Source organism: Actinomadura syzygii (assembly GCF_008085905.1).
Lineage (GTDB): Bacteria > Actinomycetota > Actinomycetes > Streptosporangiales > Streptosporangiaceae > Spirillospora > Spirillospora syzygii.
Genome location: NZ_VSFF01000007.1, coordinates 57,672 through 114,879 on the forward strand (window position 1 = coordinate 57,672; position 57,208 = coordinate 114,879).

50 protein-coding genes and 1 pseudogene (2 of these 51 only partly in view) are annotated in these 57,208 nt (G+C 72.8%); 32 read left to right on the forward strand and 19 right to left on the reverse strand.

Going from position 1 to position 57,208, the window contains the following annotated elements; all coding sequences use genetic code 11:
• The 4 genes in view from mca to FXF65_RS18190 are tightly spaced (at most 40 nt apart) and all read left to right on the forward strand, a layout consistent with a single transcriptional unit that may run on beyond the window.
• Positions 1-649 carry the 3' portion of a mycothiol conjugate amidase Mca gene (gene mca, locus FXF65_RS18175; RefSeq protein WP_148351558.1) on the forward strand. Its footprint begins 218 nt before the window's first position, so the window shows 649 of its 867 coding nt (coding positions 219-867); its start codon lies beyond the left edge, outside the window; it ends in the stop codon at positions 647-649.
• Positions 649-936, forward strand: coding sequence for a hypothetical protein (locus FXF65_RS18180; RefSeq protein ID WP_148351172.1), 288 nt, complete (start codon positions 649-651; stop codon positions 934-936). The genes mca and FXF65_RS18180 overlap by 1 nt, the downstream gene beginning before the upstream one ends.
• Before the next feature lie 39 nt (positions 937-975).
• Positions 976-2,235, forward strand: coding sequence for a low temperature requirement protein A (locus FXF65_RS18185; protein WP_148351173.1), 1,260 nt, complete (start codon positions 976-978; stop codon positions 2,233-2,235).
• 40 nt (positions 2,236-2,275) lie between these two features.
• The gene (locus FXF65_RS18190) at positions 2,276-3,082 is read left to right on the forward strand and encodes a tetratricopeptide repeat protein (protein WP_148351174.1); all 807 of its coding nucleotides are present in this window, start codon (positions 2,276-2,278) and stop codon (positions 3,080-3,082) included.
• A gap of 4 nt (positions 3,083-3,086) precedes the next feature.
• Here FXF65_RS18190 and FXF65_RS18195 read toward each other — a convergent pair whose 3' ends face one another.
• Positions 3,087-3,563 (reverse strand): pyridoxamine 5'-phosphate oxidase family protein, encoded by a 477-nt coding sequence (locus FXF65_RS18195; RefSeq protein ID WP_148351175.1) that lies wholly within the window; start codon positions 3,561-3,563, stop codon positions 3,087-3,089.
• A 123-nt stretch (positions 3,564-3,686) separates the two neighbouring features.
• Between FXF65_RS18195 and FXF65_RS18200 the strand changes: the two genes are divergently transcribed.
• A complete protein-coding gene (locus tag FXF65_RS18200) occupies positions 3,687-4,655 on the forward strand; it encodes a ribonuclease Z (protein WP_148351176.1) in 969 nt (322 codons plus the stop codon).
• The gene (locus FXF65_RS18205) at positions 4,648-6,006 is read left to right on the forward strand and encodes a dihydrolipoyl dehydrogenase family protein (protein WP_148351177.1); all 1,359 of its coding nucleotides are present in this window, start codon (positions 4,648-4,650) and stop codon (positions 6,004-6,006) included. The genes FXF65_RS18200 and FXF65_RS18205 overlap by 8 nt, the downstream gene beginning before the upstream one ends.
• 6 nt (positions 6,007-6,012) lie before the next feature.
• Here the strand turns inward: FXF65_RS18205 and FXF65_RS18210 are convergent, their stop codons facing one another.
• Entirely contained in the window at positions 6,013-7,596 is a 1,584-nt protein-coding gene (locus FXF65_RS18210) for a recombinase family protein (protein ID WP_187412371.1), read from the reverse strand.
• Positions 7,597-7,709: 113 nt separating this feature from the next.
• Between FXF65_RS18210 and FXF65_RS18215 the strand changes: the two are divergent.
• Positions 7,710-9,718 (forward strand): annotated as a pseudogene (locus FXF65_RS18215) (thioredoxin domain-containing protein).
• 213 nt (positions 9,719-9,931) lie between these two features.
• Positions 9,932-11,110 carry a C40 family peptidase gene (locus FXF65_RS18220; RefSeq protein ID WP_148351179.1) on the forward strand — a complete coding sequence of 393 codons (1,179 nt, stop codon included), beginning with the start codon at positions 9,932-9,934 and terminating at the stop codon, positions 11,108-11,110.
• Between the two features lie 10 nt (positions 11,111-11,120).
• Here the strand turns inward: FXF65_RS18220 and FXF65_RS18225 are convergent, their stop codons facing one another.
• Together FXF65_RS18225 and FXF65_RS18230 are read right to left on the reverse strand one after the other, a co-directional pair.
• Entirely contained in the window at positions 11,121-11,762 is a 642-nt protein-coding gene (locus FXF65_RS18225; RefSeq protein ID WP_148351180.1) for an acyl-CoA-like ligand-binding transcription factor, read from the reverse strand.
• Positions 11,743-13,281 carry an MFS transporter gene (locus FXF65_RS18230; protein WP_148351181.1) on the reverse strand — a complete coding sequence of 513 codons (1,539 nt, stop codon included), beginning with the start codon at positions 13,279-13,281 and terminating at the stop codon, positions 11,743-11,745. Before FXF65_RS18230 ends, FXF65_RS18225 begins: the two co-directional genes overlap by 20 nt.
• Before the next feature lie 115 nt (positions 13,282-13,396).
• On the opposite strand from FXF65_RS18230, the gene FXF65_RS18235 reads away from it, so the two are divergent.
• The 5 genes from FXF65_RS18235 to FXF65_RS18255 all read left to right on the forward strand — a co-directional run bounded on the left by FXF65_RS18235 (position 13,397) and on the right by FXF65_RS18255 (position 18,502).
• Entirely contained in the window at positions 13,397-13,918 is a 522-nt protein-coding gene (locus FXF65_RS18235; protein ID WP_148351182.1) for a hypothetical protein, read from the forward strand.
• 111 nt (positions 13,919-14,029) lie between these two features.
• Positions 14,030-14,641 (forward strand): hypothetical protein, encoded by a 612-nt coding sequence (locus FXF65_RS18240; RefSeq protein WP_246198898.1) that lies wholly within the window; start codon positions 14,030-14,032, stop codon positions 14,639-14,641.
• A 116-nt stretch (positions 14,642-14,757) separates the two neighbouring features.
• Positions 14,758-15,612 (forward strand): isoprenyl transferase, encoded by an 855-nt coding sequence (locus FXF65_RS18245; RefSeq protein ID WP_148351183.1) that lies wholly within the window; start codon positions 14,758-14,760, stop codon positions 15,610-15,612.
• Positions 15,613-15,687: 75 nt separating this feature from the next.
• On the forward strand, positions 15,688-17,052 hold the full coding sequence (phoH2, locus tag FXF65_RS18250; protein ID WP_187412372.1) for an RNA 5'-3' helicase PhoH2: 1,365 nt from the start codon (positions 15,688-15,690) through the stop codon (positions 17,050-17,052).
• 553 nt (positions 17,053-17,605) lie between these two features.
• Positions 17,606-18,502, forward strand: a complete 897-nt coding sequence (locus tag FXF65_RS18255; RefSeq protein WP_342787384.1) for an aggregation-promoting factor C-terminal-like domain-containing protein — start codon at positions 17,606-17,608, stop codon at positions 18,500-18,502.
• 15 nt (positions 18,503-18,517) lie between these two features.
• Here FXF65_RS18255 and FXF65_RS18260 read toward each other — a convergent pair whose 3' ends face one another.
• The 4 genes from FXF65_RS18260 to FXF65_RS18275 form a co-directional block, all read right to left on the reverse strand.
• Positions 18,518-19,918, reverse strand: a complete 1,401-nt coding sequence (locus FXF65_RS18260) for a class II fumarate hydratase (RefSeq protein WP_148351561.1) — start codon at positions 19,916-19,918, stop codon at positions 18,518-18,520.
• Positions 19,919-20,026: 108 nt separating this feature from the next.
• Complete coding sequence (locus FXF65_RS18265; protein WP_148351184.1) at positions 20,027-21,277, reverse strand: serine/threonine-protein kinase; 1,251 nt, start codon at positions 21,275-21,277, stop codon at positions 20,027-20,029.
• Positions 21,278-21,445: 168 nt separating this feature from the next.
• Complete coding sequence (locus tag FXF65_RS18270; RefSeq protein WP_148351185.1) at positions 21,446-23,086, reverse strand: fumarate hydratase; 1,641 nt, start codon at positions 23,084-23,086, stop codon at positions 21,446-21,448.
• Between the two features lie 29 nt (positions 23,087-23,115).
• Positions 23,116-24,045, reverse strand: a complete 930-nt coding sequence (locus FXF65_RS18275; protein ID WP_148351186.1) for a DMT family transporter — start codon at positions 24,043-24,045, stop codon at positions 23,116-23,118.
• Between the two features lie 114 nt (positions 24,046-24,159).
• On the opposite strand from FXF65_RS18275, the gene pdxR reads away from it, so the two are divergent.
• Entirely contained in the window at positions 24,160-25,578 is a 1,419-nt protein-coding gene (gene pdxR / locus FXF65_RS18280) for a MocR-like pyridoxine biosynthesis transcription factor PdxR (protein ID WP_148351187.1), read from the forward strand.
• A 29-nt stretch (positions 25,579-25,607) separates the two neighbouring features.
• Complete coding sequence (locus FXF65_RS18285) at positions 25,608-25,838, forward strand: hypothetical protein (protein WP_148351188.1); 231 nt, start codon at positions 25,608-25,610, stop codon at positions 25,836-25,838.
• Between the two features lie 65 nt (positions 25,839-25,903).
• On the opposite strand, the gene FXF65_RS18290 is transcribed toward FXF65_RS18285, so the two are convergent.
• The 3 genes from FXF65_RS18290 to FXF65_RS18300 form a co-directional block, all read right to left on the reverse strand.
• Positions 25,904-27,151, reverse strand: a complete 1,248-nt coding sequence (locus tag FXF65_RS18290; RefSeq protein ID WP_148351189.1) for an MFS transporter — start codon at positions 27,149-27,151, stop codon at positions 25,904-25,906.
• Between the two features lie 104 nt (positions 27,152-27,255).
• Complete coding sequence (locus FXF65_RS18295; RefSeq protein WP_148351190.1) at positions 27,256-28,053, reverse strand: ABC transporter permease; 798 nt, start codon at positions 28,051-28,053, stop codon at positions 27,256-27,258.
• A complete protein-coding gene (locus FXF65_RS18300; RefSeq protein WP_187412373.1) occupies positions 28,050-29,003 on the reverse strand; it encodes an ABC transporter ATP-binding protein in 954 nt (317 codons plus the stop codon). Before FXF65_RS18300 ends, FXF65_RS18295 begins: the two co-directional genes overlap by 4 nt.
• An 85-nt stretch (positions 29,004-29,088) precedes the next feature.
• Here FXF65_RS18300 and FXF65_RS18305 point away from each other — a divergent pair, with 85 nt between their 5' ends.
• Positions 29,089-29,709 carry a DUF1707 SHOCT-like domain-containing protein gene (locus FXF65_RS18305; protein ID WP_148351191.1) on the forward strand — a complete coding sequence of 207 codons (621 nt, stop codon included), beginning with the start codon at positions 29,089-29,091 and terminating at the stop codon, positions 29,707-29,709.
• A 19-nt stretch (positions 29,710-29,728) separates the two neighbouring features.
• Here the strand turns inward: FXF65_RS18305 and glpX are convergent, their stop codons facing one another.
• Positions 29,729-30,694 (reverse strand): class II fructose-bisphosphatase, encoded by a 966-nt coding sequence (gene glpX, locus FXF65_RS18310; protein WP_148351563.1) that lies wholly within the window; start codon positions 30,692-30,694, stop codon positions 29,729-29,731.
• A 330-nt stretch (positions 30,695-31,024) separates the two neighbouring features.
• On the opposite strand from glpX, the gene FXF65_RS18320 reads away from it, so the two are divergent.
• A complete protein-coding gene (locus FXF65_RS18320) occupies positions 31,025-31,690 on the forward strand; it encodes a TetR/AcrR family transcriptional regulator (protein ID WP_148351192.1) in 666 nt (221 codons plus the stop codon).
• Positions 31,691-31,710: 20 nt separating this feature from the next.
• Positions 31,711-32,400 carry a DUF4245 domain-containing protein gene (locus FXF65_RS18325; RefSeq protein WP_148351193.1) on the forward strand — a complete coding sequence of 230 codons (690 nt, stop codon included), beginning with the start codon at positions 31,711-31,713 and terminating at the stop codon, positions 32,398-32,400.
• A 6-nt stretch (positions 32,401-32,406) separates the two neighbouring features.
• Here FXF65_RS18325 and FXF65_RS18330 read toward each other — a convergent pair whose 3' ends face one another.
• Positions 32,407-32,643, reverse strand: coding sequence for an exodeoxyribonuclease VII small subunit (locus FXF65_RS18330; protein ID WP_222868631.1), 237 nt, complete (start codon positions 32,641-32,643; stop codon positions 32,407-32,409).
• 20 nt (positions 32,644-32,663) lie between these two features.
• On the reverse strand, positions 32,664-33,878 hold the full coding sequence (gene xseA / locus FXF65_RS18335) for an exodeoxyribonuclease VII large subunit (RefSeq protein WP_148351195.1): 1,215 nt from the start codon (positions 33,876-33,878) through the stop codon (positions 32,664-32,666).
• Positions 33,879-34,008: 130 nt separating this feature from the next.
• On the opposite strand from xseA, the gene FXF65_RS18340 reads away from it, so the two are divergent.
• Together FXF65_RS18340 and FXF65_RS18345 are read left to right on the forward strand one after the other, a co-directional pair.
• A complete protein-coding gene (locus FXF65_RS18340; RefSeq protein ID WP_246198900.1) occupies positions 34,009-34,434 on the forward strand; it encodes a MarR family winged helix-turn-helix transcriptional regulator in 426 nt (141 codons plus the stop codon).
• A gap of 19 nt (positions 34,435-34,453) precedes the next feature.
• Positions 34,454-35,749, forward strand: coding sequence for an MFS transporter (locus tag FXF65_RS18345; RefSeq protein WP_148351196.1), 1,296 nt, complete (start codon positions 34,454-34,456; stop codon positions 35,747-35,749).
• 64 nt (positions 35,750-35,813) lie between these two features.
• Here the strand turns inward: FXF65_RS18345 and FXF65_RS18350 are convergent, their stop codons facing one another.
• Positions 35,814-36,749 (reverse strand): DUF8129 domain-containing protein, encoded by a 936-nt coding sequence (locus FXF65_RS18350; RefSeq protein WP_148351197.1) that lies wholly within the window; start codon positions 36,747-36,749, stop codon positions 35,814-35,816.
• 318 nt (positions 36,750-37,067) lie between these two features.
• Between FXF65_RS18350 and FXF65_RS18355 the strand changes: the two genes are divergently transcribed.
• On the forward strand, positions 37,068-38,033 hold the full coding sequence (locus tag FXF65_RS18355) for a 4-hydroxy-3-methylbut-2-enyl diphosphate reductase (protein WP_148351198.1): 966 nt from the start codon (positions 37,068-37,070) through the stop codon (positions 38,031-38,033).
• A gap of 10 nt (positions 38,034-38,043) precedes the next feature.
• Here the strand turns inward: FXF65_RS18355 and FXF65_RS18360 are convergent, their stop codons facing one another.
• Complete coding sequence (locus FXF65_RS18360) at positions 38,044-38,607, reverse strand: DUF6542 domain-containing protein (protein WP_246198903.1); 564 nt, start codon at positions 38,605-38,607, stop codon at positions 38,044-38,046.
• Positions 38,608-38,663: 56 nt separating this feature from the next.
• Positions 38,664-40,061 (reverse strand): DNA recombination protein RmuC, encoded by a 1,398-nt coding sequence (locus FXF65_RS18365; protein WP_148351199.1) that lies wholly within the window; start codon positions 40,059-40,061, stop codon positions 38,664-38,666.
• Between the two features lie 153 nt (positions 40,062-40,214).
• Here FXF65_RS18365 and ychF point away from each other — a divergent pair, with 153 nt between their 5' ends.
• From ychF to FXF65_RS18405, 8 genes are all read left to right on the forward strand, one after another.
• On the forward strand, positions 40,215-41,306 hold the full coding sequence (gene ychF / locus FXF65_RS18370) for a redox-regulated ATPase YchF (protein ID WP_148351200.1): 1,092 nt from the start codon (positions 40,215-40,217) through the stop codon (positions 41,304-41,306).
• A gap of 534 nt (positions 41,307-41,840) precedes the next feature.
• A complete protein-coding gene (locus FXF65_RS18375; RefSeq protein WP_148351201.1) occupies positions 41,841-42,878 on the forward strand; it encodes a conjugal transfer protein in 1,038 nt (345 codons plus the stop codon).
• Between the two features lie 60 nt (positions 42,879-42,938).
• Positions 42,939-43,226: a hypothetical protein gene (locus FXF65_RS18380; RefSeq protein WP_067896330.1), complete on the forward strand. Its 288-nt coding sequence runs from the start codon at positions 42,939-42,941 to the stop codon at positions 43,224-43,226.
• A 51-nt stretch (positions 43,227-43,277) separates the two neighbouring features.
• A complete protein-coding gene (locus FXF65_RS18385; RefSeq protein ID WP_148351202.1) occupies positions 43,278-46,565 on the forward strand; it encodes a TcpE family conjugal transfer membrane protein in 3,288 nt (1,095 codons plus the stop codon).
• Between the two features lie 148 nt (positions 46,566-46,713).
• Positions 46,714-49,203 (forward strand): ATP-binding protein, encoded by a 2,490-nt coding sequence (locus FXF65_RS18390; RefSeq protein ID WP_246198904.1) that lies wholly within the window; start codon positions 46,714-46,716, stop codon positions 49,201-49,203.
• Positions 49,200-51,626, forward strand: coding sequence for a type IV secretion system protein (locus FXF65_RS18395; protein WP_148351204.1), 2,427 nt, complete (start codon positions 49,200-49,202; stop codon positions 51,624-51,626). The genes FXF65_RS18390 and FXF65_RS18395 overlap by 4 nt, the downstream gene beginning before the upstream one ends.
• A complete protein-coding gene (locus tag FXF65_RS18400; protein WP_148351205.1) occupies positions 51,626-52,267 on the forward strand; it encodes a hypothetical protein in 642 nt (213 codons plus the stop codon). The genes FXF65_RS18395 and FXF65_RS18400 overlap by 1 nt, the downstream gene beginning before the upstream one ends.
• On the forward strand, positions 52,264-53,313 hold the full coding sequence (locus tag FXF65_RS18405) for a C40 family peptidase (protein WP_148351206.1): 1,050 nt from the start codon (positions 52,264-52,266) through the stop codon (positions 53,311-53,313). The genes FXF65_RS18400 and FXF65_RS18405 overlap by 4 nt, the downstream gene beginning before the upstream one ends.
• Positions 53,314-53,325: 12 nt before the next feature.
• Here FXF65_RS18405 and FXF65_RS18410 read toward each other — a convergent pair whose 3' ends face one another.
• The gene (locus FXF65_RS18410) at positions 53,326-53,850 is read right to left on the reverse strand and encodes a MarR family winged helix-turn-helix transcriptional regulator (RefSeq protein WP_187412374.1); all 525 of its coding nucleotides are present in this window, start codon (positions 53,848-53,850) and stop codon (positions 53,326-53,328) included.
• 61 nt (positions 53,851-53,911) lie between these two features.
• Between FXF65_RS18410 and FXF65_RS18415 the strand changes: the two genes are divergently transcribed.
• From FXF65_RS18415 to FXF65_RS18425, 3 genes are all read left to right on the forward strand, one after another.
• The gene (locus tag FXF65_RS18415; protein ID WP_148351208.1) at positions 53,912-55,210 is read left to right on the forward strand and encodes an amidohydrolase family protein; all 1,299 of its coding nucleotides are present in this window, start codon (positions 53,912-53,914) and stop codon (positions 55,208-55,210) included.
• Between the two features lie 86 nt (positions 55,211-55,296).
• The gene (locus FXF65_RS18420) at positions 55,297-56,136 is read left to right on the forward strand and encodes a Mut7-C RNAse domain-containing protein (protein ID WP_148351566.1); all 840 of its coding nucleotides are present in this window, start codon (positions 55,297-55,299) and stop codon (positions 56,134-56,136) included.
• Positions 56,137-56,141: 5 nt separating this feature from the next.
• Complete coding sequence (locus FXF65_RS18425) at positions 56,142-56,552, forward strand: (deoxy)nucleoside triphosphate pyrophosphohydrolase (protein ID WP_246198906.1); 411 nt, start codon at positions 56,142-56,144, stop codon at positions 56,550-56,552.
• 66 nt (positions 56,553-56,618) lie between these two features.
• Here the strand turns inward: FXF65_RS18425 and FXF65_RS18430 are convergent, their stop codons facing one another.
• Positions 56,619-57,208: the 3' portion of a C40 family peptidase gene (locus FXF65_RS18430; RefSeq protein ID WP_148351209.1), read on the reverse strand. Its footprint extends 418 nt past the window's final position; 590 of the gene's 1,008 nt are visible here — the last part of the coding sequence; its start codon lies beyond the right edge, outside the window — the gene reads right to left on this strand; the stop codon is at positions 56,619-56,621.

The window sequence follows — 57,208 nt, forward strand, 5'->3', positions numbered from 1 at the left end:
GCAGTCCTGGCTCGGCTTCGTCGACTCCGGCTACCCCGAGGGCGACCCGCTGCCGCCGCTGCCGGAGGGCTGCTTCGCGCTCGAACCGCTGGAGACCGCCGCCGAGCCGCTGGTGCGCGCCGTCCGCGAGTTCCGCCCGCACGTGATCCTCACGTACGACGAGAAGGGCGGCTACCCCCACCCCGACCACGTCAAGTGCCACGAGGTCTCGGTCGAGGCGTTCGACGCGGCGGGCGACCCGGAGCGCTACCCCGGCACCGGCGAGCCCTGGCAGCCGCTCAAGCTCTACTACCACATGACGTTCAGCAAGGAGCGCGTCGTCGCCCTGCACACCGCGATGGAGAACGCGGGCCTGGAGTCGCCCTACGCCGACTGGATGAAGCGGTTCGACGAGGACGACACCGGCGAGCGCGCCAAGTGGGAGGTCACCACGCGCGTCCCGTGCGCCGACCACTTCGAGACCCGCGACCGCGCCCTGCTCGCCCACGCCACCCAGATCGACCCGAACGGGTTCTGGTTCGTCGTCCCGATGGACGTCCAGCGCGAGGCATGGCCCACCGAGGACTACCATTTGGCCAGGTCCCTGGTCGACACCGAACTGCCGGAGGACGACCTGTTCGCCGGCGTCCGGGAGAAGGTGTGTCTCTGATGCCTCCCCTCGCCGTACCCCTCGCCGCGCCCCTGGTGGCGCTTCCGCTGAACGACGACACGGTCAGCCCCGGCCTGCTCGGCTTCGGCGTCTTCATCGTCCTCCTCGTCGCGACGGTCTTCCTGTTCCGCTCGATGGGCAAGCAGCTCAAGAAGATCCAGGCGCCGAGCGAGGCCGACCTGAAGCAGCAGGAGTGGGAGCGCGCCGAAGCCGCGAAGGCCGCGGCCGGGAAGGCCGCTAAGATCGACGACGCCGCGAGGAACGGCGGCGACGGGGACGGCGCCTGACGCCGCCTCGACTCGACGGCTGACGAACCGGGGGCGCCCATGGCGGAGGCGGCGCACCGCCCGAAGACCGTGACGGCGCCGGGCCCGGCCCGTCCGCACAGGGCGGACGCGGTGCTGCGGGAGCGCGGCGAGCAGGGCGCGCGGGTCACGTTCTTCGAGCTGTTCTTCGACCTCGTCTTCGTCTTCGCCATCACACAGCTCTCCCACCTGCTGCTGGAGCACCTCACGCTGCGCGGCGCCGGCGAGACGCTGCTGCTCCTGCTGGCCGTCTGGTGGGCGTGGATGTACACGTGCTGGACGACGAACTGGTTCAGCCCCGACCATCCGGCCGTCCGGCTGATGCTGGTCGCGGTGATGATCGCCGGGCTGTTCATGGCGGCGATGCTGCCCGGCGCGTTCGGCGGCGAGGCGCTGTGGTTCGCCGCCGCCTACGTCGCGATCCAGGTCGGCCGGACGGTGTTCGTCGTCGTGTGCACCTGGGGGCACCGGCTCGGCCCGAACTTCCAGCGGGTCCTGTTCTGGCAGGTGGCCGCCGGGGTGCTGTGGATCGGCGGCGCGCTCGCCGACGGGCACGAGGCGCGCGTGGGGCTGTGGGTGCTCGCCGTGGCGCTGGAGTACCTCGCGCCGTGGCACGGGTACGCGACGCCGCTGCTCGGCCGGTCCAGCACCGCCGAGTGGACGATCGACGGCGCGCACATGGCCGAGCGCTGCCAGCTCTTCCTGATCATCGCGCTCGGCGAGACGGTGCTGGTCACCGGCTCGACGCTGGCCGGGCACCCGCCGTCCGGCGCGGTCGCGGCCGGGTTCGTGTCGGCGTTCGTCGGCACCGTCGCGCTCTGGTGGATCTACTTCGACCACACCGCCGAGGCCTCCGCCGCGCAGATCGCCGCGTCCCCCGACCCCGGACGCCTCGGACGCTCCGCCTACACCTTCATCCACATCGTGATGGTCGCGGGCATCATCGTCGGCGCGGTCGCGGACGAGAAGGTCCTGGCGCACCCCGGCGGCCACCTCGGCACCGCGTTCGCCGTCGTCGCGCTCGGCGGCCCGGCCCTGTTCGTCGCCGGGCAGGCGCTGTTCAAGCGGGTCGTCTTCGGCGGCTTCACGCGCGCCCGGGTGGTCTCGATCCTCGTCCTCGCCGGGCTGGCCGGGCCCGCTCTGCTCACCGACGCGTTCACGCCGCTCGCCCTGCACGTCTGCGCGTCCGCCGTGGTGGTGGCGCTGGCGCTCTGGGACGTCCGCGCCTACCGGCGGCTGCGCCGGATGAACGCGCTGCCGGGGCCGTTCGTCACCGGGTGACCCCGGTTGGACCCGGCCGCCGCCGGGGAGGATCTCCGCCGTGCGCGCGAACTTCGAGGACTCCCTCCAGGGCCTGCCCCCGGCGGCGGCGCGGCTGTTCCGGCTGCTGGGCGTGCTGCCCGGCGGCGACGTCGGCCCGGCGGCGGCCGCCGCCCTCGCCGACGTGCCGGAGGACGAGGCCCGGACGCTGCTCGCCGCGCTCGCCGACCGCGACCTCGCAGCCGAGTCCGCGGACGGCCGCTACGCGGTTCCCGGCCCGGCCCGCGCCCTCGCCCGCGAGCGCGCCGAGCGGGACGAGACCGAGGCCGGGCGCGAGGCGGCGCTGCGGCGCGTCCTCGACCATCTCCTCTCCGTCGCGGGCGAGGGCGGGCTCCACCTGGACGGGCTGGCGCTGCTGGAGCGGGAGCGCTGGTCCGAGGCCGCCGACGAACTGGCGGAGCGCCTGGACGCCGCCGAACACGAGGACGACCCGCACGGCGCCCTCCTCGCCCGCCACGACCTCGCCCGCGCGCTGATCGGGACGGGCGACCTCGACCGCGCCATCGAGCTGCTCGGCCTGCTCCCGGACGAGTTCGCCGCCCTCCCCGAACCGGACCAGTACAACCGGGCCCGCGCGCTGGCCAGCCTGGGCGAGGCGTACCTGCGGGCGCACCGTCCCGTCGCCGCGACGAACTTCTTCGGCCAGGCCCTGGAGATCCTGCGCAAGGAGGACGTCGTCGACTTGCAGGCCGGGATGTTCGTCCACCTGGCCGAGGCCGCCCGCCAGCGCGGCGACCGCGCCGCCGAAGGCGCGGCGCTCGACCGCGCGGCCGAACTGTACGAACGGGTCGCCGCGGAGGGGCCGTGAGCGGTCAGGCTTTGCGGTGGTCCCAGCTCACGACGCGGTCGGGCTCCATCACGACGAGGACGCGCTTGGCCACCGCCCGCTCGATGCCCTCGGCGACCACCGGGTCGACGGGCTCGCCGATCTCCGGGACGGGCAGCCCCGCCATCCGCGAGCCGACCACCATGCCGACCTTGTTCCTCGGCTCGGGGTCGTCGATGACGACGCCGCGCCCGTAGAGGGACACGCCGCGCAGCTCGCCGTACTCGACGCCGTCCTCGACCAGGCAGGTCATGGCCGGGTTCCGGCGCAGGTTCAGCACCTTCTGCGACGCCCGGTAGGTGGTGAAGGCGATCTTGCCGTCCAGCAGCGCGTAGAACATCGTGACGAGGTGCGGCGCCCCGTCCCCGCCGACGGTCGCGACCTGCACCTTGTAGCTCTCCGCCAGGTAGGCCGCGACCTCGTCCGGCGTCATCCTGATCTGCTCGCGCTTGCCGCCTGCCAACGGGGCCTCCTCGTATCGGGCATGGATCGGGCGTGTATCGGGCTCGACCCGGCCTGACCCGGGCACGGTGCGGAAAGCATAACCAAGCGCTTGATCGTGTCCGGGACGCGGCACCATGGGGGGATGTCCGCGCGAGATCTGACCGTCCTCGGCTCCGCCAGCGCGGTGCCGACCAGGGCCCGCAACCACAACGGCTACCTGCTGCGCTGGGACGGCCACGGCCTCCTCTTCGACCCCGGCGAGGGGACGCAGCGGCAGATGACCCTGGCCGGGGTGTCGGCGTCCGACGTGACGTGGATCTGCGTGACGCACTTCCACGGCGACCACTGCCTCGGGGTGCCCGGCATCGTCCAGCGCATCGCCCGCGACGGCGTCGCGCACCCGGTGGACGCGGCGTTCCCGGCGAGCGGCGCGCAGTTCTGGGAGCGACTGCGGCACGCCGCCGCCTTCCACGACACCGGCGTGATCCGGGAGCAGCCCGTCGCCGGGGACCGGATGGCGCTCGACACCGGGGACGCGCCGTTCTCCCTGGTCGCGATGCGCCTGTCCCACCCGGTGGAGGCGTACGGCTACCGGCTTGAGGAACCGGACGGCGTCACGATGCTGCCCGCCGAACTGGCCGCGCGGGGCGTGCGCGGGCCGCTGGTGCGGCGGCTCCAGCGGGACGGCCGCGTCCTCACCCCGAACGGGCGCACCGTCACGCTCGACGAGTGCAGCGTGCGCCGTCCCGGCCAGAAGGTCGCGTTCGTCATGGACACCCGCCTCTGCGACGCCGTCGCGGAACTCGCCGACGGCGTCGACATGCTGGTCATCGAGTCGACGTTCCTCGACGCCGACGCCTCCCTCGCCGCCGACTACGGGCACCTCACCGCGTCCCAGGCGGCGAAGGTCGCGGCGGGCGCGGGCGTCCGGCACCTCGTCCTGACCCACTTCTCCGAGCGGTACCGGACGGACGACGAACCCAGGTTCGCCGACGAGGCGTCCGCGGTCTTCGGCGGCGAGGTCACGCTCGTCCACGACCTCGACCGGATCCCGATGCCGCCGCGCCGCCTAAGCGGTCGCGGACCAGGGCAGGATGATGACCATGGCTGAAGAAGTCGATGTCGTGGTGATCGGTCTGGGCCCCGGCGGCGAGGACGCGGCGGGACGGCTGGCGGAGGCGGGCCTGTCCGTCGTCGCCGTCGAGTCGCGGCTGGTCGGGGGCGAGTGCCCGTACTACGCCTGCGTCCCGACGAAGATGATGGTGCGGGCCGCCGGGCTCCTCGCGGAGGGCGGGCGCATCCCCGGGATGGCGGGCGAGGCGTCGGTCCATCCCGACTGGGCGCCGGTCGCGGCCCGGATCCGGGACGAGGCGACCGGCGGCTGGGACGACAAGGCCGCCGCCGACCGGCTCACCGGGAAGGGCGCCCGGCTCGTCCGCGGACACGGCCGCGTCACCGGCCCCCGCGAGGTCACCGTCGACGGCCAGGTCTTCCAGGCCCGGCGGGGGATCGTCCTCAACACCGGCACGTCGCCCGCCGCGCCGCCCGTCGACGGGCTCGCCGGCACCCCGTACTGGACGAACCGCGAGGCCGTCCAGGCGACGGAGCCGCCCGCGTCGCTGCTCGTCCTCGGCGGGGGCGTCGTCGGCGTCGAGATGGCGCAGGTGTTCTCCCGCTTCGGCAGCCGCGTCACCATCGTCGAGCACGGCGACCGGCTCCTCGCCAACGAGGAGCCGGAGTCCAGCGCGCTGCTCCGCGACGTGTTCGAGCGCGAGGGCATCGGCGTCCGCACCGGGGTGGCCGCGACCGGCGTCGCCTACGAGAACGGCGAGTTCACCCTCCGCCTCGGCGACGAGGGCATCGTCGGCGACCGGCTCCTGGTCGCGACGGGCCGCCGATCGAACCTCAAGGGCCTCGGGCTCGACGCGGTCGGCCTGGACGAGAACGCGCGGGGCATCTCCGTCGACGGCCACATGCGCGCCGCCGACGGCGTGTGGGCGATCGGCGACATCACCGGGATGGGCGCGTTCACGCACGTGTCGATGTACCAGGCGGCGATCGCCGTCCGGGACATCCTCGGCGAGGAGGGCCCGCCCGCCGTCTACCGCGCCGTGCCGCGCGTCACCTTCACCGACCCTGAGATCGGCTCCGTGGGCCTCACCGAGGCGCAGGCGCGCGAGCAGAACCTGCCCGTCTGCACGTCCGTCTCCCCGATCCCCGATTCGACGCGCGGCTGGATCCACAAGACCGGCAACGACGGCCTCGTCAAGCTCGTCGAGAACACCGAGTGGGGAACGCTGGTCGGCGCCACCGCCGCGGGCCCGTCCGGCGGCGAGGTGCTCGGCTTCCTCGCGGTGGCCGTCCACACCGAGACCCCCACCGCCTCCCTCCGCGAAATGATCTACGCCTACCCCACCTTCCACCGAGCCATAGAACCCGCCCTCACCGCCCTCGCCCGCTGACGCCGGTCAGGGCGGATCCGGCATCACGAGTCCTCTGTCCAGGACGGGCAGGTAGCCCTGCCCCGGCTGCCGACTCCGTCCTCGTCCCACGGGGAAGACGAGGACGGAGCTCAGGACTCGGGCCACGAGCGCCCTCCGCTGCTGGAGGTCGTATCCGCCTTCGCCCGGAGACAGCCGCCACTGGCGGAGGCGTTCGGCCGCGTCGTCGGAGAGACAGGCTTCGACGGCTTCCCGCGCTTCCTTCTCCTTGGCGAGGTCTTGGACGATCTCCTTGAGGTTCGCACGGCGTTGCTCGTAGAGCGCGCCGACGACGTCGCCGCGGTCCAGGCGGGCCTCCAGGTCGTCGAGTCTCGCGTTGACGGCCTCGAACTCACGTGCTCGGACCCATTCGCCCTGCTTCAGTGAATCCGGCGGCGCTCCGGCGAGAACGCCGAGGACCAGATCGGCCACCTCCTGATCCATCCACTCTCCCCGTACCGAGCTTCCTCCACAGCCACCGTCGCTCGCCGGGCGGCACGCATAGCGGTAGTTGGACCGGCCCACCTTGGTGGCGCAACCCGCCAGGACGCATCTGCAGAGCCGTCCGTCCGCCTCGTTGCCGCACTGGAGGAACCCCGACAGCAGATACTTGCGCGGCGTTCGCCCCTCACCTGCCGCGCTTCGCCCGCCTGGAGCCCTGCGGCGCGGCGCGTACCGACGGCATACCGCCTGCCATTCCGCCGGGGTGATGATCGGCTCCCACCGGCCCGGCAGCGGGTCTCCGGCCTCGTCGGTGACGATCTCGTCGTCGAGGACGCGCAGCCCGGCCAGCCGCGGGCTGGAGATGATCTGCTTGACCGTCTGGGTGCGCCACGGGCCGCCGTTCCTGGTCGGGAGCCCTGAACGCGCGAAGATCCGAGTGATGGCCGAGAAGGACTGGCCCGCGACGCAAGCGGCCACCGCTTCGCGGATCACCGCGGCCTCCGCGGGCACCACCTCGATGGCGCCAGGGACGCCCGCGACGGGACGGTAGCCGAAGGAGCGTCCGCCGGTGTGGGCGACGCCCCGGCGGGCCTGGGAGGCGTGCCACCGCTTCGTCCGGTCGCTGCGCCTGCGGTTCTCTCCCAACGCCACCGAGACGTCCTGCAGCCCCGACTCGTCGGCGTCCGGGCCGTAGAGGTCCCGAGGTCCCTGCCAGGCCAGGAAGCCGCGCGCCGGGAAGGCGCGGAAGGCGGTGATGAAGCGCTCCCACTGGACGGGCGTCTTGTAGATCCGGTCGACGTCCACCGTGACGACCCCGTCGATGCGCTCGTCGTCAGCGGTGCGTCCGCGATGGAGGTCGGCCAGCATGGCCTCGAAGCCGGGACGCGGTTCGTCGCGGCTCGCCGACCTGTCGTTGTCGGTGTAGCGCTTGATCACCACAGCGCCCGTGTCGCGTGCCATCGCGGCGCAGATCAGGTGCTGAGCCTCGACGCCGAGTGCGACGTCGGGGGTTCGCCGCTTGGCGGAAACATCGCTGATCCGCGCGTAAGCGACCAGGTTGAGGGGATGGTGAGCGGGAATCCGGTTCGCCGAGTCGGGGGCGGTGTTCTGTACGGCCGAGCTGGTCATCATGCCTCGCGGTGCCGTCGGTCTGATCGTCTCACGGAGACTACGTTCCGGGTCCGACAGTTCGCGCTGAGTGATGAGATGTGAAGGGCGCTCGTGGGATGTGAAAGGCTGAGATCGTGAATCGGCTGGCTCAGGCTACGTCGCCATATCTTCTTCAACACGCCACCAATCCGGTCGACTGGTGGGAATGGGGAGAGGAGGCGATCTCGGAGGCTCAGCGGCGGGACGTGCCCATACTGCTCTCAGTAGGGTACGCGTCCTGCCACTGGTAGCTCCGCTTACCCACTGGTGTCACGTTATGGCGCATGAGTCGTTTGAGGACGGCGAGACGGCGCAGATGATGAATGAGCGGTTTGTCAATATCAAGGTCGATCGGGAAGAGCGGCCGGATATCGATGCCGTTTATATGGAGGCCACCCAGGCCATGACGGGTCAGGGCGGGTGGCCGATGACGGTGTTCATGACGCCGGAGGGGCATCCGTTCTACTGCGGGACGTATTTTCCGCGTGCGCAGTTCAGGGCGTTGTTGCAGGCCGTCCACAAGGCTTGGACGGAGCAGCGGAACGAGGTCGTCGGGCAGGGGCAGCAGGTCGTGGCGGCGTTGACGTCGCGCGGGACGGGGCTCGCGGGCGAGGCCGCGCCCGGCGACGGGTTGCTCGCGCAGTCGGTGCAGGCGCTCGCCGCGTCCTATGACGCTGCGCGTGGCGGGTTCGGTGGCGCGCCTAAGTTCCCGCCGTCGATGGCGCTGGAGTTCCTGCTGCGGCACCACGCCCGGACGGGCGACGACGAGGCGCTCGCCATGGCCGGGCACACCCTGGAGGCGATGGCCAGGGGCGGCATCTACGACCAGCTCGGCGGCGGGTTCGCGCGGTACTCGGTGGACGCGGGGTGGGTCGTCCCGCACTTCGAGAAGATGCTTTACGACAACGCGCTTTTGGCCCGCGTGTACGCGCATTGGTGGCGGGTGTCCGGCACGCCGTTCGCGCGGCGGATCGCGTTGGAGACATGCGACTGGATGCTCCGCGACCTCCGGACGGACGAGGGCGGCCTCGCGTCCGCGCTCGACGCCGACAGTGAGGGCGTCGAAGGCAAGTACTACGTCTGGACGCCACAACAGTTGCGCGAGGTCCTCGGGGACGAGGACGGCGCCTACGCGGAGTCCCTTTTCAAGGTGACGGGCACATTCGAGCGGGGAACGTCGGTTCTCCAGCTTCTGCGTGACCCTGATGACGTCGACCGGTACGAGCGGATCCGGACGGCCCTGCTGGCGGCGCGCGCGCACAGGATTCCTCCCGCGCGGGACGACAAGGTGGTCGCGGCCTGGAACGGTCTCGCCGTCGCGGCGCTCGCGGAGTGCGGGGCGCTGTTCGACCGTCCCGACCTCGTCCGGGCGGCGGAGGAGGTCGTGCGGCTGCTGGTCGACGTGCACCTGAGCGAGGGGCGGCTCGCGCGGACGTCGCGGGGCGGGACGGCGGGCGCGAACGCGGGCGTCCTGGAGGACTACGCCGACGTGGCCGAGGGCCTGCTCGCCCTGCACGGCGTCACCGGCGACCCGCACCATCTGCGGCTGGCGGGGGAGTTGCTGAACACCGTCCTCGAACGGTTCGGGGACGGCGAGGGCGGCTTCTACGACACCGCCGACGACGCCGAGCGGTTGTTCCGCCGTCCGCAGGACCCGACGGACAACGCGGTGCCGTCCGGGCAGTTCGCCGCCGCGGGCGCGCTGCTGTCGTTCGCCGCGCTGACCGCGTCGGACTGGCACCGGCAGGCGGCGGAGGCGGCGCTCGCCCCGGCCGCGAAGCTCGCCGACAAGCACGCCAGGTTCGCCGGGTGGGGGCTCGCGGTGGCGGAGGCGCGGGCGACGGGCCCGGTGGAGGTCGCGGTGATCGGCGACCCGGCCGACGAGCGGACGCGGGCGCTGCACCGGACGGCGCTGATGTCGGTCGCGCCGGGCGCGGTGGTGAGCGTCGGCCCGCCGGACGCGGAGGGCGTCCCGCTGCTGGAGGGGCGCGGGCTCGTCGACGGCGTCCCGGCGGCGTACGTGTGCCAGGGGTTCGTGTGCCGCCGGCCGGTGACGTCCGCGGCGGAGCTGAGCCGCGAACTACGTGGGCAATTGGACTGAGAATCCATTTTATGGCACCGTGATGTTGATCTCGTCTGGGCTTGGTGTTACCGCTCAGTAGTAGGGCCGGGGCTGACCCAACGGGGCGTCGCGGACGGGCGTGACGGGTGGTGCGCCGGGTATCTGGACGGTGGCCGACCGAGTGAGTCATAGTCGTGTATCGAGGACGGTCAAGACGCGCCGCGGCAGGACGACCTTCGAGGGAGTGCAGCAGTGGGAAAGCCGAACCGCCGGGTCCTGCCGACGATCATCGGCGTTTCGGTGCTCACCACGCTCGCGGCGAACGTGGCCGTGCTGGTGGCGCGCGAGGGCGACGGTCCGGCGGCCTCGCCGCGGGCCGACGGGCGCGCCCAGTTCGTGGCCGCGTCCGGCAGCACGGGGCTGCCGACCGGGGTCGTCGCGCCGCTCGGCAAGCGGCTCACGCCGCACGTGCTCGTCGCCGCGCCGTCCACCCTTCCGGCCGACTTCGTCGAGAAGGTCCGCGCGGCCAAGGGCGTGCAGGGCGTCGAGGTCGTCGACGCCGTGCAGGGCATGGTCGCGGGTAAGCGCGTCGGGCTGATGGGCGTCAACCCGTCCACGTTCCGGAACTACACGCCGAAGCCCACCGCCAAATCGGACGCGCTGTGGCGCAACGTGGCGTCCGGCGACGTCGCGATCTCGTTCACGATGGGCAACGACGGCGGCGTCGAGCTCGGCAGCCAGGTCCCGGTCGGCGGCAAGCGGAGCCCGTCGCGGCTGCGCGTCGGCGCGTACGCGACGATGGGCATCGGCGACGTCGACGCCGTCATCTCGCACACCACCGCGCAGATCCTCGGGATGCCGAGCGGCAACGCGATGCTGATCAGCGTCCCGAAGACGGAGCCGAAGGCGTTCGTCAGGAAGCTCCGCAAGACGCTGCCGAAGCAGGCGAAGGCCGTCGAGGTGAACCCGGAGATCGACGTCCCGCAGGGCGGCGGCGACGTGCCGCGGGCCGACGGCCAGGTGATGACCGCGCACCAGATCCAGACGGTGATCCGCGCCGCCTACACGCGGCTCGGCTGGCCGTACGTGTGGGGCGGCGAGTCCGAGGCCGAGGGCGGCTACGACTGCTCCGGGCTCATGCAGTTCGCGTTCGCGCGGGCGGGCATCAGGCTGCCGCGCGTCGCCGCCGACCAGGCGCGCACCGGCTGGGTCATCCCCTACGCCAAGGCCCGGCCCGGCGACATGCTGATCTGGGCGAACGACCCGACCGCGCCCGGCTACATCTCGCACATCGCCCTCTACCTCGGCAACGGCAAGATGATCGCCGCGCCGCGCAGGGGGACGGTCGTGCAGGTCCAGAACGTCTACACGCGCAACATGCGCGGCGCCGTCCGGGTCAGCCCCAAGCTGGCCAACACGCTGGCGGGATGAGCCGGTTGGGTTAGAGCGGGCAGCCGCGGCCGAGGAACTCCAGGTTGCGGTCGATCAGGCCGGGCAGTTCGTCGTGGCCGACCTTGCCGTCCATGTACTGGTACATCGCGGCCTGCATGACGCCGAGGACGGCCCAGCCGAACGCCTCGACCTCCGGGTCGTCGGCGGGACGTCCGGTCCGCTCGGCGACCACCTCGTTGATCACCTTGAAGGTGCCGCCGCGCAGCGACTCGAACGTGCGGGCGCGCAGCGCCGGGACGGTCGCGGTCAGCCGCATCCGCGTCTTGATCGTCTCGATCTCGGACGTGTAGAGCTGCGGCAGGACGTCCTGGAGCACGGCGCGCAGCGCGTCGAGCGGCGGCACCTCCGGCGGCTGCTCGCGGAGCATCTGCGCCATGACCGGGTCGTACTCGTCGGTGACGACCACGTCCTCCTTGGTGGGGAAGTAGCGGAAGAACGTGCTGGGCGAGATCTCCGCCGCCGCCGCGATCTGCTCCACCGTCGTCTCGTCGTACCCCTGCTCGGTGAAGAGCCGGAGGGCGTGGTCCTGGATGGCGCCCCGGGTCCGCAGCTTCTTGCGCTCCCGCAGCGGGAGGCGGGAGATCCGGTCCTGCAGCCGGTCGACCAGCCGGTCAGGGGACGACGTGCTCATGCGTCGATTCTCGCCCATCGGCGGCGGGCGTCGCATCCTCGCGCGCCCGTCCCGGCTGGAACAGCCAGAGCAGGACGGCCACGGCGAGCGCGGCCGCCCCGCAGGCGGCGAGCACCGCGTCCATGCCGTGCGCGTAGGCGTCGCGGGCGGACGCGAGCAGCCCGCCGTCGTGCAGGCGCCCGGCGACCGCGACGGCGCCGCCGATCGAGTCGCGCGCCGCGTCGGCCGCGCCCGCGGGCAGGCCCGCGGTCGGCACGCGGTCCCGGTAGATCGCGGACAGCAGGCTGCCGAGCCCGGCGACGCCGAGCGTCGCGCCGGTCTGGCGCAGCGTCTGGACCAGCCCCGACCCGCGTCCGGCCTGGTCGGCGGGGAGCGCGGCGAGCACGGCGTCCATCGCGGGGATCATGGTGAGCCCGGTGCCGATCCCGATGACGACCAGCCACGGGACGGTCGCGGCGTACCCGTCGCCGGCGCCGGACAGCGCGCCCCAGCCGAAGCCCGCCGCGAGCACGAGCAGCCCGGTCACGATGATCGGCTTGTGCCCGGCGCGGGCGGCGATCCGGTCGGTGGCGACCGCGCCCGCGATCAGGCCGAGCAGCATCGGCGTCAGCCGCAGGCCGGTGCCGAACACGTCCGCGCCCTGGACGGCCTGCAGATACTGCGGCAGGACGAACAGGACCCCGCCGAGCATGAGGTTCGCGGCGACGGCGGCGACCGTCGCCGACACGAACCGGGCGTCCCTGAGCAGCGCGAGGTTCAGCATCGGCTCGGCGGCCCGCCGCTCCCAGCCCACGAACCCGGTGATCAGCAGCACGGACAGGACGAACGAGCCGAGCACCACCGGGTCGGACCAGCCGCGCGACGGCGCCTCGATCACCCCGTACACCAGCGCGACGATCCCGGCCATCGACAGCAGCGCGCCCGCGAGGTCGACGCGCGGCGCCGCCGGGTCCCTGGACTCGGGCAGCAGCAGCGCGATCGCGACGCCGCCGACCACGACGACCGGGACGTTGACCAGGAAGATCGAGCCCCACCGGAAGTGCTGGAGGAGCCAGCCGCCGAGCAGCGGCCCGAGCGGCAGCCCGAGCGCGGTGGCCGCCGACCACACGGCGACGGCCCGGGTCCGCTCCTCGGGCGGGAAGATCGCGGGGAGCATCGACATGGACAGCGGCGTCACGATCGCCGCGCCGACCCCCATGAACGCGCGGGCCGCGATGACCCCGCCGGTGCCGTCCGCGAACGCCCCGGCGAGCGAGGCGGCGCCGAAGATCCCGAGCCCGGCGAGCAGCAGCCACTTGCGGCCGAACCGGTCGCCGAGCAGCCCGGCGGGGAGCAGCAGCGCCCCGAACACGAGCAGGTAGGAGTCGACGATCCACTGGAGTTCGCTGGTGCCCGCGTGGAGGTCCTCCGACAGCGTGGTCAGCGCGACGTTGAGGATCGTCATGTCGAAACCGAGCGCGAGCATGCTGAGCGCCAGCGCCGCGAGACCCAGCCAGCGCCGGGTGCTGCCGACCTCCATGAAGGCCACCTCCAAATAGTTCTAGCTCTCAAATGAGAGTAACTATCAAAAGAAGGCGAATGTCAAACAGGGCCGAGGCTGGCGCTTGCCCATTCTGCGTTGTAATTTTGATTACATGAATACGAGCGAAGCGGTGGAGCAGTTGCGCGGCTGGTTCTCCGGGCGGCTCCCGGACGACTGGTTCGACGGCCCGCCGGAGGTCGTCCTCGACCGCGAGGAGGTCAGCGTCGTCGGGCGGCTGCCCGTGCCGGACGCGGCCGCCGAGCTGTCGGAGGCCGAACGGGCGGGCGTGATCGCCGGGCACGTCCAGCGCTTCCGCGAGGACACCCGCGAGCTGCGCATCGGGATCGCCCGCGAGGCCGAGCGGCGCTTCGGCCACAAGGTCTCCTGGGGCGTCGAGTGCGGCGGCGAGCGGGAGATGTTCACGACGCTGTCGGTGCCCGTCATGACGCGGCTCCGCCAGCCCGAGCGGCGCGTCCTCGACACGCTCGTGGAGGCGGGCGTCGCCCGCAGCCGCAGCGACGCGCTCGCCTGGTGCGTCCGGCTCGTCGGCAAGAACACCGACGAGTGGCTCGCCGAGCTGCGCAGCGCGCTGGAGCACGTCGAGCGGGCCCGCGCCGCCGGCCCGCGGGCGTGATCCGCGCCTTCCTTACCCGATCTCGATGATCATTGGGTGTGATCATGGGCCTGCCGTCGCCTAATGTGCCATGAAACGGTGGCCGGGAGGGGATCGGGAGGTGGTCGGACGGTGCGCGGGCTGCGCTGCCTGGACGGCTCCGACCTCGCCGTCGTCCCGGTCGCCTCGCTCGACCGCGGCGGCAACCCGTTCGAGGTGACGCTGGAGCTCCGCCGCGACGGCGACTCGTTCGGCTCGGTGGGGGAGCGGTGCGGCTACTTCCTCGCCGACCTCGCCCGCCGCGTCGCCGAGGCCAGGACGGACGGCTCCGCGCAGGCCGCCCGCTGGCCCGACCCCGACGACCGGTTCCCCGACCCGTCCCCGGGCGACCCGTCCCGCGAGCCGGAGCTGTTCGCCTTCCGCTACCGCGACCGCGGCGACGTGATCAGCACCGGCGAGCTGCGCTGCGCGCTGCGCACGTCCTCGATGTGGCTCGGCGGGCAGCAGTCCGCCGCCGGACGGTGGCGGGTCGCGCGGCGGGCCGTCCTGGAGGCGTGGGGCGCGGGCGGGCGGGGCGTGCGCGCGGTGCTCACCTCGGCCGACCTCGCCCGGTTCCTCGCCGAGCTGCTGGCCCAGGCCGACCGGGAGGTCCCGGGGGGCGTGGGCGGGCGTCCGCCCGCCGCGGCCAGGCCGGAGCAGGCCACCGCCCTCGGCCGAAGCATCCCTCGCGTTAGCCTGACATGACGGGAACGGCAGGAAAAGTGTCGCGGCCGGGCCATAATTGAGCGTTCTCCCGCCAGGGACGGTCGCTCGAAGGGAAGCCCATGGGGGTTCGGCGTACGGGAAGGCCGCGCGGCTGGATGTCACGGAGTGCGCGGCGGGACCGTGTCCGCCGCCGCCCGTCCGACGACGGCGGCCCGTTCGTCGCCGCGATCCGCCGCAGCGGACCGTACGCGGCCGTCCGCGACGTCGTCTACCGGATGTACGAGCGGCGCGTCGAGAAGTCGCTGCCGACCGACATCACCCCCCGGCACGTCGGCGTGATCCTGGACGGCAACCGCCGCTGGGCGAGGTCGATGGGCCTCGCCGACGTCAACACCGGGCACCAGCGCGGCGCCCAGAAGATCTCCGAGCTGCTCCAGTGGAGCGCGGAGGCGGGGGTCGAGCATGTCACACTGTGGCTGCTGTCCACCGACAACCTGAACCGTCCGGCGGCGGAGCTCGACCCGCTGCTCGACATCATCGAGAACACCGTCCGCAAGCTCGCGGACGACGGCTGGCACGTGAAGCCCGTCGGCGCCCTCGACCTGCTGCCCGGCAAGACCGCCCGCGTCCTCAAGGACGCCGGCGAGGCGACATCGGACGCTCCCGGTCTGATTGTGAACGTCGCCGTTGGGTATGGAGGTAGGCGTGAGATCGCTGATGCGGTGCGCTCACTGCTCATCGAGCAGGCGAGCCGGGGCACCAGCATCGAGGAACTCGCCGAGATCCTCGACGTGGAGCACATCGCGGAGCATCTCTACACGCGCGGCCAGCCCGACCCCGACCTGGTCATCCGCACCTCGGGGGAGCAGCGCCTCTCCGGCTTCATGCTCTGGCAGAGCGCGCACTCGGAGTTCTACTTCTGCGAAGTCCATTGGCCGGACTTCCGCAAGGTCGACTTCCTCCGGGCGATGCGCTCGTACGCCGCGCGGCACCGGCGCTACGGTTCCTGACGGCCGCTCCGCGGCCGCACCGCCCGCGCGGCGGACCTGCGCCACCGGCAGTTCCCCCATGACCAGGGAGATCGAGTGGCCACATCCTCCGCGCGCCGTCCCAGCCTGCCTGGGAACCCCTCCGGGACGGACGTCCCGGACCGGCGCACGTACGTCCTCGACACCAGCGTCCTGCTCGCCGACCCAGGGGCCGTGACCCGGTTCGCCGAGCACGAGGTCGTACTCCCCATCGTCGTCATATCCGAGCTGGAGGCGAAGCGGCACCACCCAGAGCTCGGATACTTCGCCCGGCAGGCCCTCCGCCTGCTGGACGACCTGCGCGTCCGGCACGGCCGGCTGGACGAGCCCGTCTCCGTGCAGGGCCCGGTCGGCGACCAGGGCGGAACGCTCCGGGTCGAGCTGAACCACTCCGACCCGACCGTCCTGCCGGACGGGTTCCGGCTCGGCGACAACGACACCCGGATCCTGTCGGTCGCGGCGTGGCTGGCGCGCGAGGGACGCGACGTCGTCCTCGTCTCCAAGGACCTGCCGATGCGGGTGAAGGCGTCCGCGGTGGGCCTCGCGGCCGAGGAGTACCGGGCCGAGCTCGCCGTCGTCGAGTCCGGCTGGACGGGCATGCGGGAGATCGAGGTCCCCGCCGCGCTCGTCGAGGAGCTGTACGAGACCGGGTCGACCGACATCGAGGAGGCCCGCGAGCTGCCCTGCCACACCGGGCTCCGGCTGCTGTCCGAGCGCGGCTCCGCCCTCGCCCGGACGCTGCCCGACAAGTCGGTGAAGCTGGTGCGCGGCGACCGGGAGACGTTCGGGCTGCGCGGCCGGTCCGCCGAGCAGCGCATCGCGCTCGACCTGCTGATGGACGACGACGTCGGCATCGTCTCGCTCGGCGGCCGGGCCGGGACGGGCAAGTCCGCCCTCGCGCTCTGCGCGGGCCTGGAGGCCGTGATGGAGCGGCGCAAGCACCGCAAGGTCGTGGTGTTCCGCCCCCTGTACGCGGTCGGCGGGCAGGAGCTCGGCTACCTGCCGGGGAGCGAGAACGAGAAGATGTCGCCCTGGGCGCAGGCGGTGTACGACACCTTGTCGGCGGTCACCACTCCCGAGGTCATCGAGGAAGTTGTGGACCGTGACATGTTGGAGGTCCTGCCGCTCACCCACATCCGCGGCCGGTCGCTGCACGACGCCTTCGTCATCGTGGACGAGGCGCAGTCGCTGGAGCGCGGCGTGCTGCTGACCGTCCTGTCGCGGATCGGGGCCGGGTCGCGGGTCGTCCTGACCCACGACGTGGCGCAGCGCGACAACCTCCGGGTCGGACGCCACGACGGGGTCGCCGCGGTGGTGGAGAAGCTGAAGGGCCATCCGCTGTTCGCGCACGTGACGCTGACGCGCTCGGAGCGGTCGCCGATCGCCGCGCTGGTCACCGACCTGCTCGGCGACGTCGGCTGACGTCTCGCGTCCGGATCCCGGCCGTCCGCGTCCCTGGGCGGCCGGGATCCGCATTTCCGGACATGCGCCTATTTCGCCACGCATCGTGATCTTTTGGCCCCATGCCGTGCCTTTGTGATGAAGGTCACAGATTACCGGGTGAGCGCGGAGATCCCCTGGTCTGGTCGCGGTTTCGGCGTCCGGTCCGGCGAGTTGACAAACGTCCCGGCGGAAGCATTTGTCTCGTTTCGGTTGCGGAGCCTCCCACGGCCTCGGGCATTGTGTCTCCCCGTAAGCACCCCCGAGCGGTGCCGGGCCGGAGCGCGTCCCCTCGAACGAACGCGCGCGACGGACGGGCGTCGACCTGGTCCGGAGCCGCCCCGCGGCGGGCCGGACCGGGGGTGAGGCATCTCGTGCGCGTGTCCATGCGCGTGCGACCGTCGGAAGGACCGCCTTGTACGGAGACCGTCCAGGGTCCCCTAGGCGAGACGATCGACAGAGCTTCGACCCCTCGGAGCCGTGGCAGGCCGCGGCTCCGTCCCCGACTTCCGACCAGGCGCGGCACCCTTCCGAGGTGCCCCTGGTCTCCCAGGCGCAGCCCGCCGCCCAGGACACCCTCGCCGCACCGGTCGCCCCGCACGAGGACGACGTCAAGGTCGCCGGTGAGCGTCCCCGGACCGGCGGCCCGGCCCCGGGCGACACGTTCGGCTTCGACGCCGAGCCGCTCGGCGCCTCCGGGGCCGACGACCGCGACGAGATCGCGTCCCGCGGACCGGCCTCGCGCCGCGCGCCCCGCTCCGGCGGCGGCGCGGGCGGGCGCAACGGCCTGCGGATCGCCGCGATCGCGGCCGGCGCCGTGGTGGTGCTCGGCGGCGCGACCGCCGGCGCGCTCGCGCTGACCGGCGGCGGCTCCGACGACGGCACGCAGACCGTCAAGCCGACCAGGCAGCTCGCCGACGCGGCGGCGCCGAAGGTCGACCCGAAGGTGCTGGAGGAGCAGCGGCGGCAGCTCGCCCTCGAGCGCGCCTCCCGCGAGACGCGCGAGGACGGCGGCAAGGGCCCGTCCCTGCTGCCGAAGGGCAAGCCGCTCCCCACCAAGACGCCGAAGCCGGGCGACGGCGACGGCGGGGGCGGCACCGGCGGCGGGCCGTCCGGCGACCCCGTCCCGGCGGGCGAGGCGCAGCGGATCGCGAAGGGCCTCCTGCCGGGCTACGGGTTCAGCGGCTCCGGCCAGTTCGGCTGCCTGGTGAACCTGTGGAACAGGGAGAGCGGCTGGAACACGCACGCCGCAAACCCGTCCGGCGCGTACGGCATCCCGCAGGCGCTGCCCGGCTCGAAGATGGCGAGCGCCGGTCCCGACTGGCAGAACAACGCCACCACGCAGATCAAGTGGGGCCTCGGCTACATCAAGAGCCGCTACAAGACGCCGTGCGGCGGATGGTCGCACTTCCAGTCGGTGGGCTGGTACTAGACCCGGGGACGGGGTTCAGGCGCTCGGCGGCCGGGTCATCCGGAGCACGTCGAGCGCCTCGTCCAACTGCTCGACGGTCAGCTTGCCCTCGTCGACGTAGCCGCGTTCGAGGACGACCTCGCGGATCGTCCTGCGCTCGCTGAGCGCCTGCTTGGCGACCTTGGCCGCCTCCTCGTACCCGATGTACCGGTTGAGCGGCGTCACGATCGACGGGGACGACTCGGCGTACTCGCGCAGCCGCTCCACGTCGGCCTCGATCCCGTCCACGCAGCGGTCGGCGAGGAGCCGCGAGGCGTTCGCCAGCAAGGTGATCGACTCCAGCACGTTGCGGGCCAGCATCGGCAGCATGACGTTCAGCTCGAAGCTGCCGGACGCCCCGCCGAACGCGATCGCCGCGTCGTTCCCGACGACCTGCGCGGCGACCTGCGTCACCGCCTCCGGGATCACCGGGTTCACCTTGCCCGGCATGATCGACGAGCCGGGCTGCAGGTCGGGCAGCCGGATCTCGCCGAGCCCGGCCCGCGGCCCCGACCCCATCCAGCGCAGATCGTTGGCGATCTTGGTGAGGCTCACCGCGACGGTGCGGAGCGCGCCGCTCGTCTCGACGAGGCCGTCCCGGGCGCCCTGCGCCTCGAAGTGGTCGCGGGCCTCGGTCAGCGGCAGCCCGCTCTCCCGGACGATCTCCGCGATGACGCGCGCCGCGAAGCCCGGCGGGGTGTTGATGCCGGTGCCGACCGCCGTCCCGCCGAGGGGCAGCTCCGCGAGCCGCGGCAGGACGGCCTCCAGCCGCTCCACGCCGCGCGCGACCTGCGCCGCGTAACCGCCGAACTCCTGGCCGAGCGTGACGGGCGTCGCGTCCATCAGGTGCGTGCGGCCGGACTTCACCACGGTCGCGAACTCGTCCGCCTTGCGCGCCAGCGCGGCCTGGAGATGGCGCAGCGCGGGCGTCAGCTCGTTCAGGACGGACCAGGTCGCCGCGATGTGGATGGAGGAGGGGAACACGTCGTTCGACGACTGAGAGGCGTTCACGTGGTCGTTGGGATGGACCGGACGGCCGAGCCGCTCCTCCGCCAGCGTCGCCACGACCTCGTTCGCGTTCATGTTGGACGACGTCCCCGATCCGGTCTGGAAGACGTCGACGGGGAACTGGTCGTCCCACCGGTTGTCCGCGACCTCCCGGGCGGCCTCGGCGATCGCCGCCGCGACGTCCGCGTCCAGCACGCCGAGCTCGGCGTTCACGACCGCCGCCGCGGCCTTGATCCGGCCGAGCGCGGCGATGTGCGCCGACTCCAGCGTCCGCCCGGAGACCGGGAAGTTCTGCACGGCGCGCTGCGTCTGCGCCCGCCACTTCGCCGCCGCCGGGACCCGGACCTCGCCCATCGAGTCGCGCTCGACCCGGAACTCCTGCTCGTCCATCGCCAGCCTTCCGTAGCGTTCGCCGCCGTCCTTCATGGCAGCCAGGCGGGTGGCTCACGCATTCCCCGGGGTGAGGCGGCTCACTCCTCGCTCTTCACTCCCCGCCGGTCACTGCTTGTTGAGGGCGTAGTTCCGGCGCTCGCCGGGGGTGCCGAGCGGCTTGCGCAGGCCGTTGACCCAGACGTCGCAGGCGGACGCGTCGTAGATGACCGCGTTGATCCGGGGCTGGTCGTACTGGCGCGCCTCGCTCTCGAGGAGGGTCTCGTCGCTGAGCACGGGGCCGTCCGGGACCGATACGAAGATCTTGCACGCGGAGTTGCGCGCCCGGACGACCAGCGTGCTGGTGGCGACGCCGGCCGGGACGTCCTGCACGCCGCCCGCCGGGCTCGACGCCTCGGTCGGCGACGGCCCGGGGCTCTCCTTCATCATCCCGACGATCAGCGCGGTGGCGCCGATCCCGCAGGACGCGATGGTCGCGCCGACCAGCCCGATCACGACGGCCACCCGGTAGCGGGGCGTCGGCGGGCGCCGTCCGGTCCGCGGACCGGCCAGGGCACGCTCCAGACGGTCGACGGCGCGAGCGTGGCTGAGCCTTCGCGTGGGGTTCTTCTCCAGCAGCCCGGTCACGACCGACGTGAGCGCGCCCGCGTTCTGCGGGGCGGGCGTCGACTCGTTCGCGAGCGCGCTGAGCGTCGCCATCACGTTCTCGCGCTCGAACGGCGGGCGGCCCTCCAGCGCGGCGTACATCGTCGCGCCGAGGGACCACAGGTCGGAGCGCGGGGTGGCCTTCTCCCCGGCGGCGACCTCGGGCGCCACGTACGCGGGCGAGCCCATGAAGTGGCCCGTCTTCGTCAGGCTCGCCGAGCCGGACGAGAACGCGAGCCCGAAGTCGGTGAGGACGACGCGGTCGCCGTCCAGCAGGACGTTGCTGGGCTTGAGGTCGCGGTGCACGATCCCGGCCTTGTGCGCGGTGCCGAGGGCGTCCAGCAGGGCGCGGCCGATGTGCGCGACCCGCTCGGGCGGCAGCGGGCCCGAGCGCTCGATGAGCTGCTCGAGGCTGGGCGCCTCGATCATCTCCATCACGATCCAGGGCCGGCCCTGCTCGATGACCACGTCGTACACCTCGACGATGGAGTGCGTGCGCAGCTGTGCGGGCGCGCGCGCCTCCCGGAGGGTGCGGCGGTAGAAGACCACCCGGTCGTTCTCGGAGAGGTTCTCGGGGAGCCGCAGCTCCTTGATCGCGACGGCGCGATCCAGGAGCTCGTCGTGCCCTCTCCACACGGTGCCGTTGGCACCCTGACCTATTTCCGAGACCAGCCGGTAGCGCGTCGCTAGAACGAGGCGCTCTGACTGTGACATGGCGGAAAAGATACCGGAGTGGCCAGGCGGTCAGCGGGGAGACCTCATGACCGACTTGGATTTCCGGCCGATAAAGTGATCTACCAGCAAGAAACCGTCAGCGGTGGTCAAGCCGGAAGTCCCCGCCCGCGATTTCGGGCGTCCCGCCGGCGGGTTCGGCGCCTTCCGTCAGCGCCTGCCGATGGTGAGGACGGGGCCGGTGGTGTCGGCGAAGAAGTCCTGGCCCTTGTCGTCCACGACGATGAAGGCGGGGAAGTCCTCGACCTCGATCTTCCAGACGGCCTCCATGCCGAGTTCCGCGTACTCCAGGACGTCGACCTTCTTGATGCAGTCCTGGGCGAGGCGGGCGGCGGGGCCGCCGATGGAGCCGAGGTAGAAGCCGCCGTGCTCCTTGCAGGCGTCGGTGACCTGCTTGGACCGGTTGCCCTTCGCCAGCATGACGAGCGAGCCGCCCGCGGCCTGGAACTGCTCGACGTAGGAGTCCATGCGCCCGGCGGTGGTGGGGCCGAACGAGCCGGACGCGTAGCCCTCGGGCGTCTTGGCCGGTCCCGCGTAGTAGACGGCGTGGTCGCGCAGGTACCGCGGCATGGGCTCGCCCGCGTCCAGCCGCTCCTTGATCTTGGCGTGCGCGATGTCGCGGGCCACGACGAGCGGGCCGGTCAGCGACAGCCGGGTCCTCACCGGGTAGCGGGTCAGCTCGGCGCGGATCTCGTCCATCGGACGGTTCAGGTCGATCCGGACGACCTCGTCGTTCAGGTGCTCGTCGGTCGTCTCCGGGAGGTACTGGGCGGGGTCGGTCTCCAGCCGCTCCAGGAACACGCCGTCCGCGGTGATCTTGGCGAGGGCCTGCCGGTCGGCGCTGCACGACACCGCGATCGCCACCGGGCAGGACGCGCCGTGCCGCGGCAGCCTGATCACCCGGACGTCGTGGCAGAAGTACTTGCCGCCGAACTGCGCGCCGATGCCGAGCTTCTGCGTCAGCTCGAACACCTGGAGCTCAAGCTCCAGGTCGCGGAAGCCGTTCCCGAGCGGGGAGCCGCCGGTCGGCAGCGTGTCGAGGTAGTGGGCCGAGGCGTACTTGGCGGTCTTCAGCGCGTACTCGGCGGACGTCCCGCCCACCACGATCGCCAGGTGGTACGGCGGGCACGCGGCGGTGCCGAGGGAGCGGATCTTCTCCTCAAGGAAGGCCAGCATCCGCTTCGGGTTCAGGACGGCCTTCGTCTCCTGGTACAGGAACGACTTGTTCGCGCTGCCGCCGCCCTTGGCCATGAACAGGAACTTGTAGGCGTCGCCCGGGGCCGCGTACAGCTCGATCTGCGCGGGGAGGTTGCTGCCGGTGTTCTTCTCGTCCCACATCGACAGCGGCGCCATCTGCGAGTAGCGCAGGTTCAGCTTCGTGTAGGCGTCGTAGACGCCGCGCGACAGGTGCCTCTCGTCGTCGCCGTCCGTCAGGACGTGCTGGCCGCGCTTGCCCATCACGATCGCGGTCCCGGTGTCCTGGCACATGGGCAGGACGCCGCCGGACGCGATGCCCGCGTTCTTCAGCAGGTCCAGTGCGACGAACCGGTCGTTCGGGGACGCCTCGGGGTCGTCCAGGATGCGGCGGAGCTGCGCCAGGTGCGCGGGGCGCAGCAGGTGCGCGATGTCGCGCATCGCCGTCTCCGTCAGCAGCCGCAGGGCCTCCGGCTCGACCTGGAGGAACGTCCGTCCGCCCGCCTCGAACGCGGAGACCCCGTCGGAGGTGAGCAGCCGGTAGTCGGTCTCGTCCGGGCCGAGCGGCAGCAGGTCGGTGTGGGCGAACTCAGGCATCTCAGACAGTTCCTCGCGCGATCGACGTGTCAGGCGGGTATGGGCTCACAGGTTACGGGCTCGGGCGCCGCCCGCTCACGGGGCCCGGGCCGGTCGCGGCGGGCGCGCAGGCCGACGACCACGCCCGCGGTGACCAGCGCGGCGCCGGTCAGGTCCGCCGGGCCCGGCCGGCCGAGGCCGAGCGCGACCGTCGTGATCACCGCGCTGATCGGGATGAGGCCCGCGAACAGCCCGGCGCGGTCGGCGCCGAGCCGTCCGATGGAGCCGTACCAGAGCAGGAACGCGACCGTCGTGACGATCACCGACAGGTAGCCGAAGCCCGCCAGCTCGGCGGCGGTGGGCGTGCGCAGGACGGACGTCCCGTCCGCGGCGAGGCCGACCGCGAGCAGCATCGGCGCGGCCAGCGCGGACGAGTAGGCCGAGACCCGCAGCGGCCCGAGTCGCGGCAGCAGCGGGACGGCCAGCAGCGAGAAGCAGACCTCGCCCGCGAGCGCGCCCAGCGACAGCAGCAGCCCCCGGACGCTGCCGCCGCCGAACCCGGTGGCGAGCGCGGCCCCGGCGGCCACCACGCACGCCGACAGGACGAGCGCGGGCGACGGCCGCCGTCCCTCCAGCAGCGGCCCGGCCAGCGCGAGGACGATCGGCACCGCCGCGATCACGGTGCCGATGGTGGCCGGGCTCGTGTCCCTGGTGGCGGCGACGATGCAGACGTTGAACGCGACGAGGCCCGTCCCGGCGAGCGCGGCGAGGAGCAGCCAGTCCCGGAGCGCCGGGCGCCGGTGCCGCCCGCCCGCGAACCGCGCCACCGCGAGCAGGATCAGCGCCGCGACCGCGTACCTGGCGGCCTGCCCGCCGAAGACCGGGTAGTCCGAGATCGTCGCGGACACGGCGGTCAGCGTCCCGACGAGGAACATCGCCGTCCCGGCGCCCGCCATGCCGCGTTTGTTCGCACTGTTCATGGAAGAGAACGCTAGAAGGTGGTTGGTCCATGAAGAAGGGCCAATGGAGGCGTGCCAAAGTGGACCAAATACCGTGTGGTGACGCGCGCACTCCGTCTTGACGCTGAGAGTCATGTGACCGACCTTCATCTCCCGCTCGACCGGACCGCCGGGCGGCTCGCGGCCCAGATCGCCGCCGGCTTCCGCGCGGCCGTCCGGTCCGGCCGGCTCACCGCCGGGACCCGGCTGCCGTCGAGCCGCGACCTGGCGCGCGACCTGGACGTCTCGCGCGGCGTCGTCGTCGCCGCCTACGAGCAGCTCACCGCCGAGGGGTTCCTCGTCGCGCGGCGCGGGGACGGCACCCGCGTCGCGCCGCTGGCCCGCCCGGACGAGGCCCGGCCCGCGCCGCAGCGCGTCCGGCACCCGTCGTGCGACACCGCCCCGGAGCCCGAGGTGCAGTACGACCTGTGGCCGAGCAAGCCGGACCTGTCGGCGTTCCCCCGGGAGCGGTGGATCGCCGCCGCCCGCTCCGCGCTGCGCACGCTGCCGCACGACGCGCTGACCTACCCGGACCCGGGCGGCGTCGGCGTCCTGCGCGCCGAACTCGCCGGATACCTCGGCCGGGTGCGCGCGGCGCACGCCGACCCGTCCCGCGTCGTGATCATGAACGGGGTGGCGCACGGGCTGTCGGCGCTGCTCCGGCTGCTGCGCGCCACCGGGCACACGATCCTCGCGGTCGAGGACCCGACGAGCGACCGGCAGCTCCCGATGCTGGACGCGTCCGGGCTGCGGATCGTCCGCGTCCCCGTCGACGGCGACGGGCTGGACGTCGCCGCGCTCGCCCGGACCGGGGCGCGGGCCGTGCTCGTCACGCCCGCGCACCAGTTCCCGACCGGGGTCGTGCTGTCGGCGTCCCGGCGGGCGCAGCTCATCGCCTGGGCGCGCGACGTGGACGGGCTCGTCGTGGAGGACGACTACGACGCCGAGTTCCGCTACGACCGCGAGCCCGTCGGCTGCCTCCAGGGCGTCGACCCGGACCGGGTCGTGCTGCTCGGCTCGGTGAGCAAGTCGCTGGCCCCGGCGCTGCGCCTCGGCTGGGCGGTCGCGCCGCCGCGGGTGGCCGAGCGGCTCACCGCGCACCGCGGCGTGACCGACCTCGGCGCGCCCGTCCTGGAGCAGTACGCGCTCGCCGAGTTCCTCAGGTCGGGCGGCTACGACCGGCACCTGCGCACCATGCGGCGCCGCTACCGGGCCCGGCGGGACGCGCTGGCCGACGCGCTCGCCGTCCACCTCCCGGACGCGGCGGTTCGCGGCGTCTCGGCGGGTATCCACTTCTACGTGGAACTGCCCGCCGGGTGCGACGAGGAGGCCGTCGTCGACGCCGCGCTGCGCGCCGGGGTGTCGGTGGCGGGCGCGCGTTCGACGTGGTCGCACGGCCGGGCGGAGGGCGCGGCGCCCGCGCTCGTGCTCGGCTACGCGCGGCTGTCGGAGAGCCGCCTGGTCAAGGCCGCGCAACTGCTGGGTCAAGCGGTTGCGGGCGGTGCTCGGGGGTAGGAACAGCATCCCCGGTGTAGGAGGTATGCATGAGTCTGGAAGAGGCCGCGCGGCAGCTCAAGATGGCGGGCCACGACGCGCAGGTCGCCTTCGACTGCGTCGGCCTGGGCGACCTCGAAAGGGCGCAGGAGCACGCCGTCACGCTACGGGCGGCGGCCGACGCCGCCGAGCTGGCGCTGAGCCGCGCCCTGACCGACCTGACGCCGGAAGAGGCCCAGGCGGAGGGCGAACGCGCGATCAAAGCCCTCGAAGACGCCTGACCGCTCCCAGTAGGGCCCCCGCCCGCGCTCCGGCGCGGCCGGGGGCTCGTCCACGTCCGCCGTCGTCAAGCGACCGGGCGCTCCATCGCCGGAGCGTCGGGCCGCGCCCCCTTCACCGGGTCCGGGGCGAAGCCCTTCGCCGTCGCGAACACGACCAGGACCAGCGCCGCCGGGACGACGAACGCGATCCGCAGCCCGTGGTCGTCGCTGAGCGGCGCGATCGCCCCGACCACGGCCGCGCCCAGCACGAACCCGACGTAGTTGAAGATGTTCACGCGGGCGACGGCCACGCCGAGTCCGGTCGGGTCGACCCGTCCGGCGGCGGAGAAGGACACCGGGGCGATCACGCTCAGCCCGAGCCCCGCGACCGCGAACGCGGCGATCGCGACGGCGGCGTTCGGCGCGGCCACCACGCCGACCATCCCGGCGAGCCCCACCGCCCCGCCGAGCCGGACGACCCGCACCGCCCCCGACCGCCGGACGGCGAGGTCCGCGACCGCCCGGCTGGCCACCATCGTGACCTGGTAGGCGACGTAGCCGAGCGGCGCGACCCAGTCGCTCGCGGACAGCTCGTCGTCCAGGTACTTGGCGCCGTAGCTGGAGATCGCGGAGTCGGCGAGGTAGGCGACGGCCATCGCCGCGCCGACGACGAGGATCGGCCGCCACGGCACCCGCCGTCCGGCCGCCTTCAGCTCGGCGGCGGTCGGCCCGTCGCCCTCCTCGGCGCGCCGGTAGAGCCCGCGGCCGGTGGCGAGGGACCCGGCGACGCCCGCCGCGGCGGCGATCGCGAAACCGGCGAACAGCGGCAGGTCGATCTTGTTGGTGAGGGACGCCCACAGCCCGCCGAGGATCCCGGCGACGCTCCACACCGCGTAGAAGCCGGTGATCAGGCTGACCCCGTAGCGCCGCTCGACCGCGACGGCCTGCGCGTTCATGGAGGCGTCCACCGCCCCGACGAACAGCCCGAACGCCGCGACCGCCAGGTAGAGGGCGAGATCGTTGTCGCCGGTGAGCCCGATGAGCGCGATCGTGACGGCGACCGCGGGCTGGGACGCGCGCAGCACCGGACCGCTGCCGAACCGCGCGAACAGCGCCCCGGACGCGACGCTGCCCACCCCGGCGATCAGCGGCACCATCAGCAGCACCAGCGACAGCGTCGCGTCGCTGAGGTGGTGCGAATCCTGGATCCGCGGCACCTGCGTGACGAGCGAGGCGAAACAGAGCCCCTGGACGGCGAACGCCGCGTAAGCGGCGAACCGGGCCTGGCGGTCCCGCCCGGTGACCGCCCGGCTGGTTCGGCTGCCCTCGCTCATGCGGCCCGACCTTCCTGCACCACGCAATGTGAATAAGATTCGCGTCAGCGTAGGGACAGGTCGGGCCCCAGGTCAACGGCCCGGCCGGGACCGGTCCACGGGCGTCAGGCGATGAGCCGCCTGCGCATCCCGCGGACGGCGATCACCCACATCAGCGCGGCGAACGCGATGAGCCCGGCGAGATGCCCGAGGTCGGCCAGCGGGTCGAGGCCGAAGACCGCGTCCCGGACCAGCTCCACGCAGTGGTAGAGCGGGTTGAGGTAGGAGACCTTCTGCGCCCAGTCCGGCAGCGAGTCGATCGGGAAGAACGTTCCGGCGATCAGGAACAGCGGCGTCACGACCCCGGTGATCACGTAGTCGAAGGAGTTGATCGACGGGACGACCGACGACGTCCACATGCCGAACAGCCCGAAGCCGAGCGCGGTGAAGAACGTCACGAACGGGACGAGCAGCATCCCCGGCGCCGGGTCGAGGCCGAAGAACATGCCGACGACGATCGGCGTGCACGAGTACACCGCCGACTTCGCCGCGATCCACAGCGCCTCGCCCGTGACCAGCTCGTGGACGTCCACCGGCGCGGCCAGCATCCCGTCGTAGGTGTGCTGGAACACGCGCCTGATGTAGCCGTTGAACATCCCCGGGAACACCGACGTGAACAGCGCGGCCGTGCCGACGACGCCGGTCGCGACGAAGTCCAGGTACCGGTAGTTCCCGATCACCGCGACCATCGAGCCGAACCCGTAGCCGAACGCGAGCAGGAAGAACGTCGGCTCCACCATCGAGGCGAACGACTGCGACTTCCAGTACCGCTTGTAGAGCGCCAGCTCGTGCCGCCAGATCCCGCGCACCGGCGCCATCTCGAACCGCCGCAACCGCGGCGCCCGCTCGGTCTGGGCCGTCATTCCACGCGCTCCCCAGTAAGCACAACGAACACGTCCTCAAGGTTGGCGGCGCGGCGGACGCCGTCCGGGCCCAGTTCGTCCTCCAGGGACGGCGGGATCGTCTCGGCCTTGAGCACCGACACCGACGGGCCGGTGCGGCGGGTCGGCAGCCCGGACGCCCGCGCCAGCCGCTCCACCTCCGTCAGCCTGTCCGGCGGCCCGTAGTGCTCGACGACCCGGTCGCCCGCGTACTCGGCGACGAGGTCGGCGGGCGAGCCCCGGGCGATCACCCGGCCGTGCGACATCAGCGCGCACTCGTCCGCCAGCCGCTCCGCCTCCTCGATGTAGTGCGTGGACATGAGGACGGTCGTGCCGCGCGCCCGCAGCCCGTCGATCAGGCCCCACAGCTCGGCCCGGACCTGCGGGTCGAGGCCGACGGTCGGCTCGTCCAGCAGCACCAGGGCGGGACGGTGCACGAGCCCCCGCGCGATCAGCAGCCGCCGCCGCATGCCGCCGGACAGGTCGTCCACCTTCGTGAGCTGCCGCCCGGTCAGGTGCGCGATCTCCAGCGCGTCGTCCACGGCCTGCCGCCGCGCCCCGCGCGGCACCCGGTACAGGTGCGCGAACACCTCCAGGTTCTCGCGGGCCGTCAGCTCCTCGTCGAGGTTGTCCTGCTGCGGGACGACGCCCATCGCCGCCCGCGCCCGCTTCGACTCGCGCGGGACCCGGAAGCCGAGCACTTCGATCTCGCCCTCGTCGGCGATGGCCTGGGCGGTCAGCATCTTCATCGTGGTCGACTTGCCGGCGCCGTTCGGGCCGAGCAGCCCGAGGCAGACGCCGGTGGGGACCTCCAGGTCCAGCCCGTCCACGGCGGTGAAGTCGCCGAACCGTTTCACCACGCCGCGGAGGCTGATCGCCGCCGCGCCGGAGCTCGCCCGGGCAGCGGCGATCCGCGTACGTTGCAAGGTCATGCCCCCACATTAGGAAAATTCGTTGACATAACCCCAACCGTTTTCCGGTGGGGCTCCGGCCCGGCGCGGCGGCTAACCTTCTGGTGTGCCCCACCCCGATGACCGGTCCCGCCCCGCGGCGGGGAAGGCGACGCCCGTGCGCGACCTGCGCGCGTCCGACGCCGACCGGGACCGGGTCGCCGCCGTCCTCGGCGAGGCCCTCGCGGACGGCAGGCTCACCGCCGACGAGCACGCCGACCGCACCGGCCGCGCGCTCGCCGCCCGCACGCTGGGCGAGCTGACCGGCCTCACCGCCGACCTCATCCCGGCGGAGGCGCAGCCCATCCTGGTGGACGACCGCCCCGTCTCGGTCTTCTTCGGACGCACCCGCCGCGACGGGCGCTGGGTCGTCCCCGTGAAGCTCCCCCTCCTCGCCCTGTTCGGGACGGTCGAGCTCGACCTGCGCGAGGCCGTCCTGCAGCGCCGCCACATCGTGGTCGACTCCCTCGTGCTCGGCGGGCGGATCAGGCTGCTCGTCCCGGACGGCGTCCGCGTGGACGTCACCGGCCGCACCATCCTCAGCACCCGCGACCTGCGCGCCCGCCCGGCGGCCGAGGGGCCGACGATCGAGGTCGGCGGCACGCTGATCTTCGGCTCGGTGCGGGTCCGGACGCCGAAGCGGACGCTGCGCTCGCGCGTCCGGGGCCGCCTCGGCCGCGGCCGCTAGCCGCCGCGTCCCGCGGGCCCTACACGGCGGTGTCGAAGTTGATCGAGCTATAGGCGCGCAGCTTGCCGAGCTGGTGCTCGCTGGAGATCGTCCGGATCGTGCCGCTGCGGGAGCGCATCACCAGCGAGTGCGTGACCGCCGTGCCCTTGCTGTACCGGACGCCGTCGACCAGTTCCCCGTCGGTGATGCCGGTCGCGGCGAAGAACACGTCGTCGGAGGTCACGAGGTCGTCGGTGGTGAGGACGCGGCCGAGGTCGTGCCCCGCGTCCGTCGCCTTGCGGCGCTCGGCGTCGTCCTGCGGCCACAACCGGCCCTGGATCACTCCGCCGAGCGCCTTGATCGCGCACGCCGCGATGATGCCCTCCGGGGTTCCGCCGATGCCGAGCAGCAGGTCCACGCCGGTGCCGGGCCGGGACGCCATGATCGCGCCCGCGACGTCGCCGTCCAGGATGAACTTGATCCGCGCGCCCGCCTCCCGGACCTCCTTGACGATGCCCTCGTGCCGCGGCCGGTCCAGGATGCAGACGGTGACGTCGTTCGCCGAGGAGCCCTTGGCGCGGGCGATCGCGCGGATGTTGTCGGCGATCGGACGCTCGATGTCGACGGCGTCCGCCGCCTCCGGGCCGGTCACGAGCTTCTCCATGTAGAACACCGCGGACGGGTCGAACATCGACCCGCGCGGCGCCACCGACAGCACCGCGACCGCGTTGCTCATGCCGAGCGCGGTCAGCCGCGTCCCGTCCACGGGGTCGACCGCGACGTCGCACTCGGCGCCGGAGCCGTCCCCGACCTCCTCGCCGTTGTAGAGCATGGGCGCGTTGTCCTTCTCGCCCTCGCCGATCACCACGACGCCCCGCATGGACACCGTGTTGATCAGTTGCCGCATGGCGTTCACCGCGGCCCCGTCCGCGCCGTTCTTGTCGCCCCGCCCGACCCAGCGGGCCGCGGCCATCGCGGCGGCCTCGGTGACCCGGACCAGCTCCATCGCCAGGTTGCGGTCCGGCGCCGCCGGCTCGGTCGTGAGGGGGGACGAGACGCCGGTCTCCTCGGCGGGGGCGGAGACGGCGCCGGCGGACGCGGCGGCGGAGGCGGGGTTGGCGGCGGGGTTGGACACGTCTGGCATGGCGGCGCGGCCCTTTCGATCGGTGGTCACTCGAATTCTCGGTGGGCCGGACGTCCGGCAACAAATTGGACCAGACCAGCCGCACCACGCCATGTACCGGCACGGATGGCCACGTACGGCCCCGAGACGGATTTGACGGTCGCCCGGGCAAGGGATCGTTTCCCCCTGGGAGAGGGCGTAATCTCAGGCATCATGAGCAGCCACATCGACGTGCCGTCCGGTGAGGTGACGCAGAACGGGGACGCGGCGACCGCCGGCGCCCCCGCGCGCACCTCCGACCGCGGGGCGGCCACGCGCGGCGCCCTGCTGGCCGCGGCCCGGGACGTCTTCTGCGAGTCGGGCTTCGCCCAGGCCGCGGTGACCGACATCGTCGCCCGCGCCGGCGCGAGCGTCGGCAGCCTGTACCACCACTTCAACGGCAAGGCCGACCTGTACCTGACGCTGTTCGAGGAGTTCCAGGCCGGGCAGCAGGAGCGCACCCGCAAGGCGATCAGCGCCGTCCGGGAGGCGGGCGAGACCGACCCGATGCGGCAGTTCATCGCGGGCGCGGGCGCCTACCTCGACGGCTGCCTGGCGCAGCGGCACGTGTCCCGGCTGTTCATCTCGGGCGACGGCCCGCCCGGCTTCGACCGGGTCATGCGGCAGCGGCTCGGCAAGTGGGCGCGCCGCAACGCCGCCCTGTTCCACACCGCCGACGGCGGCGTGGACGAGGCCCTCGTCATGGTGCTGACCGGCGCGATGGCGGGCGCGGTCTCGGAGATCTCCCTGATGGACGACGAGGACGCCGCGCGCCGCCTCGCCGACGAGATCATGGCCATCGTCGGGACGATCGGGAACCCCCGTACGGGGCAGCGCTGACCGTGCGGGATGCTGGAGGGGTGACCGACAAGACCCCGTCCTCCATCCCGGAGGCCGAACCCGCCGCCGCCGAGACTCCGCCGGAGGGCGCCTCCGGCGGGCGCCCCGTGGTCGAGGTGAGCCCGGCCGTGCACAAGCGGCTGACCACCGGGCTCGGCGGCTTCGCGATGGCGATGGGCGCCTGCCTGGTGCTCGTCTTCGCGATCTACCTGGTCGCGCCGCGCGGCGAGAGCGAGGCCGATCCCGTCGTCGACTACGGCTCGCAGCTCTGGGCGATGCGCAGCGACGCGCCCTACACGGTGCACGCGCCGGAGGGGCTGCCGCCGACGTGGCGTCCGACCAGCTCCCGGCTGACCGGGCTCGGCTCCGGCTCGAAGGGGCCCGTCGCCTGGCACCTCGGGTTCGTGACGCCGAGCGAGGAGTACGCGGCGCTGGAGCAGAGCAACGAGAAGGCGTCCGAGTTCGTCCCGCGCATGGCGAACAGCAGCAAGCCGACCGGGACGCAGACGGTGAACGGCGTCGCCTGGACGACCTACCTGAACAAGGGCAAGAAGGCCAACACCCTCGCCCGCACCCTCCCGGACGGGACGAGCCTCGTCGTCACCGGCACCGCGTCCTACGGCGAGCTGGCGGTCCTGGCCGCCGCGCTCAGGCCGCAGGCCAAGAACGGCGGCCTCACCCCGTCGGCGAGCGCGACACCCGGCTCTTAGACGCTTCTAGAAGGGTGCCGGGGCGTCGCCGTTCTCCGGGCGGTCGAGCGCCGCGGCGAGCCGCGCCCGCGCGCCCTCCAGCCACTCCTCGCAGACGGTCGCGAGCCGCTCGCCCCGCTCCCACAGCGCGAGGGACTCCTCCAGCGTCAGACCGCCCGCCTCCAGCCGCCTGACGACGTCCGCCAGCTCGTCCCGCGCCTGCTCGTACGACGGCTTCTCCGCCGTCCCCTTGTCCTCGGCCACCCGACCCACCCTATGGCCCCCTACGGCTCCCCGCGCTCGGCCACGGTGACGCCGAGCCGGCCGCCGGCGAGCCGGACGTGCAGCGCCTCGCCGTCCTTGACCTCGGCGGGCTCCCGCACGACCGAGGCGTCCTCCCGCTGGACGATCGCGTACCCGCGCTCCAGCGTCGCGGCGGGGGACAGGGCGAGCAGCCGGGCGCGGGTGTGCGACAGCTCGTCCGCGGCCCGGTCGAGCGCGCCGGACAGGCACCGCCGCGACCGGTCGCGCAGCGCCGCGACCTGCTCGGACTGCCGCTCGACCTCGCGCACCGGGTCGGCCAGCGCGGGCCGCGACCGGACCGCCGCGAGCCACGCCAGCTCCCGCTCGACGGCCCCGGACAGGCACCGCCGCCCACGGTCCCGCAGCTGCCGGACGAGTTGGAGCTGCTCCCGCACGTCCGGGACGGCCTTCTTCGCCGCGTCCGTCGGGGTGGACGCCCGCACGTCCGCGACCATGTCGAGGATGGGGGAGTCCTGCTCGTGGCCGATCGCGCTGACCACCGGGGTGCGGGCGGCGGCGACCGCGCGGACGAGCGCCTCGTCGGAGAAGGGCAGCAGGTCCTCCATCGCGCCGCCGCCGCGCGCGATGACGATCACGTCGATCTCGGGGTCGGCGTCGAGCGCGCGCAGCGCCTCCATCACCTCGCCGACCGCGTACGTGCCCTGCACGGCGGTGTTCTCCACCCGGAACGCGACGGCGGGCCACCGCCGCCGCGCGTTCTGCAGGACGTCGTGCTCGGCGTCGGAGTCGCGCCCGCAGATCAGCCCGATCTTGCCGGGCAGGAACGGGAGCGGCCGCTTGCGCTCCGGCCGGAACAGCCCCTCCGCCGCCAGGACGCCCTTGAGCCGCTCCAGCCGGGCCAGCAGTTCCCCGACGCCGACCGGGCGGACCTCCAGGACGCTGAGCGAGAACGTCCCGCGGTTGATCCAGAAGTCGGGCTTGGCGTGCACGACCACGCGGGCGCCGTCGGCGACGGCGGGCCCGGCCGCCTCGAACACGGCGCGCGGCCCGACGAGCCGCACCGACATGTTGGCGACGGGGTCGCGGAGCGTGACGTAGACCGTGCCGCCGCGGGCGTTGAGATCGGTGATCTGGCCCTCGACCCAGATGCGGCCGAGCCTGCCGATCCAGCCGCTCACCGCCTGGAGGACCGTCCGCACCGGGACGGGGGATTCGGCCGTGGTCTCCATCGCCATGCGGGCAGCCTACGGTGCGCGCGGTGACCGGGCGCGCCATGATCCGGTGTGACGGAGGAGACATGTCTCCGGCTTCCAAAACTTAGACAAGCTAACTTAGACTCGCTAAGTAATTCGAGGAGAGGGTCACGTGACCGCATCCGAACACGACCTCGCCGAACAGCTCAACCGGCTGCTCCGGGACGTCGTGCTGATGCTCAGGCGGGCCAACGCGGACCAGCCGATCACCAGCCAGCAGCTGTCCGTACTCGGCTCCCTGGAGCACGGACCGTGCCGGATGACCGAACTGGCCGCCGAGCACGGCGTCCGGCTGCCGACCATGACCGCGCAGATCAACCGGCTCGAACGGGACGCCCTGATCGCGCGCGGCCGGGACGGCGCCGACGCCCGCGTCGTCACCGTCCGGCTCACCGGCGCGGGACGCGAGCGGCTCGCCGAGGGCCGGGAACGCCGGATCGGCTTCCTCGCGGACCGGTTCGCGAACCTGACGGACGCCGAGCACGCGGCGGTCGTCGAAGCGCTGCCCGCGCTGCGCAAGCTCCTCGGCCCACCCTGAACTCTTGACGGAGGTGTCCATGCACGCGAGGCCCGCGGCAGCGGCGCAGAGCGCCACGCCCAGGGGCGGCGGCATCCTCAGGCAGCCGATGTCGGTGTGGGCGACCGCGTTCGCCGCGGTCGTCGCCTTCATGGGCATCGGGCTGGTCGACCCCATCCTGCCCGCGATCGCCGCGAACCTGGACGCCTCGCCCAGCCAGGTGTCCCTGCTGTTCACCAGCTACTTCCTGATCACCGCCGTGGCCATGCTGATCACCGGCTGGGCGGCCAGCCGGATCGGCGGCAAGCGGACGCTGCTGATCGGGCTCTCGCTCGTCGTCGTGTTCGCCACGCTGTCCGGGACGTCCGACACGGTCGGGCAGCTCGTCGGCTTCCGCGCCGGGTGGGGCCTCGGCAACGCCCTGTTCGTCGCGACCGCGCTCGCCGTCATCGTCGGCGCGGCCTCCGACAGCGCCGGAGGCGCTCCGGGGGGTGCGGGGGGTAGTCCCCCCTCGGGAGGCAGAGGCGGGGCGGAGTCGGCGATCATCCTGTACGAGGCGGCGCTCGGGCTCGGCATCTCGCTCGGGCCGCTCGCCGGGGCGCTGCTCGGCGACATGAACTGGCGCTTCCCGTTCTTCGGCACCGCGATCCTGATGGCGGCCGGCTTCCTGCTGATCGCCACGCTGCTCAAGCCCACGCCGAAACCCGCGCAGAAGACGCGGCTGAGCGCGCCGATCAGGGCCCTCGCGCACGGCGGGCTGTCCACGACCGCGTTCACGGCGCTGTTCTACAACTACGCCTTCTTCACGGTGCTGGCGTTCACGCCGTTCGTCCTCGGGATGGGCGCGCACGGCATCGGGCTCGTGTTCTTCGGCTGGGGCGTGATGGTGGCGCTGGCGTCGGTGTTCGGCGCGCCGTTCCTGCAGCGGCGGCTCGGGACCGTCCGGGTCATGTACCTGGCTCTCGGGCTGCTGATCGTGTTCCAGCTCGGGCTCGCCGTCCTCGGGCACGACGGGATCATCGTCTGCACGATCCTGTCCGGGATCCCGATCGGGATGAACAACACGGCGTTCACCGAGGCCGCCATGGAGGTCTCCGACAGCCCGCGGCCGGTCGCGTCCGCCGGGTACAACTTCGTCCGCTGGATGGGCGGCGCCCTTGCCCCCTACATCGCGACGAAGCTCGCCGAGAAGGTCAACGCGGACGTCCCGTACTTCGTCGGCGCCGCCTGCTGCGCGGTCGCGATCGGGATCCTCGCCGTGCGCCGCCGCCACCTGGACGCCCTCGACCGGGTCGACATCGACCACGCCTTCCAGGACGCTCCGGCCACGGCCTGACCCTCATTCATGCGAAAGCCCTGGGACGCTCCGTCCCAGGGCTTTTCGCTTTCGCTCGCGCCGCTCAGCCGTGGCCGTTCAGTTTCGCGATGCGGCGCTCGTACATGCGGACGACGTCCTCGCGGGCGGCGTGCTCGCGCTCGTACTCGCGCAGCAGCCTCACCTGGTCGGCGGACAGGCCGCGCAGGCGCGCACGGAGCTGCGGCAGTGTGGCGTTGTCGTAGTCGGGCACCGGCAGCTTCGCCGCCTCACCCGCGCCCTTCGCCTTCCCGGCGGCCTTGCCCTCCGCCTTCGCCCCGCTCTCGGCCGCCTTGGGCTTGTCAGCGGCCTTGGGCTTGTCGGCGGGCTTTGAAGCCTTGTCGGCGGCCTTCGGGGACGGGGCGGGCTCGGCCTGCGGCGCGGGCTCCGGCTTCGGCTCGGCGGGCTCCGGCGACGGCGCGGGCTTCGCGTGGTGCCTGCCCAGCGCGCCGGGCTTCGCGGGCTTCGGCGGCGGGCCGGGACGCGCGTGCTTCGGCGTGTGTCGCGTTCCCGCGGCACCCGTCCCGGCCGTCTCGCCCGCCTTGGAACCGGCCTTGGCGCCACCGCCGGGCTTGCCGACCGAGATCTCGTCCGTGGACGGTCGCGCGGCGGGCTTCGGCTTCGGCCGCGCGGGCGGCTCCGCGACCTTGGCGCGCGGCGCGGCCGCGGACGTGGGGGTGGCCGTGGGGGCGGTCGTGGGGGCGGGCTCCGGCTCGCGCTCGTCGCCGCGGACGTGCTCCACCACGCGTCCGACCACCTTCTCGGCCGTGCCCTGGACGTCGTCCCGCAGCCGGTCGAGCACCGGGCGGACGCCGCCGCCCTCGGTGATCTCCTTGTAGTCGCGGGTGACCCGGTCGCCGAGCAGGAGCGCCCGGCCGACCCCGAACATCGCGAGCCGGACGGCGTGCAGCGGGAGGTCGCGGACCTGCTCGCCCACCGTGTCCTGGAGTTGCTCCTTGAGGCGGCGCGGCGATCTCGTCATCGTCTTTCCTCTTCCCTGCCGTGCTGAGCACCGGGTCGGGTCGTGCGCCGGGTCACGCGGCATCTCTCGTCGACGTTCACTCTGCCCCATGGGTGCGATGGCGGTCACCCCGGGGTTACTGGATTTGTGTCCAAAAGCGGCGTGCGGTGAGTCACACGGCGGGCGCCCCGGCCGCCCGGCGGAGCCTCCCGGCTCGGGACACGTCCCCACAAAACCGCTGGAACCGCCCGCCAGGCTGCGGCAACGGCGGCGGACGCCCGTCTCCACCCTACGTCCCGTGCCGCGCGAAGCCCGTGAGGCGACTCGTACGATGGGGGCATGACCGCGAACAGCCAGCGCCGTGTCCTGCTCGCCAAGCCGCGTGGTTACTGCGCGGGCGTCGACCGCGCCGTGCAGGCGGTCGAGATCGCCCTGGAGAAGTACGGGGCCCCGATCTACGTCCGCAAGCAGATCGTGCACAACGTCCACGTCGTCAAGACGCTGGAGGAGCGCGGCGCCGTCTTCGTCGACGAGACCGAGGAGGTCCCCGAGGGCGCCATCGTGGTGTTCTCCGCGCACGGGGTGGCGCCCGTCGTGCACGAGGAGGCCCAGGGCCTCAGCCTCCGGACGATCGACGCGACCTGCCCGCTGGTCACCAAGGTCCACAAGGAGGCGGTCCGGTTCGCCGCCCAGGGCTACGACATCCTGCTCATCGGGCACGAAGGGCACGAGGAGGTCATCGGCACCACCGGCGAGGCCCCTGACCACATCCACCTCGTGGACGGCCCGGACGACGTCGCCAACGTGCACGTCCGCGACCCCGAGAAGGTGGCGTGGCTGTCGCAGACGACCCTGTCCGTCGACGAGACGATCGCCACCGTCGAGAAGCTGCGTGAACGGTTCCCCAACCTGACCGACCCGCCGTCCGACGACATCTGCTACGCGACGCAGAACCGGCAGACCGCGGTGAAGGAGATGGCGGCGAGGTCCCAGCTCGTCATCGTGGTGGGGTCGACGAACTCGTCCAACTCGGTGCGGCTGGTCGAGGTGGCCAAGGAGCACGGCGCCGACGACGCCTACCTGGTCGACTACGCCGAGCAGATCGACCCGGCCTGGCTGGACGGCGTCACGACGGTCGGCGTCACGAGCGGCGCGTCCGTCCCGGACGAGCTGGTCCAGGACGTCCTGGCGTGGCTGGCGGAGCGCGGGTTCGGCGAGGCGGAGGAGATCGAGTCCGTCCAGGAGAGCATGCGCTTCTCGCTGCCCAAGGAGCTCCGCAAGGACCTGCGCATCACGCCGGTCTGACCCGGTTGCGCTAATCGACGTCGCCGTGGTGGAGGCGGCGGCGGTCCTGCCCTGCGCCGGGGGACTCGTCCCACCGGACGGGGTTCTCGTTCTCCTCCTTCTCGAAGAGGCGGAACCCGGCGAGCTTCTCCCGCAGGTCGCGGATGTTCGTCCGCAGCCCGCGGGCCAGGCAGATGACCACGACGAGGACCGTCCCGAAGAACAGCCATGGCGCGGTGGCCGCGAGCGCCGTGAGCACCCCGACCGTGACGCCGCGCAGCAGCGACCCGTCGCCCACTGTGTCGGCGAAGACGACCAGGACGGTGGCGCCGAAGAACACCAGCGGCGGGCTCACGACCAGGGTGAGCAGGTCGGCCGGACGGGTGGCGAACGCGGCCAGCGCGCAGCCCACCGCGAACCCGCCCCCGGCGAGCAGCGGCACGCCGAGCCAGCGGGACAGCAGCCCGCACACGACGCCCACGACGAACATGACGACGATCCCGCCGCGCCCGGTGAGGGCGATCGGGCCGCCCGCCGAGGCGGCCGCGGCGCGGGCCCGCCGCGGCGATCCGGAGGCGCCGCGCTCACGTCCCACTGAACCCCCTGGAGCCGGCGATGCGCCGCCGGGCGCGCCGCGTACCGTGGTCGAACTCATGGCCACCTCTTCCCGGTGGGGGGACGGCTGTCCGTGCCCCCCGGCTCGCTCCGCTCATGGGTCGTTCGCCGATCGTTCTGCTCGGGGATGGCCCGCTCGCCGAAACCTATCGGTTCCGCGGCGGGAGCAGATCGGGACCAGCTCTCGTCGGGGTTCTCGCCGTCCTCCTTCTCATCGGTGTACGGCTCGTCGGGGGCGCTCAGTTCGGCGGCCGAGAGCGCGCGCGGGCTCTCTTCGACGGGGGACGGGCCGTGCAGACCGTCGTCCACTACGCCGAGTTCGTTCAGTTTGCGCGCACTGACCAGTACGCGGGTTTCGAGCGATCCGACCGTCCGGTTGTAGGACTTGACGGCCCCGGTGAGGGCGCGGCCGAGGTCGTCGACGTGCTGGCCCATCGTCCCCAGGCGCTCGTACAGCTCCTTGCCGAGTTCGAAGACGGCGCGGGCGTTGCGGGAGAGCGCGGCCTGCTGCCAGGCGTACGACGCGGTGCGGAGCATGGTGATGAGCGTCGTCGGCGTCGCGATGTGGACGCGCCGCCGTATCGCGTACTCCAGCAGGGCCGGGTCGCGGTCGAGCGCGGGCGCGAGGAACGCCTCGCCCGGGATGAACAGGACGACGAACTCCGGCGCCGGGGAGAACGCCTGCCAGTACGACTTCGCCGCCAGCCGGTCGACGTGGTCGCGCAGGTGGCGGGCGTGCGCGTCCAACCGCACCGGGTCGCCGCTCTCGGCGGCCTGCAAGTACGCGGCGAGGGACACCTTGGAGTCGACCACGATGTTCTTGCCGCCGACGAGCCGGACCACCATGTCCGGACGGACGGTCCCGTCGGCGGTCGCCGCGCTGGCCTGCTCGTCGAAGTCGCAGTGGTGCGTCATCCCGGCGAGCTCGACGACGCGGCGGAGCTGGAGCTCGCCCCACCGGCCGCGCGCCTCCGGCCGCTGCAGCGCCCGGACCAGCGACTGCGTCTCGCGCCTGAGCTGGTCGGAGCTCTGCCGGACGAAGTCGACCTGCTTCGCGAGCATCGCGTGCGACTCGCGGCGGCCCGTCTCGACCTCGCGGAGCTGCTCCTCCACCTTCGCGAGGGTCTCCTTCAGCGGCGCGACCAGGTGCTCGACGGCCTGCTGGCGGCGCTGCAGCTCGCCCGCCGCCTCGACCCCGGCCGCCTTGAGGCGCGCGTCGGCCAGTTCGAGGAAGCGCTGGTTGCTCGCGTCCAGGGCCTTCGCGGACAGGCTCTCGAAGTGCTCGGCCATCCGCTCCTCGGCGTAGGCGAGCTTCTCCTCGGCCGCCCGCGCCCGCGCGATCAGCGCGCCCTGCCGGCCCGTCGCGAGCGCGTACCCGGCGACGACGCCGAACACGGCGCCCACGAGGAGACCGGCGAACAGCGCGACGTCCATCGCCTCATCGTGGCAGCGCCGCGCCGATCGGCGGCCGCGACGCGCCGTGTCGCCGCCCGTCCCAGGACATTTGGCCCAACCTTCACCCTCCCGCGGGCCGCCGGAGGTTCCGGGCAGCCCGAGAGGTTCGCCGACGCCCATAAACTTGCGGCCGTGAGCCTCTCCATCGGAATCGCCGGGCTGCCCAACGTCGGCAAGTCGACCCTGTTCAACGCGCTGACCAAGAACGACGCGCTGGCCGCCAACTACCCGTTCGCGACCATCGAGCCCAACGTCGGCGTGGTCGGGGTGCCCGACCCGCGGCTCGGCGTCCTCGCGGAGCTGTTCGGCTCGCAGAAGATCATCCCGGCCACGATGGAGTTCGTGGACATCGCGGGCATCGTCAAGGGCGCGTCCGAGGGGCAGGGGCTCGGCAACAAGTTCCTCGCCAACATCCGCGAGACGAACGCGATCTGCCAGGTCATCCGCGCCTTCGAGGACCCGGACGTCACCCATGTGGACGGCGACGTCGCCCCGTCCCGCGACATCGAGACGATCAACACCGAGCTGATCCTCGCCGACCTCCAGACGATCGAGCGCGCGCTGCCGCGCCTCGACAAGGAGGCCCGCACCAAGAAGGACAAGGACAAGCTCGCCGTCGTCGACGCCGTCACCGCCGCGCAGAAGCTGCTGGACGACGGCGTCACCCTGTTCGCGGGCGCCGCGGCCGCCGGGATCGACCTGGAGCTGCTGCGCGAGCTGCACCTGCTCACGGCGAAGCCGTTCCTCTACGTCTTCAACCTCGACGAGAGCGAGCTGACCGACGAGGCGCTGCGCGGGCGCCTGCGCGACCTGGTCGCCCCGGCCGAGGCCGTCTTCCTGGACGCCAAGATCGAGGCCGAGCTGATCGAGCTGCCGGACGACGAGGCCCTCGAACTGCTGCAGGGCATGGGCCAGGAGGAGTCCGGGCTGTCGCAGCTCGTCCGGATCGGGTTCGCGACCCTCGGCCTCCAGACGTACCTGACGGCGGGCCCCAAGGAGGCGCGCGCCTGGACGATCCCCAAGGGCGCCACCGCGCCCGAGGCGGCGGGCGTCATCCACACCGACTTCCAGCGCGGCTTCATCAAGGCGGAGGTCGTGTCGTTCGACGAGCTCACCAAGGCGGGGTCGATGGCCGCCGCCCGCACGGCGGGCAGGGTCCGCATGGAGGGCAAGGACTACGTCATGCAGGACGGCGACGTCGTCGAGTTCCGCTTCAACGTCTGAGCGTCTTCGACGTCCGGGTTCTCGTTTCTGGGCAGGCGCGTGACCTCTGTGATTTTGGCTACAGACGGTTCTCGTGGGTCCTGTGGGCCTGGTGACTCCGCCCGGTGTCCCATGATGCCTCACGGGGCCGCTGAGCTGGGAGTTCTGCCGGAAATCGTCCCGAATCCGACACAATGCCGGTTTCTTTCGGAAACAGATTGCGGTCGTGGGCGACACCAGGTGAGCAACTGACAGCCGACTCGTGCCGCTTGTCCGGATCCTTGACCTGCGCACTGTTCGGAGGCCCGGATAGGGGATCGTCACCGTTTGGCAATCTTCCCCGTTCCTGCTGAGGTGGATTGCATTATCCACAACCGCGTGCCGGGGCTGTGCTTCGCTGCGATGCGCTGGAACAATTGACGCTCGTGGTTACCCTGGGCCCGAGGTGGGTTCAGAAAAGCCACCGGGCAGGACGACCAAGCACACACGACCAGGCATACACCAGCAGGCACACAGGACCGCGCCGACCGGGGGCGAGGCGCGAGCGGAGGCAGGATGGCTCGCAGGTCGGCCGCGGGACGCGGCCGTGACACCGCCGTTGTCGAGGAGACGGCGGCGCCCGGCCGGGCGCTCGCCTCCTCCGCCGACCCGTGGGACCTGCCGGGCGGCGACCGGCGCCGCGGCGGCTCGGGCGGCGGCGGGCGGCGCGGCGGGCGCTGGGGCGGGTCCGGCGGCCGCTGGTGGGTCTGGGCCGGACGCGCCGTGCTCTGGGCGCTGATCATCGTCATCCTGGTCAACGGCGTCCGCGCGCCGCTCGAACGGTTCACCTCCGACGACTCGTCCGGCGGGTCCGGCGGGACGGCGACGCCCGGCGCGAAGCCCGCCCGCGGCGCCGGGTTCCCGACGAGCGCGGCCGGCGCGTTCGCGATCCAGTTCGCCAACGTCTACCTGAACTACGACCAGAAGGGCGCGCCCGCCCGCGAGGCGCAATTGCGCACGTTCCTGCCCGACGGCGCCGACGCCCAATTCGGCTGGAACGGTGTCGGCCGGATGCAGGTGCAGTCCGTCCAGGTGGCCGGAGTGGACGCCCGCGACGCCAACAACGCGACGGTCACGCTGCTCGCCCGCACCGCCGACAAGTGGCTCCGGCTCGCCGTTCCCGTGTACGCCGACAACGGCGGCGCGCTGGTCGTGTCGGCCCGTCCCGCGCTGCTTCCCCCGCCCACCAAGGCCCGGCTTCCCCAGGGCGGCGTGCAAGACCGCGACACCGCGCTCGAAGGCGAACTCCAGCCGTTCCTCGGCACCTTCTTCCAGGAGTACGCGACCGGCAACCAGGCCGCGCTGTCCCGCTTCTCCGCCGACGGCGCGACCATTCCGGGGCTCGCCAACTCCGTGGCGTTCGTGCAGGTCAAGTCGGTCGTCGCGCCGAAGGGGTCCGCGGGCGAGCGCACCGTCACCGCGACGGTCGTGTGGCAGCCCGCCGGCGGCGGCGGGGGCGAACTGGAGCAGGCCTACCAGCTCGTCATGGTCAAGAAGGGCGCGACGTGGCTCGTGCGCGACATTCGCGGCACCACGCAACCGAACGCATCATGAAAGGCCGCGATTTGAAGAAGCCGACCCCCGAATCCGCCGACCTAGGAAGGTAGCCAGTCGATGCTGCACCACATCATGGCGTCGATTCCACACGAAATTCTGGCGGCGCCCGAGAACGACGAACTAAAAACAGACGATCTCGCCGACTGGCTGCGCCAGATATTCGGTCCGCTCTTCCTGGTGATCGTCTCCATTGTGGCGATCTTCTTCCTGTTCACCCGGGAGATCACGCGCTTCGTCCAGTTCATCGTGCTGGCCATCGGGATCGGGGTGATCTTCTACGTGCCCAACATCATCGAGACCACGGCCAAGGCGATAGCCAAGGCCCTCGGCGTGGACGTCACCTGACCGCGAGGTCGGCAGGCGGCACGGTGCTCGCGCAGTTAGGGGAGTAGGGGCGTGGATCTACCCACGTACACGAACATCTGGCGCATCGAGAAGCGGCTGTACAAGCTGTACGACCTGCGGCTGCCCATGCCGCTGCCGCTCGTCCAGATCGGCGTGTTCCTCGGGGTGTTCGTGCCCTGGATCGTGCTCCTCAGGGTCGTCGGCATCCCGTTCGAGTCCCCGTGGCACGTGCTGTACATCGTCCCGCCGGGGGTGCTGACCTGGCTGGCGACGCGGCCCGTCATCGAGGGCAAGCGGCTCACCGAGCTGCTGCTCTCCCAGAGCCGCTACCTCACCGAGCCGCGCACCTGGTGCCGCCTCACCCCGATCCGGGAGCCGCGCGAGGTCGTCGTCGTGGCCCGCGTCTGGCGCCGCGCGGGCGCCCCGGCCCCGGTCGCCGCCGCGGAACGCGCCGCGATCAAGTCCCGCCGCAGGGGCCGCAAGGCCGCCGCCGAACCGGCGCCCGCCCGCGCCGCCGCCGCCGTCCAGCCGGCCGCGGTCGCCGAGCCCGCGCCCGCCGTGCCCGCGCTGGTGCCGCGCCCCGCCGTGGCCACCGCGCCCCCGTCCCTGGGCGACTACGCGGCCCAACGCGACGTCCCCGCCCCCGCCGAGGCCCCCGCCGCGCCCAAGCCGTGGCGCCGCACCACCCGCGACATCTCGCACGAGGACGACGTGCAGCTCGCCCCCGCCGAGTACGAGCAGCCCCAGGCGGCTCCCCGGCTGGAGGCCCCCGCGGGCTCCGGCAAGCGCGCCCTGGCCTCCGGCGTCCGCCGCCCCGGCGCCCCCGCCGAGATCTGGCAGGCCGCCGCCCCGCCCGCGACGGCCCCCGACGTCCCGCGCCAGGCCCCCGCGCCGCGCACGGACGTCCGCCGCGCCGCCGAAGAGATCGCCAACGCGACCCCCCACGCCCCCGCCCCGCCCCCGGCACTCCTGCCGAACCCCCAGACTCCCGAGCCCCCGGCTCTCCCCGGCCCCACGCAGCAAGAGGACGCCGTCCCACGCGAGCACGCCAACGCGCCCGCGATCCCCGGCCCGACGCAACCGGCGGACACCCAGCCGCCCGAAGCCCAGCCCCCCGTCCACGACGACGGGCCACCCGAACACGCCCAACCGACCCCCGCCGAAGAAACCAGGACACGCTGGCCGGAAGGCACAACCACGCCAGCCGAACGTGACAGTGCCGCCGCTGCTGAGCAGCCGGGCCTCTCACAGCAGCCTGCGGAAGCCCCAAGGTCGGCGGATGCGGGTGCGCCAGGCGAGCGGGATGGTGCTGCCGCCATTGAGCAGCCGGGCGACTCGCAGCAGCCTGCGGAAGGTGTGAGGTCGGCTGGTGCGCCGGGTGAGCGTGATGGCGCTGGCGCTGTTGAGCGGTTGGGCGTTTCTCGGCAGCCTGCCGAGGGCGCCAGGTCGCGGTGGCCGGAAGGCGCAGGGGCGTCAGCCGAGCGTGACGAGGCCGGTGCCGTTGGGCAGGCCGGTGTTCAAGGCCCGTTGGGGGCGGACGCTGGGCGGCGTGTTCAGGATGACTCGGCGGGGACGCCTTCGGAGGGTGTGCGCGAGCGGGTCAGGGGTGTTGCCGGAGCGGCGGACGGGTCCCTGGAAGGGGAGCGCGTCCGTGAAGGTGGGACCGGTTCCGCTGGAGAGCCGGGGGATGTGCGGGTTGGCGGGCGTGGCCCGCAGGTCTGGTCGGCGGGGGAGACGCGGCGGGACGTCCGGCAGGAGTCCGGGGAGCCGGGCGAGCAGCCGGTCGGGCAGGACAATGCCAAGAGCGCGTCCAACGGCGAGGCCGGGGACAAGAAGGTCGCCGGACAGCGCACACCGTCGCAGCGGCCTTCGCCGCCCGCGCCGCCCGCCACGCGTCCCGACATCCCGGTCGTGCCGGGAGCGTTCGGAGCCCGTCCGCGGAACGGCGAGGGCGCGCAGCCGCCCGAGCAGCAGCTGCCGCAGACACCCCAGTTGCCGCAGACCCCTCAGCTGCGGCAGTCTCCTCAGCTGCCGCAGAGCCCTCAGTTGCCGCAGAGTCCTCAAGAGGCGCAGGGGTCTCAACTGCCGCAGACCCCTCAGCAGGCGCAAACCCCTCAACAAGGACAGGTTCCTCAGCAAGCGCGAGCTCCTCAACAGGGGCAGGCCCCTCAACAGGGGCAGGCTCCTCAGCAGCCGCCGCGGATGGAGCCGCGGCCGTGGTCGCAGGGATTGTCGAACCCGCCTCGTCCCGCCGCGGCGGAACACACCGCTTGGCCGTCCACCCAGGAGCCGCCGCAGCAGGAGCAAGAGCCGCAGGAGCCGGTAGAGGCGGTGGGGGAGCAGGCGCCGCCTCGGGAGGTCAGGTCGCAGCCCGCGTCGCCCGTGCGGCCACGGCCGTTGCCGCCGCCGCCCGCGCCGCCGCAGTCCGGGCCGGCGATCACCCCGCCGGACCCGGAGCACGAGGTCACCGGCGGCGGGCTCCGGCGGCTGTTCCACGCGGTCGGCGGCGGGCACGGCGACGTCGACGCCGACTACGAGCAGCGGCTCCAGCAGCCGTTCCACGGGACGCGGCACATCGTCGTCCTCGGCTGCACCGGCGGCGCCGGGCAGACGGTGACCGGCCTCATGCTCGGCCACACGTTCGCCCAGCACAACGGCGAGCCGATCGTCGCGGTGGACGTGAACCCGGGCCCCGGCGCGCTCGCCCGCCGGACGCGCAGCGACACCAACGAGACGCTCACCGGCCTCATCACCCGCGCCGACCAGGTCGGCAGCCTGACCGCGATGCGCCGCTACACCTCGCAGGCGAAGTCCGGCCTCGACGTCATCGCGGCGGGCAAGAACCCGCTGCAGGCGCTCGACGACCGCGACTACGCGCTCGCGATCCGCACCCTCGACCGGTTCTACTCGGTGACCCTGCTGGACGCGGCGGCCGCCGTGGTCGCGCGCGTCCTGCCGTACGCCGACCAGCTCGTCCTCGTCGCCCCGGCGAGCGCCGACGCGCCGCGCGCGGTGTCGATGACGTTCGAGTGGCTGGACGGCCACGGCTACGAGGAGCTCCGGTCCCGCGCGGTCACGGTGATCAACGGGGTGAGCCGCCGCAGCATGGACGACGTTGAGCAGGCGGAGGCCGTGGCGCGCGGCAGATGCCGGGCGCTGGTGCGCATCCCGTGGGACGATCACCTCAGCATGGACCGCGCGCCGCGCAACGAGCTGAAGTCGTTGCGGACGCCGACGCGCCGTGCCTATCTTGCCCTCGCCGGCGTGGTCGCCGGCGGCTTCACCGTCGTGCCCGAGCGTTACCAGGAGTTCCAGCAGGAGCAGGAGGCCACCCGATGAGCGCCCCTCGCGGGCATCGAGCGGACACCGTCGTCGGACTGGCGGGCGCGCCTGATCTTGATGACCGTCCGGACGGCGAACACTTCCCCCGACGGTCCTGCGCGCCTCGCGGCGCATCGGGACAATGGACCGGGGTTGGGAGGGGCGCGTGAGCAAGTCGAGCCGGTTGGCGGTGCGGTACTTCGACGACCGCGTCCTCCTCACCGACAACGCCGCCTGGGCGTACTTCCGCCTGCCGACCGTGTCGTACGAGTTCACGACGGGTGAGGAGCGCGAGGCGCTCGCCACCAACATCACGATCGCGCTGGCGGGCATCCGGATGCAGGACGCCGAGGTCCACCTGCGGATCGCGCACCGGACGTACCCGGCCGCCGACTGGGCGCTCGCGCTCGACCGGACGTCCGACGGCGGCTCCGGCTGGCGCGAGTACCTGGAGGAGACCTACGCCCACGTGTGGGCCAAGGACTTCTGGACCAAGGAGGTCTACCTCGGGGTGAGGCTCGGGCCGCGCGGGATGGGCGCGCACCTGTCCGGCGGGGTGCTGTCGCAGCTCCTCGGGTTCTACAAGCGGAGCGAGAAGGTCCTCGGCGTCGTGGACGACGCGATCGACAAGAAGGAGATCGCCCGCTGGACGGAGCAGGCCGAGCGCGTCGGCCGCGCCCTCGGCGGGTCCGCCCTCTACGCGCGGCACACCACCTCCACCGAGGTGGCGTGGCTGTTCCAGCACGCGGTGACGGGGTCGCTGGCCGACCCGCCGCCGTCCGCCGTGTCGCGCCGGACGTGGGGCAAGGGCGAGATCGAGTCGCTGGTCGAGGGAGCGATCCACAACGGCCGCTCCTACCTGCGGATCGAGCAGCCGAACTTCACCGGCGCGGGCGGCGGCGCGACGGCCGCGTCGTACGTCGCGTACCTGTCGTTCGCCCGGTTCCCCGACATGATGCCGTTCCCGGACGGCGAGCCCTGGTTCCACTACGCCGACGCCCTGCCGTTCCCGGTGGAGATCAGCGCGCGGATGAAGCTGATCCCGCCCGCGAAGGCGTCCAAGGACGTCTCGCGCAAGCTCGCGCACGCCCGCGACATGGACCAGCACATCCGGGAGGCGGGCGCGGAGGCGCCGATCGCGCTCGCGGAGCAGATCGACGCGGCGCGGATGCTGGAGCACGGCATCACGAAGGAGCGCCTGCCGTTCGTGTACGGGTGGCACCGGCTGATCGTGTCGGCCCCGACGGAGGAACTGCTCGCCCAGCGGGTGGACGCGGTCGTCGAGCACTACCGCGACATCGGCATCGACGTCGTCAACTCGACCGGCGACCAGTTCTCCCTGTTCCTGGAGTCGCTGCCCGGCGACCAGATCAGGCTGAACGCGTACGCGCAGCGCCAGCCGCTGCGGACGATCGCGGGCGGCATGCCGGTCGCGACCGTCGACCTCGGCGACCGCCCGGACGACAACGACGAGGGCTGGATCGGCCCGTACGTCGGCGAGACGCTCGGCCGGGCCCGCTCGATCGTGCACTTCGACCCGCTGGTCGCGGCGGCGCGGAACCGTCCGACCGCGGTCGCGATCACCGGCGAGCCGGGCGGCGGCAAGACGACCCTCGCGCTGCTGCTGATCTACCAGATGGCGCTGCGCGGCGTGACGGTCGCGGCGATCGACCCGAAGGGCGACGCCGAGTCGCTGGTGGAGCTGCTGAAGGCGCGCGGGCGCAGGGCGCGCATCCTGCCGCTCGGCTCCGCCGCGCCCGGCCTGCTCGACCCGTTCTCGTTCGGCGACGACCTCGCCACGATGAAGACGATGGCGACCGAGACGCTGCGGCTGCTGCTGCCGCGGATGTCGGAGGAGCGCGAGTCCGCGATGATCCAGGCGGTCGGCGCGGTCGCGAACGCCGAGCGGCCCTCGCTCGGCCGGGTCGTCGACCACCTTGAGGCGTCCGACGACCCGGCGTCCAAGAACCTCGGCGCGGTGCTGCGGTCGATGTCGGAGATGCGGCTCGCGCGGCTGTGCTTCGACCCGTCCGGCGGCGAGCGCATCGACACCGCGGGCTGGACGACCGTGTTCACCCTCGGCGGGCTCACCCTCCCGGACGTCGCGATCTCCCGCGAGGACTACTCCTACGAGCAGCGGCTGTCCGTCGCGCTGATGTACCTGGTGTCGCAGTTCGCGCGGCGGCTCATGCACGGGCTCGACCGGCGGCTCCCGAAGGCCATCTTCCTGGACGAGGCGTGGGCGATCACGTCCACGCCGGAGGGCGCGAAGCTGATCCCCGAGGTGTCGCGGATGGGACGGTCCCGCAACACCGCGCTGATCCTCGTCTCCCAGAACGCCGGTGACCTGCTGAACGAGCAGGTCACCAACTGCCTGTCGTCGGTGTTCTCCTTCCGCTCCACCGAGCGGGTCGAGGTCGGCAACGTGATGTCGCTGCTCGGTGTGGAGGCGTCCGACGAGCACAAGGCCGTGCTGCGCAACCTCGGCAACGGCGAGTGCATCTTCCGTGACCTCGACGGCCGAGCGGGGCGCATCGGCGTCGACCTGATCTCCGAGGAACTGCAGCGTTGGCTGGACACCAACCCGACCCGGTCGAGACCGGGCTCGTCCGAACTGACCGTCGCGGGGGCAGAGGTCGAGGAGGTCGGCAGATGAGAACCCGCGACCGGATGGCGCGCCTGCAGCGCTCGCCCGGCGAAGGTCTCGACCGTTCCGTGCTCGCCTCGCCTCGCCGCCGGCGGCTGCGCCGCGCGCGGCGGCCGGTGCTGGTGATGCTGGCGGCGGTCGTGCTGATGGTCGGGCTGTCGCCGATGGCCAGCGCGAACCCGTTCGTCCCGGACGTCTGCAAACCGGCCGACAACCCGGCCCCCGAGCAGTACGGGTCGGGGACGGACGGCCTGATCAAGCCGCCCGACTACCCGAACCAGCAGCTGCGCAAGACGCCGGTCGAGCAGCTCACCTACTACGACCGCTACGGGACGGCCGGGCAGACCTGGTACGCGGTCGACATGGGCTGCTCGGACGCCATGGCGCTGATGGGCAACGGCCTCGCCAACACGGTGTTCACCGCCGTCCGTGCCATCGACCGGACGACGATCAGCGTGTACCAGGCGGCCGCGTCGGAGTCGCTGCTCGGCTGGCTGAAGAGCACCGTCGACGGCGTCATCACCGACATGGGCAAGACGTTCAACGCCCGCTACTGGTCGTGGGTGGTCATCCTCGGCGCGATGTGGCTGGCGTGGTGGGGGCTCGTCCGGAAGCGGGCGAGCAAGGTCACCGAAGGCGTCGTCTGGATGGTCGTCGCGATGGTCGCGCTGGTCTGGCTGATCGCGCGTCCGTCCGACTTCACCACGCTCGGGACGAAGACGTCGGAGGCGACGAGCGCCGCGTTCAACGCGGCATTGCCGCAGAGCGGCACGACGGGTGGAGTGTGCATACCCGCGCCCGGCGGCAAGCCCGACCCGGCCGCGTCGCAGAACCTGGACGCGACGTCCCGCAACGCGAACCGGCTGTGGGTCGCGCTGGTGTGCAAGCCGTGGCTGCAAGGCGAGTTCGGGACGACGGACCCCAACGCCAAGGTCGTCAAGGACAACGCCGACAAGCTGCTCTGGGCGCAGGCCGTCGACCTGCCGGAGACGTACGGCGCGAACCAGGCCAATCTCGGCAAGAAGGCCGACGCCTACAAGGACGTCTCGAAGAACATCAAGGAAGAGCATCCCGGGACGTATCCGCTCTACCAGGGCAAGAACTGGGAGAACCGGCTGGCGGTCGCGTTCGGCGGGCTGCTCGCCGCGCTGGTCGCGGGCGTGCTGATCCTGGTCATCGCGATCGCGCTGATCGTCGTGAAGATCGCGTTCCTGCTCCTGCTCGTGGCGGGGCCGATCTTCCTCGGGATCGGCATCCATCCCGGCATCGGACGGGTGATCGCCGTCCGCTGGCTGGAACTGCTCCTGTCGATGCTGCTCAAACAGGCCGCGCTGATAGGCGTGCTGTCACTGCTGCTGTGGGCGTACGGGCTGATCCTCAGCGAGACGCTGCCGTGGGGCCTGCAGATCCTGCTCATCGCGCTGGTGACGTTCGCGGCGTTCATCTACCGCAAGCCGTTCCAGCACCTGTTCTCAGCCGTCGGATACTCCGCGATCGGCTCGCGGGAGAAGAGCGAGGCGCAGCTCAACCGGTCCGTCACCGAGGCGCGCCGGAGCACGATGGGCGTCGCCTCCGCGGTGCCGGGGGCGGGGCTCGTCCGCTGGGCGAAGCGGGAGGCGGCGTCCGAGGCCGCCGCGCCCGGCGCGCAGCGGGACACCTCGCCCGCCACCGCCGCGGTCGCGTCCGACCGGCGGGCCGCGGTCACCGGGACGGGCGAGGGCCAGTCGCCGGAGGACGCGCCCGTCCTCGCGGCGAGGCCGCGCGGCGGTTCCGCGGCCGCGCACGGCCGGTCCCGGCGCGGCGCGCCGCCGCTGAACCTGCCGTCGCGGGCGCTCGGCGACCGCAGCAAGGACGGCGGCAGCGGCATTGGCAGCGGTGTGAGCGGCGGTGTCGGCGGCGGTGTCGGCGGTGCGGGCGAGCCGGTGGGCGCGCGGCCGGGCGGCGGGAAGCCGTCCACGGGCACGGGCGGCGGGACCGCCCGACCGACGTCCTGGTCCGGACGCGGCGGCAACAACGGCGGCACAAGCGGCGGCGTCAGCGGCGGGAACGGCGGCTCCGGCGGCAGCTCAGGCGGTTCCGGCAGGTCGGGCGGCTCGGGCGGCAGCACGGGCGGCGGCAACGGCTCCGGGAACGGCGGGGGCGGCGGCTGGTTCGGCGGACGCTCGTCCGGCGCGGCGGAGCGCGGCCGCGGCCGTCCCGGCGGCGGCAACAGCGGCGGCGGTAGCGGCAGCAGCGGCGGGGGCGGGAGCGGCGGCGGGTCGGAGCCCGAGCCGAACATCCCGCGCCAGCGCGGAACGGCGGGCGGCGGCGGCACGCCGCCGCGCAACGGTCCGAGCGGCGGCCAGACGCCGCCGCCCCTGTGGGACAGGCGCGGCTCCGAGGCGGGCCCGCCCATCCCGTTCTGGCTGCGTCCGGTCGACCGGGACGAGTGATGAACCTGAACGAACGCCAGCGCAGGCTGCTGTTCGGGGGGCTCGTCGTGGTGCTCGCGGTCATCGGCGTCTACCTGACCGTGGCCGGGCCCGGCGACGACGACTCCGGCGACTCGGACGCGCGGCCGCGTCCGAGCGCGACGGCGACGGCGACCGGGCCCGCGTCCCCGCCGCCCGGCATCCAGGGCGCGGTCGACCCGAACTCCTTCGACGTCTACAGGTTGCTGCCGTTCTCCCGCGAGGAGTTCGCCACCGCCGCCGACCTGGCCGGACGGTTCGTCGCCGCGTACGGGACGTACCGCTTCGACGAGCCCCCCGAGACCTACGCCGGCCGCCTGACCGCCCTCACCAGCGGCGACCTCGGCACGCAGCTCGCCCGCGACGCGTCCACCCCCGGCATCCTGGAAGAGCGGCGCCGCGAGCAGGTCGTCGCGCAGGGTTCGGCGAGCATCGACCAGGTCAGCGACATCGCCGACAACTCGATCATCTTCGTGGTGACCGGCCGGCAGCAGGTCACCAAGGGCGGCAAGACCAGCGGCGACAGCAAGCGGTACGCCGTGACGGTCGCACGCGACGGCAACTCCCTCAAGGTCTACTCGTTCCAGCCCGCCGACGCCGGGCAGGCGGGTGACACGGGATGAACCGGCGGCTGCTGATCGCCGGTGCCCTTTGCGTAGCCGCGACCGCTTTCGCCGCGCTGCTGATCGTCCCGGTCCTGTTCGGGACGAGCCGGTTCATGTTCGGCGGCGGCATGGCGGGCGGCGGCGGCTGCGTCGACACCTCCGGCGCCGGCGCGCAGCCCGCCGCGGCGGACGACGCGAAGGCCATCCCCGCCAACTACCTGGACTTCTACAAGGGCGCGGGGCGCGCGTACGGCATCCCGTGGAACGTCCTCGCCGGGATCGGGAAGGTTGAGACGGGGCACGGCACGTCCACGCTCCCGGGCGTCAAGAGCGGGGAGAACTACGCGGGCGCGGGCGGTCCGATGCAGTTCCTCGCCGCGACGTGGAAGTCGTTCGCGGTCGACGGGAACAAGGACGGCCGCAAGGACCGCTACGACCCGGCGGACGCGATCCCGACCGCCGCCGCGTACCTGAAGCACAACGGCGCGCCGCAGCGGATGCGAACTGCGATCTTCCAGTACAACCATTCGTGGGAGTACGTGAACCTCGTCCTGGACTGGGCGGAGAAGTACGTCGGCGGCGACTTCAAGGTCGTCCAGGCGAACGGGGTCGACTGCGCCGACAACGACCTCCCGCAGAACGCCTCGGAGCTCGTCCGGAAGATCATCACGTTCGCGATGGCACAGCGCGGCAAGCCGTACGTGTTCGGCGCGAACGGCCCCGACGCCTGGGACTGCTCCAGCTTGATCCAGGCCGCGTACCGGTCGGCGGGCCTCGCCATCCCGCGCACGACGTTCGAGCAGTGGCCGTACGGCGTGAAGGTCGGCAAGGGCAAGGAACTGCCCGGTGACCTGGTGTTCTTCAACTCCGGTCCGGGGACGTCCTCGAACAGCCCCGGCCATGTCGGCATGGTGATCGGCAACGGCAAGATGATCGTGGCGAGCTGCTCGACGTGCGTCCCGGCGATCGGGGTGAAGACGTACAAGCGGCCCGACTGGGTGGGGGTGACGCGGCCGCTGGCGCGTCCCGACGTCCAGAAGAAGGTCGACGCGCTGGCCGGCTGACGGCCCGGCGGGCTACCGGTAGCGGCGCCTGCCGATGACGAGCAGGAGGTCGCGGAGCGCGTCGGCGGCGCCCCGGACGTCGCCCGCGGGGACGCCCGCCATGACCTCCTCGTGCGCGTCGGCGGACGCGGCGAGCGCGCGCTCGGTGACCCGCAGCCCGACCGGGGTGAGCTGGACGAACCGGCTGCGCGCGTCCCCGGCGTTGGCCTCCCGCTCGACGTAGCCCGCCTTCTGCAGCCGCTGCAGGACGTTGCTCGTCCCGCCGGAGGTGAGGAACGCGGACCGGGTCAGCTCGCTCGGCCGCAGCCGGTACGGCTCGCCCTCCCGCCGCAGGACGGTCAGCACCTCGAACTCGGCGTAGGTGAGGCCGAGTTCGGCGAGGTCGGCGCGGAGGGCCTGCTGGAGGAGCATGGTGATCCGCCCGGCCCGCTTGCCGACCTCCAGCATCGCGATGAGCGGCTCGGAGAGCCCGTCCCGCCGCCAGGTCTCGGCGACCGCGTCGATGTCGTCCCGTGGTCCGCCGTCGTTTGCTCGCACCCGCCGAGAATACTCGCTCGCCCTATTGCTTTCTGAAAAGCTTGTTTCTAAGCTTTGCCGCATGACGACCTCAACGCTGCTCCGGAACGGGCTGGTGATCGACACCGACCCCGTCCCCACCGTGCTCGGACGCGCCGACGTGCTCGTCCGGGACGGCCTGATCGCCGCCGTCGGCCCCGGCCTCGACGCCCCGCCGGACGCCGACGTGATCGACGCGACCGGCCGCCTCGTCCTGCCGGGGTTCGTCGACACGCACCGGCACGCCTGGCAGGCGGGCGTCCGCGCGATCCTGCCGGACGCGACGCTGCCCGACTACCTGCGGCGGATCCTCGGCGAGCTGGCGCCCCGGTACCGTCCGGACGACGTGTTCGCCGGGACGCTCGCCGGCGCCCTGGAGTGCCTCGACTCGGGGATCACGACGCTGGTCGACTGGTCGAACATCCAGCTCGGACCCGGCCACACCGAGGCGAGCGTCGCGGCCCTGCGCGACTCGGGCATCCGTGCCGTGTTCGGCTACTGCTACGGCGGCGACGGGGACCTCGACGCGCTCGCCGCCGAGACCGCCCGCGTCCGCCGCGCCCACTTCGACGGCTCGGGCGGTTCCGGAGGGACGGTCTCCATGGCCATGGCCGCGCTCGGCCCCGAGATCGCGGGCGCGGAGCGGGCGCTGCGCGAATGGCGGCTGGCGCGCGACCTGGACCTGCCGATCACCGTGCACATGGGCGGCTTCGGGCCGGAGAGCGCCGCCCGCGGCCTGGCGTTCCTCGACGCCCACGGCCTCTGGGACCGTCCGGCGTCCCACGTCCACGCGAACCACTACACCGGCGACGAGTTCAAGCGCATCGCCGCCCACGGCGGGACGGTCGCCGCCACCCCCGCCGTCGAGGCCGTGCTGGACATCGGCCCGCCGCCCACCGGGCGGGCCCGCGACGCGGGCGTCCCCACCGGCCTCGGCGCCGACGTCGTCTCGTGCGGCCCCGGCGACATGTTCTCGATCATGCGGGCCGCCTACGTCCTGGAGCGGGGGCGTCCCGGCGGCGCGGGGCTCGGCCTGACCGCCGCCGACGTGCTGCGGATGGCCACGATCGAGGGCGCGGAGGCGATCGGGCTCGCGGGCGTCACCGGGTCCCTGACGCCGGGCAAGCAGGCGGACGTGCTCGTCCTGCGCACCGACACGCTGGGCCTCGCGGCGGCGCACGACCCGATCGCCGCCGTCGTCCTGTCGGCGGACGTCCGCAACGTGGACACCGTCCTCGTCGGCGGCCGGGTGGTGAAGCGCGGCGGGACACTGCCGGGGCAGGACGTCCCGGCCCTGCTCACCGCGCTGGCGGAGTCGGCCGGACGCCTGACCTCCGTCTGACGCCCGGTCGCCGTTCCGCGCCGCCGTTCCGCCGCCGGACGCGCGGCGGACGGATAATGCGAAGGGGAATGACGGACCGGCGTGGCATGCTGATCCGCGTGGAGCCCGACACCAAGGAGTCACAGACGACCACAGAGCCGGAGATCACCATTCGGGTGGCCGAGGAGCTGCTGATGTTCCTGCCCGCCGTCCGCCGCGCGCCGGTGAACCGCGTGGCCTGCGACGGCACGTCCACGCTGGGGCATCTCGTCGAGTCGCTCGGCGTCCCGCTGCCGGAGGCCGGTCCGATGACCGTCGGCGGCGAGCCCGCCGGGCCGTCCACCCGTCCAGGGCCGGGCGACGAGGTGCGGGTGGCGGCGGTGCCGCGGCCGCAGGCCGTCCCGCTGGAGCCGGGGCAGGTCGCGCCGCGCTTCCTGCTCGACGTCCACCTCGGCACGCTCGCCCGCCGGATGCGCCTGCTCGGCCTCGACACCGCCTACCACAACGACATGGACGACCCGGCGCTCGTCGTCCAGGCGAACGAGGAGCGCCGCGTCCTCCTCACCCAGGACCGCGGGCTGCTGCGCCGCCGGGCGCTGTGGTTCGGCGCGTACGTGCGCGGCTCCCGCCCGGACGACCAGCTCCGCGACCTGCTCGACCGGTTCGCCCCGGTCCAGCGCCCGTGGACGCGGTGCACGGCCTGCAACGGGGAGCTCGTCCCGGTCGCCAAGGAGGAGATCGAGAACGCCCTCCAGGCGGGCACGCGCCGCAGCTACGACGTCTACGGCCGCTGCTCCGACTGCGGCAAGATCTACTGGCGCGGCGCGCACGGCGACCACCTGGAGCGGATCGTCCGCGAGGCCCGCGCCTACGCCGCCGCGTCCGAACCCGCCGCTGGAACCGCGTCCGGAACCGCCGCCGGAACCGCGTCCGGGGCCGGACGGTGACCGCCGTGACCGTCGTCGTGGGCGCGGCGATCGTCTCCGGCGGGCGGCTGCTGACCGCGCAGCGGGCCGAGCCGCCGCACATGGCGGGCGGCTGGGAGCTGCCGGGCGGCAAGGTCGACCCGGGGGAGTCCGACGAGGACGCGCTGGTCCGCGAGTGCCACGAGGAGCTGGCGGTCAAGGTGCGGCTGGAGCGCCGGGTCGGCGGCGACTGGCGGCTCAGCGACCGCGCCCTCCTCCGGGTGTGGACGGCCCGCCTCGTCGAGGGCGAGCCGCGCGCCCTGGAGCACCTCGCGCTGCGCTGGCTGACGCCCGCCGAGCTGTACGAGGTCGACTGGCTGCCGGGCGACCGCCCGGTGATCGACGTCCTCGCCGCCGACGCCCCCGCCTACGGCATCGGCGTCGGTCTCGGAGAGTGACGGGGGCTTCCTGCCGCGCCGCAGGAAGCCCCCGACGTCTCATCCCTCGATGGCGCCGGTGTCCGCTCAGGAGATGCGGTTGGCGCCCGCGAAGTCGGACCGGTCGGACAGGTTGGAGATCTTCACCACATCGCCGGTCTGCGGCGCGTGCAGGAACTTGCCGTCGCCGAGGTAGATCCCCATGTGGTGCAGGTTGCCGCCGAAGTACACGAGGTCGCCGGAGCGCAGCTCGCTCCGCGAGACCTTCGTCCCCAGCGCGAACAGGTCACCGGTGTAGTGCGGCAGGCCCGGCTTGCCGACCTGGGCGTAGGCCCAGACGACGAGTCCGGAGCAGTCGAAGCCGGTCGGCCCGGCGGCGGCCCACACGTACGGCGAGCCGATCTTGGTGAGCGCCTTGCGGGCCATCTTCGCGGGCAGTCCCGAGCCCTTGATGGTCGCGCTCAGGCCGGTGTGCGGGTCGCGGACGTGCGTGGTGGTCAGCTTGTCGAGCCGCTTCATCACCTCGGCGACCTTGCCGCGGGCGGCGGCGCGGGCCTGCTTGGCGTCCGCCGCGGCCTTCCTGACCTGCGCGGTCTTGGCCTCCGCCGACCGCTGCGCGGACTCGGCCTGGTCGATCTGCTTCTGCAGCGCCTTCACTGCCGCGGCCTGGTTCTGCG

Excerpts from the sequence above, each read along its gene's own strand:
- FXF65_RS18350 (WP_148351197.1), bottom strand. The coding sequence starts at position 36,749 with ATGACGAGATCGCCGCGCCGCCTCAAGGAGCAACTCCAGGACACGGTG.
- xseA (WP_148351195.1), bottom strand. The coding sequence starts at position 33,878 with ATGGCGATGGAGACCACGGCCGAATCCCCCGTCCCGGTGCGGACGGTC.
- FXF65_RS18260 (WP_148351561.1), bottom strand. The coding sequence starts at position 19,918 with ATGGACGAGCAGGAGTTCCGGGTCGAGCGCGACTCGATGGGCGAGGTC.
- FXF65_RS18235 (WP_148351182.1), top strand. The coding sequence starts at position 13,397 with ATGAATACGAGCGAAGCGGTGGAGCAGTTGCGCGGCTGGTTCTCCGGG.
- FXF65_RS18320 (WP_148351192.1), top strand. The coding sequence starts at position 31,025 with ATGAGCAGCCACATCGACGTGCCGTCCGGTGAGGTGACGCAGAACGGG.
- FXF65_RS18285 (WP_148351188.1), top strand. The coding sequence starts at position 25,608 with ATGAGTCTGGAAGAGGCCGCGCGGCAGCTCAAGATGGCGGGCCACGAC.
- FXF65_RS18245 (WP_148351183.1), top strand. The coding sequence starts at position 14,758 with ATGTCACGGAGTGCGCGGCGGGACCGTGTCCGCCGCCGCCCGTCCGAC.
- FXF65_RS18275 (WP_148351186.1), bottom strand. The coding sequence starts at position 24,045 with ATGAACAGTGCGAACAAACGCGGCATGGCGGGCGCCGGGACGGCGATG.
- FXF65_RS18355 (WP_148351198.1), top strand. The coding sequence starts at position 37,068 with ATGACCGCGAACAGCCAGCGCCGTGTCCTGCTCGCCAAGCCGCGTGGT.
- glpX (WP_148351563.1), bottom strand. The coding sequence starts at position 30,694 with ATGGAGCTGGTCCGGGTCACCGAGGCCGCCGCGATGGCCGCGGCCCGC.
- FXF65_RS18380 (WP_067896330.1), top strand. The coding sequence starts at position 42,939 with ATGCTGCACCACATCATGGCGTCGATTCCACACGAAATTCTGGCGGCG.
- FXF65_RS18345 (WP_148351196.1), top strand. The coding sequence starts at position 34,454 with ATGCACGCGAGGCCCGCGGCAGCGGCGCAGAGCGCCACGCCCAGGGGC.
- FXF65_RS18300 (WP_187412373.1), bottom strand. The coding sequence starts at position 29,003 with ATGACCTTGCAACGTACGCGGATCGCCGCTGCCCGGGCGAGCTCCGGC.
- FXF65_RS18415 (WP_148351208.1), top strand. The coding sequence starts at position 53,912 with ATGACGACCTCAACGCTGCTCCGGAACGGGCTGGTGATCGACACCGAC.
- FXF65_RS18365 (WP_148351199.1), bottom strand. The coding sequence starts at position 40,061 with ATGGACGTCGCGCTGTTCGCCGGTCTCCTCGTGGGCGCCGTGTTCGGC.
- FXF65_RS18180 (WP_148351172.1), top strand. The coding sequence starts at position 649 with ATGCCTCCCCTCGCCGTACCCCTCGCCGCGCCCCTGGTGGCGCTTCCG.
- FXF65_RS18295 (WP_148351190.1), bottom strand. The coding sequence starts at position 28,053 with ATGACGGCCCAGACCGAGCGGGCGCCGCGGTTGCGGCGGTTCGAGATG.
- FXF65_RS18420 (WP_148351566.1), top strand. The coding sequence starts at position 55,297 with ATGCTGATCCGCGTGGAGCCCGACACCAAGGAGTCACAGACGACCACA.
- FXF65_RS18210 (WP_187412371.1), bottom strand. The coding sequence starts at position 7,596 with ATGACCAGCTCGGCCGTACAGAACACCGCCCCCGACTCGGCGAACCGG.
- FXF65_RS18205 (WP_148351177.1), top strand. The coding sequence starts at position 4,648 with ATGGCTGAAGAAGTCGATGTCGTGGTGATCGGTCTGGGCCCCGGCGGC.
- FXF65_RS18185 (WP_148351173.1), top strand. The coding sequence starts at position 976 with ATGGCGGAGGCGGCGCACCGCCCGAAGACCGTGACGGCGCCGGGCCCG.
- FXF65_RS18230 (WP_148351181.1), bottom strand. The coding sequence starts at position 13,281 with ATGGAGGTCGGCAGCACCCGGCGCTGGCTGGGTCTCGCGGCGCTGGCG.
- FXF65_RS18405 (WP_148351206.1), top strand. The coding sequence starts at position 52,264 with ATGAACCGGCGGCTGCTGATCGCCGGTGCCCTTTGCGTAGCCGCGACC.
- FXF65_RS18290 (WP_148351189.1), bottom strand. The coding sequence starts at position 27,151 with ATGAGCGAGGGCAGCCGAACCAGCCGGGCGGTCACCGGGCGGGACCGC.
- FXF65_RS18225 (WP_148351180.1), bottom strand. The coding sequence starts at position 11,762 with ATGAGCACGTCGTCCCCTGACCGGCTGGTCGACCGGCTGCAGGACCGG.
- FXF65_RS18270 (WP_148351185.1), bottom strand. The coding sequence starts at position 23,086 with ATGCCTGAGTTCGCCCACACCGACCTGCTGCCGCTCGGCCCGGACGAG.
- FXF65_RS18200 (WP_148351176.1), top strand. The coding sequence starts at position 3,687 with ATGTCCGCGCGAGATCTGACCGTCCTCGGCTCCGCCAGCGCGGTGCCG.
- FXF65_RS18400 (WP_148351205.1), top strand. The coding sequence starts at position 51,626 with ATGAACCTGAACGAACGCCAGCGCAGGCTGCTGTTCGGGGGGCTCGTC.
- FXF65_RS18395 (WP_148351204.1), top strand. The coding sequence starts at position 49,200 with ATGAGAACCCGCGACCGGATGGCGCGCCTGCAGCGCTCGCCCGGCGAA.
- FXF65_RS18375 (WP_148351201.1), top strand. The coding sequence starts at position 41,841 with ATGGCTCGCAGGTCGGCCGCGGGACGCGGCCGTGACACCGCCGTTGTC.
- FXF65_RS18265 (WP_148351184.1), bottom strand. The coding sequence starts at position 21,277 with ATGTCACAGTCAGAGCGCCTCGTTCTAGCGACGCGCTACCGGCTGGTC.